This is a genomic window from Geothermobacter ehrlichii, from assembly GCF_008124615.1.
Classification (GTDB): Bacteria; Desulfobacterota; Desulfuromonadia; order Desulfuromonadales; family Geothermobacteraceae; genus Geothermobacter; species Geothermobacter ehrlichii.
The window spans coordinates 56954-114624 of sequence record NZ_VNIB01000010.1 but is presented as its reverse complement, the minus strand read 5'-3'; the positions used below and the strand labels follow the sequence as shown (position 1 = coordinate 114624).

The window sequence follows — 57671 nt, the reverse complement described above, 5'->3', positions numbered from 1 at the left end:
CACCGTCACGTCCATGCCGCTCGCTTCGGCCCGGCGCGCCAGGGTGGCGATAATGTCGTCCGCCTCGTAGCCCTCCCGCTCGAGGGCCGGCAGGTTGAAGGCGCGCACCACCTGTTTGATCACCGGAATCTGCGGCACCAGATCCTCGGGCATGGCGGCGCGGTTGGCCTTGTAATCGGGATAGATCTCCTTGCGAAAAGTCGGTCCCTTGCTGTCGAAGACAACCGCCACGGCATCGGGCCGGTACTGGCGCAGAACCTTGAGCAGCATCTGTGTAAATCCGTAGATGGCATTGGTGGCCATCCCTCTGGAATTGCTCAGGTGCCGGATGGCATAGTAGGCGCGGTAGATATAACTCGATCCGTCGATCAGAAAGAGACGGGGCCGTTCCATGAATCCTCCTGCAGGCAACACGTGACAGAACAGTACCGGATGGCAGGCAGACGCGCTCCGGACGCGACTACTGTAAACCATCACGGCACCGTCTCCAACCGCAAAACCGGCAAAAACGATCGGGTCACGCCAGTCGGCGGCCAGCGCGCAGCAGTCCCGAAAAAACACCTCCAGGCGTGCCGTCTGCTTGCATTTTCAACATCTTACGCCTATTCTTAATGGGATACAGGTCCGGCTGAAGAAGTCGAGGCGATCTCTCCGCCCGACGCCACGAGCGGCGAATGCCGGCCGACCGATCGGAAAGACACGATGCTTTTGACCCTGGCACAGAAATACGGACGGGGAGGCCTGCTCCTGCTCGGCGGCCTGTCCGGTCTGTCTCTCGGCGTATTCTGCGCTTCGGTGGCGGGGCTCTATCTGGAGCCCGGCGCCACCGTCCAGCCGGCTGCCGCCGTCAGCCGCAACGCCGTCCCGCGCCCCCCCGTTCTGCGCGATTACCAGGTCATTCTCGATCGCAACCTGTTCAATCCCGACGGAACCGGACTCTCTTTCGGTCCCGAATCACCGGCGACCAGCCGTCAGGACCGGGCGGCGGCCGTCAGCTGGCAGCTGATCGGCACCGTCAGTGGCGGGCCGAAGCCGCTGGCCACCCTGCGCGGCAATGGAGAAGCCCGGGTCTGGCACCTGGGCGACCGGCTGCCGGACGGCAGCCGGCTGGTGCATATCGAACGGTCGCGAGTCGGGCTGCGCCTGCCGGACGGTCGGGATATCATTCTGAAACTGCCCGAAAAGAGCACCGGGACGGAAAAAACCGGAACCCGGCGCAATCACAAGGCACAAACCGCGCCCGGCAGCGGCAACGTCATCGGCCAGGGAATCCGCAGGCTGGGCGACGGCCGCTGGCTGATTCCCCGCGCGGAAGCCGAACTGGCGCGCAGCAACATCGGGCAGCTGATCCGCCAGGCGCGGGTCGAACCGAACCTGGTCGAAGGCCGCACCGAAGGCTTTATCATCCGCATGATCCGCCCCGGCAGTCTGCTGAGCCGACTCGGGCTGCGGGTCGGCGACATCCTGCACCAGGTCAACGGCATCAACCTTGATTCGCCGGAAAAGGCGCTGCAGATCATGCAGCAGCTGCGTCAGGCGCGCCAGCTCGACCTGGCCCTCGAACGCAACGGCAAGCGGCTGACCTACAGCTACCGGATCGACTGAGCAGCCCAGCTGCCTGAAAGGGAGTTCTCACCGTGTATCGTATATTCTGCGGAATCGTTCCGAGCCTCGTTCTCGCCGTCTGCCTGACCACACTTTCTCCGACGCCGGCTGCGGCGGCCGTCGCCGACAGCGAAGAGAGCATCTCCCTCGATTTCCGCGATGTCGAACTGACCGAGCTGATCGAGACCATGGCCGAACTGACCGGCCGCAACTTCATCTACGATGAAACCGTCCGCGGCAAGGTGACGATTATCTCGCCCGGAGGCATGAGCCTGGACGAGGCCTACCAGCTCTTTCTCACCGTCCTCAACGTCAAGGGCTACACGGTGGTGCCGAGCGGCAAGGCCAACAAGATTGTCCAGATCAAGAACGCCGCCCGCGACAACCTGCCGGTCGTCGGCGCCGGCGATCGTTCGGCCGCCTACGTCACCCGGATGGTCAGGCTCACCTACGGCAACGCCACCGAACTGGCCGGACTTCTCGCCTCGCTCATACCCAAGACCGGCAGCATCGTCGCCTATGCCCCCTCCAACACCCTGGTCATCACCGACAGCGGCAGCAACATCGACCGCCTGGTCAAGATCATCGAGGTCCTGGACGTTCCGTCGGGGCCGGACCAGATGGAGATTTTCACCCTGCGGCACGCCGACGCCGAGGAAGTGGCGCGCGTCGTCAACAGCGTGCTCGGCGGTACCGGAGCCGTCAGCCGCCGAGCCCGCGCCGGACAGAACATCAAGGTGGCGGGGCAGACCGGCGGCGGCCGCGCCATCGGCTTCAAGCGCACCAACAGCCTCATCGTGCTCGCCGACCGCGAACGGATGGAGATGGTGCGCGGGCTGATAGCCCGCCTCGACGCCGAACCGCTGCAGGAGCGTTCCAACATCAACGTCTACTACCTCGAAAACGCCGACGCCGAAACCCTGGCCAAGACCCTGAACGAGATCCTGACCGGCATGCGCGCCACCGCGACCTCGACCCCGGCGAAACCGGGACAGAAGGCGCCGGCCACCCGCGGGCCGGTATCGATCACCGCCGACAAGCCGACCAACGCCCTGCTGATCAACGCCAGCCCCGAGGACTACGCCCTGCTCAAGGGAATCATCCGGCAGCTCGACGTGCGGCGCAAGCAGGTCTTCGTCGAGGCCCTGATCCTCGAGCTGTCGATGGACGCCACCAGGGAGGTCGGCGTCGCCCTGCAGGGAGCCGTCGACATCCACGGCCACAGCGCCGTTTTCGGCACCAGCAATCTCAACAGTACCTCCACCGGCCTCACCAGCCTGGCCCCCGATCCGAATGTCGGCAACGGCCAGCTGCCGAGCCTGCTGTCGCAGACCATCAACGGCCTGCTGCTCGGCGGCCTGTTCAGTCCGATCACCACCAAGGGGCCGGACGGCAGCCTGATCACCATCCCCGCTTTCTCGGCCCTGATCCAGCTGTCGGAAAAGACCTCCGACGTCAACATCCTGTCGGCGCCGCGGCTGCTGACTTCGGACAACGAGGAGGCGGAGATCATCGTCGGCTCAAACGTTCCGGTCATCACCAGTCGCCTGACCGATACCGGCGGCACCGGCCTGGCCCAGTCGGTAGCTGTCGAGCGTCAGGATGTCGCCCTCACCCTGCGCTTCACCCCCCAGATCACCGAAGGCGACCTGGTGCGGCTGAACGTCTTCCAGGAAATCACCGACATCGCCGACAACAGCGTCGGCAACATCAACGAAGTCGGACCGACCTTCACCAAGCGGCAGCTGCGCAACACGGTCCTGGCCCGCAACGGCCAGACCATCGTCCTCGGCGGCCTGATCGGCACCAACATCAAGTCGACCGAGAGCAAGGTCCCCCTGCTGGGCGACATCCCCCTGCTCGGCCGGCTTTTCCGTTCCAGCGGCACCACGGAACAGAAGACCAACCTGCTGGTCTTCATCACCCCGCACATCATCCGCGACAGCGCCGACCTGGCCGAAATCACCCGCAAAAGCCGCCTTACCGGCAGCAGCATGCAGACCGAGGCCCTGCGCCGCTCCATCCCCCCCGACTCCCTGATGACCGAACTGCCACCTCCGGCCGAAGACGAGAACCCATGAACGAGCAGACCAGTTTCGGCGAGATTCTGCGGCAGCAGTTCGGCGTTCCGGCCGAGGTCATCGACCGGGCGCTGCAGCGTCAGGCCGAGGACGGTCGCCGGCTCGACGCCATTCTGCTCGAGGATGGAGAGGTCGACAAGTCGGTGCTGCGGGCGGCCCTGGCCAGACAGCTCGACCTGCCCTGGTTCGAAACCCTGCCCGAACCGAAAGGCACCGAAGATCTGCTCGGCCGCCTGTCCATGGGCTACCTGCGGGAAAACCGCGTCTTCCCCCTGGAGCGGGCCGGCGGCAGACTGCTGCTGGCCATGGCAAACCCGAACGAGGGAGCCCCGGTCAACGATCTGGTCGCCCTGACCGGAGACCAGGTGGAAATCTGCCTGGCACCGGACGAGGAGATTCTGCAGGCCATCAACCGGGCCTACGAGCGGCACGACAACGAAACCCAGGCCCTCGGGCCCGATATCGGCGGCGACGAATCGCCGGAGCTGGAACCGGCCGATCTGCTCGACACCTCGGACGAGGCTCCGGTCATCCGCTTCGTCAACGGCCTGCTCACCAAGGCCTGCCGGGAACGGGCCAGCGACATCCACATCGAGCCTTTCGAAACCGAACTGGTGGTCCGGTTCCGCATCGACGGCATCCTCTACGAAATCCTGCGTCCGCCACGACGGGCGCACGCCGCCATCGTCTCGCGGCTGAAGATCATGGCCGGACTGGACATCGCCGAAAAGCGCCTGCCCCAGGACGGACGCTTTCGCGTGCGCATTGCCGGCCGGGACGTCGACGTCCGTGTCTCCTCCCTGCCCACAGCTTTTGGTGAACGCCTGGTGCTGCGTCTGCTGGAGAAAACCTCTGGCGTTCTCAGCCTGGCCGATCTCGGCCTGAACCGCGAACTGATGCTGCAGGTCGACCGGCTGATCCACCAGCCGCACGGCATCTTCCTGGTGACCGGCCCCACCGGCTCCGGCAAGACGACCACCCTCTACGCCGCCCTGACCCGGCTCAACTCGCAGGAGAAGAACATCATCACCGTCGAGGACCCCATCGAATACCAGCTGGCCGGAGTGGGACAGATCCAGGTCAATCCCAAGATCGATCTCACCTTCGCCGCCGGCCTGCGTTCGATCCTGCGCCAGGATCCGGACATCATCATGGTTGGCGAAATCCGCGACGTCGAAACCGCCGAAATCGCCGTACAGGCGGCGCTGACCGGCCACATGGTCTTTTCCACCCTGCACACCAACGACGCCGCCGGCGCCCTGACCCGGCTGGTGGAGATGGGCATCGAGCCCTTTCTCGCCGCCAGTTCCATCGTCGCCGTCATGGCCCAACGTCTGGTGCGCAGGCTCTGTCCGCGCTGCCGGCAGCCCTTCACGCCCGACGACGAGCTGCTGCGCAGCCTAGGCGCCGGCGAGCTGCCCGCCGACGCCGTCTTCTACCGCCCCGCCGGTTGCGACGACTGCCTGCAGATCGGCTATCACGGCCGCACCGGCATTTACGAGCTGATGCCGATGGACGATACGCTGCGCGAGTTGCTGATGCAGGGCAAGGACGCCAACAGCATCGCTGCCGCCGCCCTGCGCAGGGGGATGCGCAGCCTGCGGAACGACGGCCTGCGCAAGGCCCTCGCCGGCGAGACCTCGATCGAGGAAGTGCTGCGCGTCACCAGCGAGGAGAACTGATCCGGACCCGTCATGCCGATCTTCGACTACAGCGGTTTCGACAGCCAGGGAAAAAAGGTCAGCGGCAGCCTCGAAGCGGCCGGCCGGCGGGCCGCCATCGCCCAGCTCCGGCAGCAGGGGACCTTCCCCACCGAGCTGCGGGAACAGGGAGTACGTCAGGGAAGGCGCGGCATCCTCGCCTTCCGGCGCGGCGTGTCCGCCGAGGATCTGGCCATGGCGACCCGGCAGTTCGCCACCCTGCTCGGCGCCGGGCTCTCCCTCGACGAGGCCCTGGGCACCGTCGCCGGGCAGCAGACCAACCCGCGACTGAAAGCCGCCCTGGCCCAGACCCGCGAAAAAGTGGTCCAGGGGGACGCGCTGTACCGCGCCCTGGCGGCGCAACGGAGACTTTTCCCCGATGTCTACATCAGCATGGTCGAGGTCGGCGAAAACAGCGGCGACCTCGACCGGGTACTCGGCCGCCTCGCCGACTATCTCGAGGACCGGGCCCGGCTGCAGGCCAGGCTGACCTCGGCCCTCGCCTATCCGCTGCTGATGCTGCTGGTCGGCTGCGGTGTCCTCTTCTTTCTCGTCAGCTACGTGCTGCCGAACATCACCCGCATGCTGACCGAGCTCGACATCCCCCTGCCGCTGGCCACCCGCCTGCTCATCCGGACCAGCGGCTTCTTCCACGACTTCGGCTGGCTGGTGCTGCCGCTCCTGTTCGGCGGCCTGATTCTGCTGCGCCGCTACGGCCGCACCGAAGGCGGCCGGCTGCGACTCGACCGACTGCTGTTGCGCCTGCCGCTGTTCGGCCGCCTCAACCTGCTGCTGGCGACGGCACGCTTCAGCCGCACGACGGCGACCCTGCTGCAGAGCGGACTGCCGCTGCTGCGCTGCCTCGAACTGGGCGGACGACTGATCGGCAACCGGCTGCTGGCGTCGGCGGTGGCGGCGGCCGCCGACCGGGTCCGCGAGGGGGAAAGCCTGGCCGAGGCCCTGCGACGCGAAGACGTCTTTCCCGACATGCTGCCGCAGATGATTGCCATCGGCGAACGCAGCGGCGAGCTGGAAAACATGCTCTTCCGGGTGGCCGACAGTTATGAACGGCAGGTCGAAATGACCATCGACCGCCTGCTCGCCCTGCTGGAACCGGCAATGATCCTGCTGATGGCACTGGCGGTCGGCTTCATCGTCCTGGCCATTCTGCTGCCAATCTTTCAGGCCAGCCAGGGGCTGGGGTGAAAAAGCCGCAGGCCACGGGCAAAAACAGGTGTAAACTAAGTAAGCGAAGAGGGATAAATGTCACGGGGCCATGGCCCCAGACCCGACTTTCGAGGAATCAGATGAAACGGACAGCGCAACAACTCGTCAGAAGCCAGCGCGGCTTCACCCTGATCGAAATCCTGGTCGTCGTTCTCATTCTCGGCATCCTGGCCGGCATCATCGTCCCCCGACTGCTCGACAAGCCGGAAGAGGCGCGCCGTACCAAGGCCGCCGTACAGATCCGCGGCCTGGAAGAAGCCGTGTCCCTGTTCAAGCTCGACAACGGCTTCTACCCCAGCACCGAGCAGGGACTGCAGGCCCTGGTCGAAAAACCGGCCAGCGGCCGCATTCCGCCCCGCTGGCGCGCTGGCGGCTACATCAAGAAGGTCCCCAAGGACCCCTGGGGCAATGACTACGTCTACCTCTCCCCCGGCATCCACGGTGATTTCGACATCATCTCCTACGGGCCCGACGGCCAGGCCGGGGGCGAGGGAGACGACGCCGACATCAACAGCTGGGAGCTGGAATAGAGGCGGAGACAAGCGACAGGTGACAGAAGGGATGGAGCGTCCGGACCAGCGGACGATCACCGGCAACCAGTACGGCTTCACCCTGATCGAGCTGCTGGTGGTGGTACTGATTCTCGGACTGTTCGCCGGCATCGCCCTGCCGCGGATGATCAGGTTCGGAGAGAACGATCTCGAACGCTCGGTCCGACGGCTGGCCGGCACCGTCCGCTATCTCTACAACGAGGCGGCGCTGACCGGCCGGGAGCACCGGCTGCTCTTCGACCTGGAGGACGGCAGTTATCGCGGCCTGGTTCTCGACGAGGACGGCCGGCTGCGGCCTCTGTCCGGCACCGGTCGGCAAGGCCGCCTGTTCGGCAAAGTCCGCATCGTCCGCATCGAACAGCCCGGGCGCGGACAGTTCAGCAGCGGCGAGGTGGTCACCGCCCTGCTGCCGGGCGGCTGGCTGGAGGAGACCCTTCTGACCCTGAGCGACGGCGAACGGGAGATGCATCTGCGACTGGCGCCGCTGACCGGCATGGTGGAGGTGGAGGAATAATCCTGAATCAGTGAACTCGTCACCGGCAAATAGCACAAGTCATTGACCTGCCTGAGTTTCCCCAAAATCGCCGACGAACCTGTGGATGCGCCTGACGATTTTTGGAAACCTCATTCAGGCAAGTACTTGCACTCTCCATCCGGCACGAACTCACTGATTCAGGATAAAGACCGGACGCCGCCGGTCCATGCCGCACGGAGATCCGCTGCAATATGGCAAAAGACGGCTTCACCCTGCTCGAAATCATGATCGCCCTGGCCATTGTCGCCATCGCCCTGGTCAGTCTGCTCGGCCTGATGCAACGCAGCATCCTGGCCAGCGACCAGGCGCAGCGGATCACCAGGGCGACGCTGCTGGCAGAAGAAAAGCTGGCCCGCATCGAGGCGGGAATCGACAGCATCGACCGGCTGGAAGGCCCCTTCGACGCCCCCGACAGCGGCTACCGCTGGAAGATCGCCCTGCAACCGGCGCCGGTTCCCGGCGTCCGCCAGCTCGAACTGACGGTCGCCTGGGGAGACGAGACCCGCAACGAGGCGGTGCGCATGGTCTCCTTCGTCCGGGAGGCGCAGCTACCATGACCGGCCGGCGCGGTTTCACTCTGCTGGAGATCCTGCTGGCGATCAGCATCGTCGCCATCCTGTTGCTGACGGTCTACGGCGTCTTCGCCACCGCCGAAAGCAGCCGGCGGCGGATCGCCAGCCGTGCCGGGGGCTATCATCTGGCGCGGGTGATCTTCGACCGGATCGAGCGCGAACTGCTCAGCCTGCCGACCCGTGAGCCGGCGGAATCATCCCTGCTGGCCGGCGGCCGGGACGATCGCGGCCGTCCGTACCTGGCTCTGCTCACCCTGGCCGGCGAAGGACGGGACGGAGGGCTGCGAAAGGTACGCTACCGCCTCGAAAAGGAAGAAGCCGGATCGCGGCGGCTGACCCGGCTGAGCACGATCTGGCCGGAGCCGCTTCAGGAACCGCCGGCCGGGCGCCTGAGCGACCGGATCAGCCTCTTTCGGCCGCGGTTTCACGACGGAACGACCTGGCGCGACGACTGGGATTCGCGCCGCGACGGCCTGCCCCGGCTGATCGAGCTGACCCTGGGCATCGAAACCCCGGAGGAGACCCTCAGGCTGCACACCGCCATCCGCCTGCCGACGGAGGAGAGATTTTGAACCCGGTGCGCAACGAAAGCGGATTCGCCCTGCTGCTGGTGCTGGTGATCGTCGCCCTGCTCAGCGCCCTGGTCAGCGACTTCGCCTTTTCCACCCTGGTCGATCTGCGCCTGGCCGAAACCTTCCGCGACAGCGCCCGGGCCTCCAGCCTGGCCCGCGGCGGCGTCACCGTCGCCCGCGAGCTGCTGCGGCAGGACAACAACGGCTGGGACGCGCCGGAAAGTCCGGACGAACTCTGGGCCCTGCCCATGGAGCAGGTGCCGGTGGACGACGGCTTCGTCTCGCTGCGTATCCGCGACCTGGACGGCCGCATCGGACTCAACCGTCTGGTCGACAGCCTGGGCAATCCCAACGTGGTGATGGTCGACCGTTTTCGCCGCCTGTGCGACGAGCTTGGTCTCGACCGGCCCGAGGCCCTGACCGACGCTCTGATCGACTGGCTCGACCGCGACAGCGATCCGCGCCCGGAAGGGGCCGAGGACCCTTATTACCTGGCGCTGCCCAATCCCTACCAGGCGGCCGACGCTCCCCTGGAAAATCTCGACGAACTGCGCCGGGTACGAGGCTTCGACGCCCGGACTCTCGCCCGGCTGCGCCCCTACGTCAGCGCCCGCGGCGGCGAAAAGCTGAACGTCAACAGCGCCCCGGCCGAGGTGCTGCTGGCCTGGGACGGGGAGATGCGGCCGGAAGCTGCCGAAACGATCATCGCCGAACGGCGCAAGAAGCCGTTTCGAACCCTGGACGAGATTCGGGAGCTGATCGGCGTCGAAACCTTCAGCGCCCTGAACCGCAACCTCGACCTGGACGTCGGCAGCCGCTATTTTCATGTCGACAGCCGGGCCGAAATCGGCGATGGTAACCGCAGGATCGAGGCGGTCATCGACCGCAAGACCGACCGGATTCTCTGGCAGAAGGTGAACTGAAACCATGGCCCGCCGTATCATCGCCCTCGATACCCAGAGCCGGCCCTGGCGACTCGCCGTCGCCCGCCCCGGACGGCCCAACCCGACTCTCGAGCTGGTCGCCGAACTGCCGGAAGGGGAGGACATCCCTTTCGCGGAGCGACTGCGACAGGCGCTTGGCCGCGACCCCGGCGGCGAAGACCGGCTGGTGCTGCCGCTGCCAGCCACGTCCCTGCTGGTCCGCTGGCTCGAATTTCCCTTCGCCGAAGCCGGCAAGATCCGCGCCGCCCTGCCGGCCGAACTGGCCCGGCAGCTGCCCTGCGAGCTGGACGACAGGCACCTGCTGCACCGGCTGCTGCCGGCGGCAACGGGCAGACGGGCCCTGGCGCTGGCCGTCGACAGGCAACAGATCGAAGAGGCGCTGGCGACCTTCGACGGCCATCCCCTGCCACTGACCGGCCTGCTCCCCCTGCCCTTCGCCGTCGCCGAGGCCCTGCCGAAAGGATGTGAAGACGGTCTGCTGGTCTGTGTGACCCGCAACGAAATCAGCCTGCTGCTGCTGAAAGAGGGGCAGCCCTGCGATCTGCGCGTGCAGTCGCGCGGCCAAAGGCAGAAGAGCATCGACCAGGTCGCCTTCATCGTCCGCCAGGGACGCATCATGCTCGCCGCCCGCGACCGGGAACAGGCCCGGATCCTTCTCGCCGGAGAAAGTGCCGACGGCGAACTGGCCCGGGCCCTGCGCCAGTTCGGCTTCGCCGTGGAAGCGCCGGACATCGACTGCGACGGAGACGGTATCGCCGGCGAACGGTTCACCGCCGCCGCCCTGGCCCTGGCCGCGACGCGCCGCAAGGGGCCGGCGCTCAACGCCCTGTGCGGCGCCTACGCCCCGCGCGGCGAATGGCGCCAGCTCCGGCCCCGCCTCATCGCCGCCTGCTCCCTGCTGGCCGCCAGCCTGATCTTCTTTCTCGCCGCCGGCTGGCTCGAAATCGAACGCCGCCAGAGCCGGCTCGACCGGCTCGACCGACAGTTGCGCCAGACCTACCGGCAGGCCTTCCCGCAAGAGAAGGCCCTGGTCGATCCGTTGCTGCAACTCGAGGCCAGGCTGAAGCAGCTGCGAAAGACGGTCCGTGTCCCCGCCGCCGGCGGACAGACTCCACTGACGGTGCTGCGCGAGGTCTCCCGGCGCGTTCCGACCGATGTCAGAGTGCGCATCCGCGACTATGCCCACACTGCCGACGGCCTGCGCATCGAAGGCGAAACCGAAAGCTTCGAGGCGGTCAGCCGCCTGGTCGACAGCCTGCGCAAGTCCCCCCTCTTCTCCGGGGTCAAGATCGCCGACACCCGGCAACAGCCCGATGGCAAGGGCGTCAGTTTCCGCCTGCAGCTGAACTGGAAGGAGGCCGGCTGATGCTGAAGCGGGATCTGACCACACGCGAAAAGGGAGTGCTGGCGGCCGGCGGCGCGATTCTTCTTCTGCTGCTGCTTGTCTTCGGCGCCGTCCTCCCTTTCAGGAACCACCTGGCCGGCCTCGATCAAAAACTGATCCAGCGGCAGAAACAGGTCCGGCTTTTCGCCGAAAAGCTCCAGGAATACCGCCGGCTGCAGGCCGCCGCCCGCCACAGTGATCGCCAGGTCCGCGCCGCCGTTCCGCTGATGGCCTTCGTCGAGTCGACCGCCACACAGATGAACGCCCGCGACAAGCTGGTGGCCCTGCGCCCCCAGCCGGTGCCGGCCGGCGCCCGACAAACCGGCGAGGCGGTGGAGATCCGTTTCGAGCGCATCCGGCTCGACCAGCTGGTGCGCTTTCTCTACACCGCCGAAACCGCCGGCGGCGGCCTTGCCACCATCTCCCTGCGAACCCGCGTCCGCTTCGAGGATCCGGCACTGCTCGATGCCGTGCTGGTTCTTGCCCGCTGAGGTGGCCCGATGAAAGCGAACACCGGCAAATCACGAACTGTCGATCCACGTTTCGCCCTGCTGATTCTGGTCGTCGTCCTGGCGGGTTTCACCATCGGCTTCCTGATCAACTTTCCCGCCGGCTCTCTGGCGCGCAGGCTCGGCGCGCTGGCCGGCGAACAGGGCGTGGCCGTCGAAATGTCCGGAACCGGACGCCTTGTGCCTCTCGGCCTGCGGGCCGAAAAGGTTCTGCTGCGCCCGGCGCGGCTCAACGGCCTGGTGCTGGAACTGGACCGGGTCGAGCTCCGGCCGGACTGGAAGGAGCTGCTCACCGGCACACCGGCGATCCGGATCACCGGCGAACTCTGGCAGGGAAAACTCGCCGCCGCCATCGCGGCCGACGGCCGCGTTCGGCTCCACCTGGACGACCTGCGCCTGCAGCAGACACTCCCTCTCGACCTGCCGCTGGCCGTGCGGGGAAAGATCGCCGAGGCGCGCTTCGACGGCCGCCTGCCGCTGGCCGGCGACAACCGGGGGCAGCTGCAGATCGTCGCCGAATCCCTGGAACTGACCGGCCTGAAACAGCTCGGAGCGCAAAAAGACCGCCTTGCCCTGGGCCGGTTCGAGCTCGAGGCCGAAACGGTCGGCGGCCATATCAGGATCGGAAACGGCCGGCTTCTGGGAACGGATCTGCAGGCCGACATCTCCGGCAGCCTGCAGCTCGCCCCCCGACCGGAAACGGGGCGACTTATGCTTGAGATCAGGTTCAAGGCCGGCCCCGGCCTCGACCCCGCCCTGCGCCCCATCCTCGAAATGGCGGGACAACCTGGGCGCGACGGCTTCCGCCGGCTCAGGCTGGGAGGCACCTTCGCCCGGCCGCAGATCCGCTGAGAGCGGCGGCCGGCGCCGCCCGCCGCCGGCTTGACATTGCCGCAGCGACTTATTACCTTCAGCCGCGTACCAGCGCGCAATCGGAGGAAACAACACATGTCCAACCCCCTGGATGACGACATTCTTCCCGACGAACCGGTGCAAAACGGCGAGGTGATCACGGAAGGAGCGGACCAGCCGGCCGACAGCGGCCTGGTGCTGGCCAGCGACATTCTGCCGAACAGCCTCCCCATCATACCCCTGCGGCCGCGTCCCGCCTTTCCCGGGCTGCTGATTCCGCTGGCGGTCAGCGATCCGGTGCAGGTGCAGACCGTCCGCCGGGCACTGAACACACCGTCGCAGGCCCTAGGCCTGGTGCTGGTCCGCGATCCCGAAGCCGCGGACACGCCCGAAAACCTGCACCAGGTGGGAGTGGCCGGCCGTATCGTCAAGGTGATCAACCAGAACGACGAGATGATCCAGTTCCTGATCAACTGCATGGAGCGGATCACCCTGCTCGACGTCATGGTCGACGAGGCGGGGCTGACGGCGCGGGTACATTACCACTACATGCCCGAACTGTCGGTCAACCCGGAGCTGAAGGCCTATTCGATGGCCATCATCTCCACCCTCAAGGAGCTGGTGCAGATCAACCCCCTCTACTCGGAGGAAATCAAGCTCTTTCTCAACCGCTCCAGCATGGACGATCCGGGACGGCTGGCCGACTTCGCCGCCAACCTGACCAGCGCCGACGGCCAGGAACTGCAGACCATCCTCGCCACCTTCGACGTGCTCCGCCGCATCGACCGGGTGCTGGTGCTGCTGAAGAAGGAGCTGGAGGTCTCCCGCCTGCAGACCCGGATCAACAAGCAGATCGAGGAGAAGATCTCGGCCCAGCAGCGCGAATTCTTTCTCAAGGAGCAGCTCAAGGCGATCAAAAAGGAACTGGGACTCGAAAAGGAAGGCAAGATCAGCGAGATCGAGAAGTTCCAGCAACGGCTGAAGAACCTGACCCTCAACGACGAGGCGCAGCGCGCCGTCGAGGAGGAGATGGAGAAATTCGCCCTGCTCGAGCCGTCCTCGCCGGAATACAACGTCAGCCGCAACTACCTCGACTGGCTGACCATCCTCCCCTGGGGCAGGTTCAGCCGCGACCGCTACAACCTGCAGCGGGCCCGCCGGCAGCTCGACGGGGACCACTACGGGCTGCAGGACGTCAAGGAGCGGATTCTCGAGTTCATCGCCGTCGGCAAGATGAAGGGGGACATTTCCGGCTCCATCCTCTGCCTGGTCGGCCCGCCCGGCGTCGGCAAGACCAGCATCGGCAAGTCGATCGCCGCCGCCCTGGGACGCAGGTTCTACCGCTTCTCCCTGGGAGGGATGCGCGACGAAGCCGAGATCAAGGGGCACCGCCGAACCTACATCGGTGCCATGCCGGGCAAGTTCATCCAGGCGATGAAAATCGCCGGCACCGCCAACCCGGTGCTGATGCTCGACGAGATCGACAAGATCGGCGCCAGCTTCCAGGGCGATCCGGCCTCGGCGCTGCTCGAAGTGCTCGATCCGGAACAGAACAGCAGTTTCCGCGACCACTACCTCGACGTGCCCTTCGACCTGTCGAACGTGCTGTTCATCGCCACCGCCAACCAGCTCGACACCATTCCCGGACCGCTGCTCGACCGGATGGAGATCATCCGCCTGTCGGGCTACATACTCGAGGAGAAGGTCGAAATCGCACGCCGCTACCTGATCCCCAAGGCCCTGGAGCAGCACGGGATGAAACGCGGGCAGGTGCGGATTCCGAGTCGCACCCTGCGGGCGCTGATCGACGGCTACGCCCGCGAGGCCGGAGTACGCCACCTCGAGAAGCTGATCCGCAAGATCTTGCGCAAGGCCGCCATGGCCTTCGCCGAAGGGGACCAGGGACCGATCAGTGTCGGGGTGCGCGACCTGGAGAGATATCTCGGCAACCCCTACTTCTCGGCCGACGAGGTGTTCAAAGGCGTTCCCGGTGTCGTCACCGGCCTGGCCTGGACCAGCATGGGCGGCGCCACCCTGCAGATCGAGGCGACCGCCGTGCAGAGCAAGGGCAAGGGCTTTCGGCAGACCGGCCAGCTCGGCAAGGTGATGATCGAAAGCTCGGAGATCGCCTACTCCTACACCATGGGCCATCTGCAGCAGTTCGGCGCCCCGGAAGATTTCTTCGATCACCACTTCGTCCATCTGCACGTGCCCGCCGGCGCCACGCCCAAGGACGGCCCCTCGGCCGGCATCACCATGGCCACCGCTCTGCTGTCGATGATTCTCGGCCGGCAGGTGATTCCCGATCTCGGCATGACCGGCGAGCTGACCCTGACCGGGCGGGTGCTGCCCATCGGCGGGGTGAAGGAAAAGACCATTGCCGCCCGCCGCAGCGGGCTGAAGACCCTGATCTTTCCCGAGGCCAACCGCAAGGATTTCGAAGAACTGCCCGAACACCTGAAGGAAGGGCTGCAGGTCCACTTCGTCAGCGAATATCCGCAGGTCTTCCGGATCGCTTTCGGCCGGGAGCGCAGGCGCAAAAGCTGACGCCACCACCGGCTGCCCGGGGTCGCCCCCCGGGGCAGCCGATGGGCAGCCGGCACGATTTGTCGTTGACCTGCACGGCCCGGTCGGCGTATATCCTCTGCCGGACATCCGTCAGCCCGCCCCGACAGGGTGTTGACAAACGTCATGCGGAAAGGCGGGACAAGGCGAAGACAGCCGAAAAAGCGCAGTTTGCAACTCAGTAAATGAACATTTTGAGGCTGTTTTCAACGCCGGATTTCAACAGCCTGCCAAGACAAAACAGCCACGGGAGCTTCCATTTGATGAGCGACGCAATCGAAGAACTGATGAACGCCGTGACCCGGCTTTCGAACGAAGAGAAGAAAGAGTTCATCCTCCGGGCCCTGCCGGAACTCGGCCGGGAGGCGATCAAGGACCCCGGCTTTCTGCCCCGGCTGCTGCCGGTGATTCTCGGCCTGATCCGGGAGAGCGGCTTCGACCTCAACCAGCTGCTGCAGCTGGCCAACATGCTCGGCGGCACGGCACCAACGCCGGGACAGGACTGAAAACAAACCAAACGGCACCTGCAGCCGGCAGCGTGCCAACAACATGGAGTCAAGAAAGATGCGTGTTCTCAGCGGTATCCAGCCGTCGGGCTCCCTGCACCTGGGCAACTACTTCGGCATGATGCAGAAGATGATCGACTACCAGCGGCAGGAAGATCTGTTCTGCTTCATCGCCAACTATCACGCCCAGACCACGGTCAGCGATGGCAAGGCCCTGGCCAGGGGAACACTGAAAGCGGCGGCCAACTTTCTCGCCTTGGGCCTCGACCCGGAGAAGAGCACCTTCTGGGTGCAGTCGGACGTTCCCGAGGTGCAGGAACTGACCTGGATCCTCTCCAATTTCACCCCCATGGGCCTGCTGGAACGCTGCCACAGCTACAAGGACAAGGTCGCCCAGGGGATCAAGCCCAACCACGGCCTGTTCGCCTATCCGGTGTTGATGACCGCCGACATCCTCCTGTTCCAGAGCGACCGGGTGCCGGTCGGCAAGGATCAGAAGCAGCATCTGGAAGTCGCCCGCGACATCGCTAACAAGTTCAACAACGAATACGGCGACATCTTCACCATTCCCGAGCCGGAAATCGACGACGAGGTGGCCATCATCCCCGGCCTGGACGGCCGCAAGATGAGCAAGAGCTACGGCAACACCATCGATCTCTTTCTCGAGGAGAAGGCCCTGCGCAAGCAGGTGATGCGCATCGTCACCGCGCCGATTCCGGTGGAAGAGCCGAAAGACCCGGACGCCTGCAACGTCTACAAGATCTACCGGCTCTTTCTGAGCAAGGAAGAGGACGAAGCCCTGCGCGCCCGCTACCGGGCCGGCGGTCTCGGCTTCGGCGAGCTGAAGCAGGAACTGTTCGAAAAGATCCGCGACACCTTCGCCCCTTACGCAGAACGGCGCAGGGAGCTGCTCGCCAACCCGGAACGGATCCGCGATGCCCTGCGCCGGGGGGCGGAGAAGGCTCGGCAGGTGGCGAACAGAACCATGCGCAAGGTGCGCAAGAAGACCGGCCTGGTCTACTGAGACATTGGGCATGCCGCACCCGGGGAAACGCCTGCGGATATGGTAGAATGAGTGTGGTCGACGGATGCAGGTCACGTCGGCAGACTTCCACCCGAAAGGAGGAGGATCGCCATGACCATCGACGTCGAACGCCGCTATTTCTGCAACTGCAGCGGAAAACCCCTGGAACTGGTTCCGGTCGAGACCGACGAGGAGGGACAGCTCGATCTGATCTGTGAGCGCTGCGGCGCCAGCCCCTCATCCGACCCGAAACACACAATCACCTACCAGGACGTGACCCTGGACGACTAAAGAGGGCCCTGCCGCCGGCCGGCGGCAGGGTCAGACGCGCGGAGAGGATTCGCCCGCGCCTATACCGGCATTTTCCGGTGCCGAACGGACGAACAGCACGAACGCCATCGCCGGCCGCCGGCTCGACTCGCGCATGGCGAAATGAATGGTGTCGAGGGTCCAGCCGTGCCCGACCCATGTGTTGATGATCTCTTCCAGACTCTCGTCGGTCACCGTCGTCGTCTCGACCACCTTGTATTCGGCAGAACTCATGTCTCATTCCTTGTGGAGGGGTTATGGCCATTACCGGCTCACCAAAGAAAATGGCCCGGGATATCGCCGACGGCTTTCTCATTCTGACACAGAGCAGCCTGCGCCGGTACACGCCGGCCGACCTGAAAACCATTCTGGGCAACATCGCCCTGGTCGCCCGCGACCTGCGCGCCGAACAGATTCCCCTCGAGAATGTCATGGCCCTGAAGGCGCGCAACATGAAACTCTCCCGGCTGAACCAGGCCGAAACGCTGATCCGTTCCTACTGCCGGAAACGCAGGATACCAGTCTGAACCACCTCGCCGCAAGCCCGGCGACAGCACCGCTCGCCAAACCCTATTTCTAATATTTTCCCACAAAAGACAAACAGCATCTCGAAATACCGCCTCCCCCTGTGGTCGCCTCGACTGCGGAACCCACCGAACCGTATACGATTTTCTTTTCTCTATTTGAAACAAGCATTTTATTGAAAAAAATCTATTGACACATATTTAAAACACCGTATTATGTTGCGAAATTTTGCCACCAACATCGTGGATTTTTTACCATACATGCATGGTAGCCCGATCACAGATAAGAGATAAGATGCGTTTCGTGGAGCGCCCGGCCGCACAGCGGCCGGGCGCCTCAGGAGAGGACATATCAACTGCAAGGAGGAGAGTTATGGGACACGGACCCGCCGTGAAGCTGGGCAAGGATAACGCGTCCGGCTACAAGACCCGTCTGGGCATCATCATGTTCTTCATCTACACCATCACCTACGCCGTTTTCGTCGCCATCAACACCATCAAGCCGTCGCTGATGCAGACCATCGTGCTGGGGCAGACCCTGGCGGTGGTCTACGGTTTCGGGCTGATCATCTTCGCCCTGGTGCTGGCCATCATCTACAACCACTTCTGCAACGCGGCCGAAGCCCGTCTGAACCGCTGAGGAGGTCTGCCATGATCTACGCACAGTCGCCTCTGGCCATCGGCCTGTTCGTCTTTTTCGTTCTGTTCGTGCTGGGCCTCTCCTTCTACCTGGCCCGCCGCACCACGTCGTCCGCCGGCTACTACGCCGCCGGCGGCCAGATCCACTGGTTCGTCAACGGCATCGCCTTCGCCGGCGACTACCTGTCCGCCGCCTCGTTCCTCGGCATCTGCGGCATGATCGCCACTGCCGGCTACGACGGCTGGATGTACAGCATCGGCTATCTGGCCGGCTGGATGGTCGCCCTCTTCCTGGTCGCCGAGCCGATGAAGCGTCTGGGCAAGTACACCTTCACCGACGCTCTCGACTCCAAGTTCAACTCCAAGAGCATCCAGCTGATGGCCGCCTTCTCCACCCTGGTCATCTCGGTCTTCTACCTGATCCCGCAGATGGTCGGCGCCGGCGTTCTGGTGCAGCCCCTGCTCGGCATGCCGCACTGGGTCGGCGTGGTGATCGTCGGCGTCGTCGTCACCATCATCGTCGCCACCGCCGGCATGGCCTCGACCACCTACGTCCAGTTCTTCAAGGGCGCGCTGCTGCTGATCTTCACCACGGTCGTCGTGGTCGGGGTGCTCGGCCGCGGTCTGACCACCCACCCGGACGCCGGCGGCCGCAAGGCCTACCATGAATTCCGCACCCTGACCGCCAGCGTCGATGCCGACGGCCGGCTGCAGGTCGCCGGCTACGAGCCGGTCGCCGACTGGAAATCGACCCCCTTCGGCAAGGCCGGTTTCGTCAAGCTGGTCAAAGACGGCGTACCCAGCATCTGGAAAGTCGAAGAGCGAAACGGCCAGATCGTGCTCGAAGAGACCCTGTACGTCACCAAGCTGCCCGACGGCCGCAAGCTGTACAATGGCGGCGACATCAAGGAAGGCCGCTTCTTCCCCGTCGGCCACATCAAGGAGCTGAAGGTCGACGGCGTCGAAGTCGCCGAAACCGGCCCGGTCGGCCCCTTCGCCTACCTGTCGGCCCTGAAGGACTCGACCATCGTGCTCTGGGGCAAGCGCTACATCAAGGAAGGTGAAGTCACCACCACCGTCTACTACCAGAAGCCGACCCCGGGCGCCCGCATGCTGCGCCCCGGCCTGAAGTTCAAGGTCGACAACGCCACCGGGACGCAGAAGTTCAACTTCATCTCGCTGATGCTGGCCCTGTTCTGCGGCACCGCCGCCCTGCCGCACATCCTGATCCGCTACTACACGGTGCCGAGCCAGGCCGCGGCCCGCAAGTCGACCATCGTCGGCATCGCCGCCATCGGCTTCTTCTACGTGCTGACCCTCTTTTTGGGCATCGGCGCCATGACCAACGGCGTCATCAACCTGACCGACAACAACATGTCGGCGCCGCTTCTGGCCCTCTCCTTCGGCGTCATTCTCTTCGCCATCATCTCGTCCATCGCCTTCGCCACGGTTCTGGGCACTGTCTCGGGCCTGATCGTCGCCTCGTCCGGGGCCATCGCCCACGACCTGATGGACAACTTTCTCGGCATGCGGATGAGCGACAAGGGGAAGGTGCTGGCCGGCAAGATCTCGGCCCTGGTCATCGGCTGTATCGCCATCTATCTCGGCATCGTTTTCGAAGGGATGAATGTCTCCTTCCTGGTCGGCTGGGCCTTCGCGGTCGCCGCCTCGGCCAACCTGCCGGCGATCCTGATGATCCTCTTCTGGAAGAAGACCACGGCCCAGGGTGTGGCCGCCTCGATCCTGGTCGGCCTGGTCACCGCCCTCGGCCTGATCCTGATCTCGCCGGACATGTGGGTCCGCTACGGCCTGCTGCCGCAGAACGCGCCGATCAGCTTCAACAGCCCGGCCCTGATCTCGATCCCGGCGAGCTTCCTCGCCCTGGTGATCGTCTCCCTGCTGACCCGGAAATCGGCAGTGACGGAAGAGGCGTCCGAAACCGCCGGCGCCTGATCCGGCGCCTCTTCGACGCCATCACCAACCAAACAAGGCGGGGCCGCCGGCCGGCGGCCCCGCCATCTTGATAAAAAGGGACAAATCGATCAGAATAGGCCGCGGCGGCCCCAGAGGATATCCTCCCGACCTACCTTCAATCCGCCGCTGACGCCCTTTCCCTTCTTCCCGCAAGGTCGCTCATGAAACGCTTTCGCTTCACCCTGCTTGCCGTCTGCCTGGTGCTGCTCCTGCTCGGCGCCCACGACATCCGCCTGCTGCTGCGCAATCCGGCCCCCCTCACCATCTCCCTGGCCGATCTCGAGCGTCGGGGTGCACCGCGCGACTGGCTGCGCATCCGCGACGCCAGACTCGACCTGCTCGAAGCCATTTCGACCAGCGGCACCATCGAACTCGAGGCCTTTCTGGTGCCGCTGAAAACCGTTCGCGGCCAACAGCCGGTCCGGGTGATGGTCGAAACCCGTGATCCCGCCGTCATGGAGCTGCTGCGCACCTATTATTTCAAGCTCGACTCGGAACGCGAACGGCAGGAGTTTCTGGCAAAAAACCGGGACGCCTTCTTTCCGCAACGGGAAGTGACCGGCATGCTGGTGGGGAATCTCATCGCCACCGCCAACCGGGACAAGCTGCTCGGGCTGGCGAAACAGGTGGGGATGGACGTTTCCGAAGACGTGATCTTCATCAGCGAAGACAAAACCCCGCCGAAATGGCGCGGCGTCTTCTTCGCCCTGATCGGCCTGGCCGGACTGATCAAAATTCTGTGGCCGCGACGGGAACCTTCCCGGAACACAACCGGTTAGCGGCCAGCACCGGCACCGGCTCCTTCGTCAGACGCCGCCAGAGCTCCGCCGGATCAGCGAAGACAAGCTCGCGCGTCGCCGGACGCACCTGCCAGTCCCCCCTCTTCAGCTCGCCGGCCAGTTGTCCCGGCGCCCAGCCGGCATGACCGGCATAGACGCGGTAACGGGCCGGCTCCCTTCCCTGTCCGATCCAGCCGACCAGCGTCCGCACCCCGGTCATCCGGACACCATCGACGACACGCACACCACCCGCCGGCAGGGCATCGTCATCAACCAGCACGAAGGCGGTCCCGGGTGAAACCGGTCCGCCCAGCCAGAGCGGTTCGGTCTTCTGCGCGAAGAGTTCGAGTCGGGGAAAGGCCTCGCCCAGGGCAAGGCGGGAGGGCCGGTTGAGAACCAGACCGAGCGTCCCTCCTTCATCATGCCTGAGCAGCAGGATCACCGTCTGTCGGAACCTTGGATCGGGCATCGATTCCCCCGCCACCAGCAGCGTGCCGGGGGCCGGTCGCAGGCCGTAAGCCGTTGCCGACCACAGGACAAAAAGCAGAACGAGCAGAGAAAACAGTGAACGGGTCATGGGGACAGTATAGCAAGATGTCCCCGAAAAATCGGCCTATCCCAGGAAGGTGCTGCGCTCCTTTTCGAAGAAGCAGCGAAACTCCTCCAGCAGCTGCTCGGCCTGGTCGGGCTCAACACCGAGAGTCCTGGCGCTCGGCAGGGTGCTCAGCTCAATAGAGCCGTCAGGCTGTCGCTGGCCGATTCCCAGCCGGCGCAGCATGGCATCGGCAAAATTGACCGTCGCCGCCAGCCGGTGGCGTTCCGGCTGTTCGACGGGATCGATGCCGGAAATATCGTTGTGATAGCGGGCGACCAGGGTCAGATCCTCGGAAAAATTCCATTTGGTCAGCACCGCCTCACCGACCTCGGCATGTCCGTAGGGAAAGAAGAGAGCCTCCATCTCCTCCTCGCTCCCTTCACCGTTGTAGACCGCCTCCATCACCTTGCGGAACTTTTCGGGGTCCAGATTGTTGAGCACCATCTTGCCGATATGACGGAAGAGTCCGGCGACAAAGGCTTCCTCCGGATCGGCCGACTTGAACCAGACCGCCACCATGCGCGAGCCAATGGCGCAGCCGAGCGAATCCTCCCACAGCATCTTCTCCATCAGCCCGAAGGATTTGTTGATCCCTTTCAGGCTCGACGCCAGCACCAGACTCTTGAGCGTCTTCTCCCCCAGTATGACAATGGCGTGCTCCAGAGTGGTCACCTTGCGCCGCAGACTGTAGAAGGAGGAATTGGCGATTTTCAGCACCCGGGCTGACACCGCCTGATCGCTGGAAATGGTCTTGGCCAGCTTCTCCGCCGTGGTGTCCGGTTTCTGAAGCATTTCAAGCACCTTGACGGCGACGATCGGCATCGGAGGCAGATCGCCGATAGCCTGGACAACACTCTGCAATTCACTCATCTCCATAAGCATCCCTCCGCGAGGAATGGAAAGGTTATGCCTCACTTATCGACAGGCCCTCATGAATCTTAACGTCTTTCCACGACTCGGCAACCGTGCCTCATTCGCCCCCGGAAAACGAAGGCGGTCTTACATCCGCCGGCAGCAGCAACCAGAGGCGCGCCGGCTGTTTCATGCGCCCGGCCAGCGCGCCGGCCTCGTCGCCCAGACCCCAGAAGAAATCGGCCCGCACCCGCCCCCTGATGGCGCCGCCGGTATCGAGAGCCAGCATCAGCCGGCGCAGTGGCGCCTGGCCGACCGGCCAGGTGGTATCGAGAAAGACCGGCGCCCCCAGGGGAACATAGCGGGGATCGACGGCCAGCGAGCGCTCGGGAACCAGGGCCAGTCCCATGGCGCCAGGGGGAGTGAGCCACTCGGAGCCAAGCCGGCGGAAAAAGATATAGCTCGGATTTTCCGCCAGCAGCTCCGCCACCCGGTCAGGATGCCGGCGGGCCCAGAACCGGATGTTCTGCATCGACATCTGGTCGGGCGTCATCTCGCCCCGCTGAAGCAGCAGTCGGCCGATGGAGCGGTAGGGATGCCCGTTCTGGTCGGCATAGTTGACCAGCACCCGTTCGCCGTCGGGAAGCCGGATGCGCCCCGAACCCTGGATCTGCAGAAAAAACAGCCCGACCGGATCCTCGACCCAGAAGAGTTCATGCCCGGCCAGCAGCTCGGGACGGGCGTCGATTTCGGCTCGGCTCCAGTAGGGGACCACCCGCCGGCCGTCCAGCCGCCCCCGCAGCCGGTAGCGCGCCAGCTCGGGATAGACCGATGCCAGATCGATGACCAGCAGATCGTCGGGAACCCCGTAGACGGGATAGCGGAATCGCCGGTCCGGCGTGGGGCTGCCGGCAAGTTCCGGCACGTAATAGCCGGTCAGCAGTCCCTCGGGCGAACCATCCTCCTGCTGCAGCCGCCAGGGACGGAAATAGCCCACAAAGAAGCGGCGCGCCTCTTCGGCGGTGGCGGCCGGCCAATTGCCGGCCGCTTCGCAGCTGTTGCGCCAGCCGGGCCGCCAGCGCAGGGCACGACAGGCCTCGACAAAGGCGGCGAGAACCGGACGGGGGTCATCCTCCTCCCAGTCCGGCAGCTCCCGCCAGTCGGCCGGCACGGCGGCCGGCGCGGCAACTGCGGGCGGGGCCTTTTCCAGCCTCTTCTCCGGCGCCCGGGCACAGGCGGCCAGGGCGAAAACCGTTACCAGAAAGAGCAGGAGGCCCTTCTTCAACCCTTTTATCCGGATAGAGCAAAAAGCCTTCATCATCCCTCCCACAGGGTATTGAAAAACGTCATGAGGGCAGGCGAAACCCTGCTAGAACATGTCGACCGGATCGACATCGACCGCCAGACTCACCCCCGCCGGCACCGGCCGCGACAGCGCTGCCAGCCGGTCGAGCAACTGCCGCAGTGGCGGCCGCCGGGAGGCCTTGAGCAGGATCTGCATCCGGAAGCGGCCGCGCAGCCGGGGCAGCAGGCAGGGAACCGGGCCGAGAATCTCGACGCCGGTGGGCAGAGGCTGCAGGCGGGCGGCCAGGGCGGCGGCCGCCTCTTCCACCCGCGACTGCAGGTTGCCGGCCAGCACCAGATTGACCAGGTGGCCGAAAGGCGGATAGCCGAGACTGCGTCGCGCCGCCAGCTCGGCCTCGCAGAACCGCCGGTAGTCGTGGCTGACAACGGCATCGAACACATAGTGGTCCGGGCTGAAGGTCTGCAGCAGAACCCGGCCGGGCCGGTCGCCGCGGCCGGCCCGGCCAGCCACCTGCGCCAGCAGAGCGAAGGTCCGTTCTCCAGCGCGAAAATCGGGGAAATTGAGCGGCGCGTCGGCGTTGAGCACGCCGACCAGGGTGACGCCGGGGAAATCATGCCCCTTGGCGACCATCTGAGTGCCGACCAGGATATCGAACCGGCCTGCCAGCATCCCTTCGACCAGGCTGCGGTGCGCCCCCTTGCCGCTGGTGGTGTCCCGGTCCATGCGGGCGATGCGCGCCGCGGGAAAGAGTTCGCTCAGTTCCGCCTCCAGCCGCTCGGTCCCGGCCCCCTGCGGATCGAGATCGATGCCGCCGCAGGCCGGGCAGGCGTCGGGCGGCGGTTGCCCGAAATCACAGTAGTGACAGCGCAGACTGCCTTCGCTCCGGTGCCAGGTGAGGCTGATATCGCAGTTGGGGCAGCGAAACCCCCGGCCGCAGGAGCCGCAGAGCAGATAGGGGGCGAATCCCCGCCGGTTGAGCAGCAGCAGGCTCTGTTCGCCCCGCTCCAGGTTGGCACGCAGGGCGCCGACCAGGGGTTCGGAGAGCAGGGTGCGGAAGAGGGTTTCTGTCATGTCGACCAGCTCGACCGTCGGCAGGGGCTGTCCACCGGCCCGCTCCCTCAGGGTCAGCAAAACTCCCTGCCCCGACACCATGCGATGATAGCTCGGCAGGGACGGAGTAGCGCTGCCGAGCAGAACGGGAATCCGCTGCTGCTGACCGCGCAGCAGCGCCAGGTCGCGGGCATGGTAGCGAAACCCCTCGCTCTGCTTGTAGCTCGCCTCGTGCTCCTCGTCGACCACGATCAGCCCCAGCCGTTGCAGGGGGGCGAAAACCGCCGAGCGGGCACCGATGACGATCTCGGCCCGGCCGCGCAGGATGCTGCGCCAGGCATCGTAGCGCTCGCCGTCGGACAGCCCCGAGTGCAGCACGCTGATCTCGGCCCGTCCGGCAAACCGGGCCCGGAAACGGGCCACCAGTTGCGGCGTCAGGGCGATCTCCGGCACCAGCACCAGGGCTGTCCGCCCCAGCCCGACAACCCGGTCAATAGCCCGCAGGTAGACTTCGGTCTTGCCACTGCCGGTCACGCCGTGCAGCAGAAAGGTTTCGAAGCGGGGAGCCTCCAGCAGCGGCTGAAGTCGCTTCAGCGCCTCGTCCTGCTCCGCCGTCAGCAGCGGACCGCTGTCGGGCGCGACCGGCCAGGAGAGGAAAGGATCGCGCAGCCGCTCTTCCGTCCGGCAACTGACAAGCTCCGCCTCCAGCAGCCGCTTCAGCTGCGGATAGGGCGAGGGGAAAAGTTGCCGCAGTTCGCTCAGACTCACTTCCCCCCGCATCCGGATCAGCTCGAGCATCCGCGCCTGCCGCTCCCCCCGGGGCCGGCCTTCGGCGGCGGTGGGCCGGTAGAAGGTTTCCCGCAGCACCGGCGGCGCTTCTCCCCGGCCGGCCAGACCGGCGGGCAGCGCCGTGGCGATCACCTGGCCGATGGGATGCTGATAGTAGGCGGCGGCGCGCCGAAAGAGGGGGATCAGGGTCTCGGGAATCAGCGGTTCCGGATCGAGCAGGGCCGCGACCGGCTTCAGTCCCCTGGCCGGGCCGCGGGTCAGTTCGAGCAGAAAACCGACCGCCCGCCGGCGTCCCAGGGGAACGGACAGGCGCATGCCGATCCGGACCTCGCCGGCCAGGGCGTCCGGAACCAGGTAGGAGAGGGTCTTCGTCAGGGGGGCCGCCACCGCGACCTCGGCGATCAGAACTCGATCCGACATGGCGTATCATTCTAGCCGAAGCGGTACGTCACGACCAGCCCGAATGCCGCCGTTATAAGTTGACTTGACAGCTATGGAATTGACGATAAAGTGAAAATTCATCCATACACCATACAATCCCAATCAAGCGGCAAAGCATCCTGGGAGGGGTGAGAACATGTGGCGTCTCGATGCCCGTGTCAGTACGGAGCTGCCAGCGCGCATCTACCGGCAGGGTTCCGAACCCGATTTTCTCGCCTCGGCCACCATCAGCGAACTGAGCCTGAGCAGCGCCCTGCTTGACAGGAATCTCGATCCCGAACTCGGTCCGCTGCTGCTCCGAACCCGTCTGCCGGGCGGCAGCGAAATCGACCTGCAGGGGCAGGTGGTCACCCCGCGCCGCAAGCCGAGCCAGGGCACGGCCATCCAGTTGCTCAACGTCGACCAGCACCAAGGTGAAATGCTGTGGCGGTTTCTGCGCGAGAAGCTGCTTCCCCTCTCCAACTGCCCCTACTGCGCCTGCGGCATGGGCCGCCACACGCCGGCTCCGCGCTGTCCCGGCAAGCACTGCGGGCTGCAAAACGGCATCTGCTGGCTCTGCGGACACCGTCTCGACTTCGCCAACGACAGCTATCTCGAAGAGCATCTGCAGGACACCTTCGGCCCGCGCCTGCAGACCAAGCTGAAGCTGATCGATCCGGAACGGGTGCGCAAGATCCTGCAGCTGATCGACGCCGAGCTGCTCAAGAGCTTCACCCCCGACCGGGGCATGGAATTCGTCGGCACCCACCCGGAAATGCTGCGGGTCTTTTCGCTGATCCGCAAGGTCGCCCCCACCGGCCTCAACGTGCTCATTCTCGGCGAAAGCGGCACAGGCAAGGAGCTGACCGCGCGCGCCATTCATGAGCGGAGTGCGCGCCGCAGCAAACCGTTCGTCGTCATCAACTGCGCCGCCATTCCCGAAGGCCTGCTCGAAGCGGAACTGTTCGGCTACACCCGGGGCGCCTTCACCGGCGCCTACCAGAGCCAGGACGGCAAATTCGTCCAGGCCGACGGCGGCACCATTTTTCTCGACGAGATCGGCGACCTGCCCTTCGGGCTGCAGGCCAAGCTGCTGCGTTTTCTCGAGGACCGGATCGTCGAACGCCTCGGCGGCAAGCAGGGGCGCCAGGTCGACGTCCGCGTCCTGGCCGCCACCAACTGCGACCTTGAAAGCCGCATCGAGCGGGGACAGTTCCGCCAGGACCTCTTCTACCGGCTCAACGGCTTCACCATCTACCTGCCGCCGCTACGCGACCGTGGAGACGACGTCGTTCTCATCGCCCGCTATCTGCTGCAGAAACACCGGCCGCACGGCCCGGACGGGCCAACCACCTTCTCGTCGGCGGCGCTGCGGGCCATGCGCACCCACGACTGGCCGGGCAATGTCCGAGAGCTGATCAATCGGGTCCGGCGAGCCATGGTAATGGCCACGGGCAGAGAAATCGAACCCGTGGACCTGGAACTGAATGGCGGCACCTGCCACAGGAGACCGGCCGATCTGCGCAGCCAGGTCGGTCACACCGAAAGGGAACTGATCGTCGAAACCCTGAAGCAGACCGGCTACAACGTCGCCCGCAGCGCCCGCACTCTCGGCATCAGCCGCCCCGCCCTCTACGACCGCTTCCGCAAATACGACATCGATCTGCAGCAGCTCAAGAGAGAACACCACCCAAACTGACACAGGCAGCAGCCCCCTGCGAACTGCCGACAATCCTGGCAGCGCAAAAAATCTGGATGCAGAGCATCCGGAATGGCGCGTCCCCTTTCAGCAATCCGGGGTGTCGGCTGCCGCCGACACCCGACACTTCATTCCGTCACCACCCAACCCTCCAAAAACACGCCCCTTCTGCCAGCGGCAGCCCCTCCCATCCAATCCCCGGGTGTCGGGAGGGCCGACACATCCAACAGCACAACCCCTTATAACGCATTGATTTTACAGATATTTATTTTCGGGCACGGCTATTGCGAGAAACAAGCGTGTCCGGTGCCCACGACAGGCACCCAACTCACCAGCGAGGACAGCTCATGCGCCATCGACCGATCATCACCCTGATTCTGCTTTGCCTGCCGGCTTTCATCGCGACGGGCGAACCTGCTTCGGCCGCCGGCAACGGCCGACACGACCGGTCCATGACCGCCATCGAGCAGGCGGACATGCCGGCGGGATTGAGCGACGCAGAGCTGAAGGAAATCCGGGGACGCTTCCTGCCGGCGTTCGACACCACGACCGGTCCGATGACAACTACCGCCGAGGTCATCCTCTGGGACGAAGGCAACCGTGCCGAAACCGGCATCACCAGCCTCCAGGGAACTGGCAACATGGCGGCAACCATACTCACCCGGCAAAGCCGATAACGATCAGACAAAGGAAAGGAGGTGAAAAAGTGAAAGCTGTCATTCCCGTGCTGCTGACCCTGCTGCTTGTCGCCACGACAGCTCCGGCAAAAGAGGTCCGTTCCGACAGCACCCGCCTCGTCGATCAGGCCCTCGGCGGCGCCACCGGCATCATCGGCATCAACATGGCTGCCGGCTCGAACAACGTCCAGGGCAACATGCATGCGCTGATCCTCGGGGACAGCCAGGGACCGTCCCCCGTCGCCGCCGTGGAACAGCGGGCAGCGGTGGACGGCCACGGCGACAGGACCCGGGCCCTCGACCTGATCGGGGGAGCGGCCCTCGGCGGCGCCAGCGGCCTGATCGGCGTCAACCAGACTGCCGGCTCGAGCAACACCCAGGCCAATCTCGCCACCATCGAAATCGGCGGCGGCGCGCCGGTTTCGCTCGCCGATCTGGAAAGCGCCCGCGGGCAGCCGGCACGACATGGATCCTCCGCCGGAGAATCCAGCGCCGACGTCATTCAGGGACAGGCGCTCGCCAACAGCAGCGGGCTGGTGCAGATCAGCCAGTCGGCCGGGTCCGGCAACAGCATTCGCAACAGCATCGGTGTTTCACTGACAACCATGGAGATCTATTGACAACCACCAGCAAGCAACGAAAAGGGGGAAACACAATGAAACGCATTCTCTGCCTGCTCATCGCGCTGCCCTTCATCCTGGCGCCGGCCCTGGCACTGGCCAACGGCAAAGACGACAAAGACAAGGGCAACGAAGTCAAGCTGAAGATGGAGCTCGAAAAGGAAATCGAAGTCGAAGTGGAGATCGAAGGCAAGCTGACTCCCCTCGGCACATCTTCGGCCGTCATCAACAACCAGCAGAAGCTGGAAGAAAACGAGGTCTACAATTACAAACTCGAAAACAACGCCACCGTCGATGGCAACGCCCTGCAGGGAGCCAGCGGCAACATCGGCGTCAACCTGGCTGCCGGCACCAACAACGCCCAAGACAACCTGGCCGCCATCGCCTCTACCGAGGCGGAAGGCTCTCTGGTCGACGCCGAGATCTACAAAACCCAGACCAGCGAGGAAAATTCGACCGGCAATGTCGGCACCACCAACAACGCCACCCTCACTGAGAATGCCCTGCAAGGCGCCAACGGCAACATCGGCGTCAACATCGTCGCCGGCACCGGCAACGCCCAGAGCAACATGACCGCCATCAGCGTCGGTCCGAGCAGCTTCGGCATCGCCTCGGCGGGGGTCAACCAGGTCAGCGAGGACAACAGCACCCTGAACGTGCCCGACAAGGGAATAGAGTTTGAAGGCTCCTTTGAAACAGGCACCATGCATCTCGAGGGCACCATGACCCTGCCGGACGGCCGCTATGAGGGCACCTCGGACCAGATCGGCGATATCTATCCCGACATCTGGCAGGGCGATTCCCATGGCGGTGGTCCGCAAATCGGGCATTTCGATCTCGACGACGACGTTCAGGGAGGAAGCGACCTGAACGACGACGGCGGCGCGCTGGCATTCGGCGAGTCGGGCAAACTCTTCTTTGACGAGGATGCCGAAGTGACCCTCGACGGCAACTACACCGCTTTCCGGGTTGACTTCCGCTGCGTCACCTACCCGACCACCAACACCGCCAGCCTCAGCGGCAACGCCCTCCAGGGCGCCAACGGCAACATCGGGGTAAACGTGGCGGCCGGCACCGGCAACCTGCAGGCGAACGGCCTGGCCGTCTCCGCCCTGCTCGATTCGAGTCTGCGGGTGACCGAATAACCACCCGCGGCGATCCCGGCAGCCATGGTTGCCGGGATCGTCTTCTCATGCAGGCCCGCTGTGTCGCCAGCGGGCGGGAGAAACCCATGCGTCTCGGTTCCGCACTGTTCATCACCCTCATGACCGGCCTGCTGATCGCAGGACAGCCCGCCTGCGCCGCTCGCTTCCAGATCCGGGTCGGCGGCCAGGCGTGGATGATCCGGCAGCCGGTCAAAAGCCTGAAGGATCTGAAATTCGACAACATCGTGCGGCAAAAGACCGACTTCAGCTGCGGCGCCGCGGCCCTGGCGACCATTATGAGCTACTTCTACCGGGACAGGGATGTGACGGAAGAAAGGATCGTTCGCTGGCTGGTCGAAAACGGTGATCGCGAACTGATCCGCAGACGCGGCTTTTCCCTGCTCGACCTGAAGCACTACGCCGAGAATGCCGGCTACCGGGCCGCCGGCTACCGCATACCGGTCGAAAAACTGGAGCGGATCCGTATCCCAACCATCACCCTGCTGACGATCAAGGGATACACGCATTTCGTGGTGCTCAACGCCGTCAGAAACGGAAAAGCCTACATCGCCGACCCGGCCATGGGGCACCGGGTCATTCCGCTCGACGAATTCGCGACAAGCTGGAACGGTCTGGTTTTCGCCGTATTCGGCCGCGAGGCCAGTACCAGTTACGACCTTTTTGCCGGGCCACCGGCAGCCAATCGCATCGCGCTGTGGCAAGCGAACGATCTGTTGATGCGTAATCTTTTCATCGGCGCCGGCGAGTTCCGGCGCTGAAGCAAGGAGACAGCCATGTACGGCAAAGCAGTTTTTCTGGCAATGAACAGCCTGTTCATGCTCGCCCTGCTGCTGGCCTTCCTGTTGAGCTCACCCCTCATCAGCCTTGGCGCAACCGAACCCGAGCTGGGTCTGGATACCAGCCAGCTGGTTTCGGTCGAGGATACGGCCCTGGAACAGACCCGTGGCCGCTACTTCGACTTCTACTTCACCATCAGCTTCACCGGTTACTGGCGACACGACGATCCGACCCCCGGCCTTCCGAGTGCCCGCCTGGCCTACAACTTCGGCATGGGGACACAACAACAGGACGGCAATCTCCACCTGACTCTGACCGACGGAGACGACACGCCTTCCCCGCCCAGCACTCCGCCGCTGCAGGTCGATGACCGGGACGCCGCCCCGTCCGAACAGCCGCCCGAACCACCGGGGGAAAACCCCATGGCCATCATCAGTGGCGGTTTCGACGGCAGCAGCGGCGCCTTCCAGATCACCCAGGTGCCGGGAAGCGACAACGTTGTCACCTCGGGGCTGGCCATCAATCTCTGGATGCTCAACGTTCAGGAATCGGCGACCGCCGAGCGGGTTCGCTCGGCCCTGACCGAAATGCTCGGCATGACCCAGTGACCGGAGTCAATCCGGCCGCCGGGTTGCATGAGGTTCGATCTCGTCCGGAGAATTCAGGACAGTCATTTCACAATGGACAGCCGGTCGCCGGTCGGCGACCGGCGCAACTCGTTGACGCACCCTGGATGCAAGGCATCCGAATTCTCGAGCCCCGAGACGTACCCGGAACTGTACGTCGAACGCCAAGAGATGAGGACAATGCCGCAAACGGGCCTTTTTCGGCAGCCAGGGGTCAGCAAAGGGGGATTGCAATGCACCATGCTCACACCGCTCCGTCAAAGACTGCTCTGTATCTGATCCTTCTGTCGACTTTCCTTCTGTCGCCACCCGTCCTTGCCGAAGCCGCCGGCGCCGCACCAAACCTGCTCGCCTTCAATTTCTTCGGCGACGACAGCGATGACGACGGCATCCCCGACAACCGGGACATCTGCCCCGAAACGCCGGCCGGCCTGAAGGTCGGCGAAAACGGGTGCCCACAGGATGCCGACGGCGACGGCATCTTCGACTATCTCGACCGCTGCCCGCAGACAGCCGCCGGCAGCACCGTCGACGTCAGGGGATGTTCACAGCCCCAGCTGGCGCAAAGCAACCGGAAGCCGGAGCAGAAGAGAGGCGCCGGCGGCAGCGACAAGATCACCCGCAGCCAGGAGGCCCTGCTCATCTCCGAGGGCGGGGTGCTGCTGCCGAAGGGCAAACTGGTAATCGAACCGGGCCTGCAGTACAGCTACACCTCGCGCACCCGGATCGCCATCAGCGGCTTTACCATCTTCCAGTCGGTCGTTCTCGGCGACATCGTCAGCGAGGACGTGGAACGCCACATCATCACCGGCTTTCTCAACCTGCGCTACGGCCTGACCAGCCGGCTGCAGATCGAAACCAAGATTCCCTACCTCTACCGGCACGACGAAACGACCTTCGCCACCGGACCGTCCGGCAACGACCTGACCCAGCACAGCGTCGACGGCATCGGCATCGGCGACATCGAGGCCTCGCTGCTCTGGCACGCCTTCGGCGACCTCGACTGGTGGGCGCCGCAGACCATCTTCTACCTGCGAGCCAAAAGCCGCACCGGCAAGGATCCCTACGGCCTGAACACCATCACCATCGACGGCAAGGAACGCACCAACGAACTGCCGTTCGGCAACGGCCACTACGGCCTCGCCGTCGGCACCAACTGCATCGTGCCCACCGATCCGGCTGTGCTCTACTTCAATCTCGGCTACTACTTCAACTTCAAGCGGAACGTCGGCAACGAAGGCGGCGTCGATTACGGCGAGATCGACCCCGGCGACAGCGTCGAATTCGGCCTCGGCATGGCCTACGCCCTCAATGACCGACTGACCACCAGCCTCTCCTTCCAGCAACGGTTCACCTTCGACAGCGAACAGAACGGCCATACGATCATGAACTCGAACGCCAATGTCGGCACCGTCTACCTGGGCACCACCTATTCGATCTCGGACAGCACAGCACTCACCCTGTCGCTGGGCATCGGCCTGACCGACGATGCGCCCGACTTCAGCATCGACGCGCGGTTGCCGATCAGTTTCTGACCCGAATCGGTGAACCCATGCCGGACGGAGAAAGCACGCCCCCGGCCTGGACGAGCTTTTCCACCATGCCGAACATGCCGAATCGCCCTCCCGGATTGGCGGGCGATTCGGGAAAAGTCGTTACAGGCCGGTGACTTGGGACGAACTCCGGTGTCGCGCTCACCAATCCCGGCGCAATCATTCCTCCCCGTCGAATCGATTTTTATTCAGCACAAACATCAGAAATCGTGTATCTTTAATCCGTTCGTCGCCGGATGGAGGAGCCGGCGGCCGAACGCGTTCGAATGGAGACTATGCCGTTCAGATTTTCGGCAGTCCCAACTCAAACAAAAGGAGGAGAGAATGAGACGTGCTGCAACCCTGTTTCTGACCCTGTCCCTGGGCCTGCTGCTGGCCCTGCCGGCCGTTGCCGCCGACACCATCAGAATCGGCTTCAACATTCCCCTGACCGGCGACATCCCCAAGGTCGGCGAATCGTCCAAGTTCGCCGCCGAAATGCTCAAGGAAGACATCAACGGCGCCGGCGGCCTCGAGGTCGGCGGCAAGAAGTACAAGCTCGAGTTCATCTACGAGGACAACGAGGCCAAGGCGGAGTCGGCCGTCACCGCCGCCCTGAAGCTGATCGAAAAAGACGAGGTGCTGGCCATCGTCGGCCCCAACTCCTCGAAACAGGCTGTTCCCGCCGGCCAGGTCTGCGACGACAACGGTGTGGTCATGATCTCGCCCTGGTCGACCAATCCCGACACCACCCGCGATCGTCCCTGGGTCTTCCGCGCCGCCTTCCTCGATCCCTTCCAGGGACCGGTCGCCGTCAACTTCGCGGTCAAGACCTTCAACGCCAAGACCGCCGCCGTGCTCTACGACCTGTCCAACGACTACTCCAAGGGCCTGGCCGAAATCTTCCGCGATGTCTTCGAAAAGAAGATGGGCGCCGGCAGCGTGGTCGCCTTTGAGTCGCACGGCACCAAGGACCAGGACTTTTCCGCCCAGCTGACCAAGATCATCGCCGCCAAGCCCGACTTCATCTTCGTGCCCGACAACTACAACCAGGTGGCGCTGATCGTGCCACAGGCGCGCAAGCTCGGCTACAAGGGTGAGTTCATGGGCTCCGACGCCTGGGGCAGCGCCGAGCTGATGACCCTGTGCGGCGACGACTGCAAGGGGCTGCACTTCTCCACCCACTACGCCGCCGCCGGCGCCAAGGGCGCCACCAAGGAATTTATCGACCGCTACAAGGCCAAGTACGGCTATGTGCCTGACGATGTCGCCGCCCTGACCTGGGACGCCACCCGCGTCGTGCTGCAGGGCATCCAGAACGCCGGCAAGCTGACCGGCAAGCTGCGCCGCGACCGCAAGGCCATCCGCGAAGGGATCGCCGCCATCAAGAGCTTCGACGGCATCACCGGCAGCATGAAGTTCGACGAGCAGGGCGACCCGGTCAAGTGCGCCGTCGTCGTCCAGATCAGTCAGACCGGCAAATTCGAGTTCAAGGAGTCGGTTTGCCCGGAATAAAATCAAAAGCAGTTTGACAAAACTGCCCATTTTACGTTACAACCCGGCGGGTCGGCAGTAACGGCCCGCCGGGGACTTCCCTGACGGCGTTTTCGCCCACGGATTGCGCAGACAGTTTTTTCTAACCGAAACGGTGAACGGCTGAGCAAAGGACACCAGATGCAAGGCTTGCGCAGACCGGGAGACTGAGGCGCGTCCCCAAGCGCGTCGAAGGCTACCGGGCCAGCATAACGCCGCAGATGGTGTGTTTTGCTCAGCCGCGAGGAACGAATGCTCGCCTCCATACTCCAGAACATCATCAACGCCCTTCAGTGGGGCAGTTTCTACGCCCTGATCGCCTTGGGCTACACCCTGGTCTACGGGGTGCTGACGCTGATCAACTTCGCCCACGGCGACGTCTTCATGGTCGGCGCCTACATCGCTTTTTTCGTCGCCACCTTCTTTCTGTCGACCCTCGGGCTGCCCGGCTGGCTGGTGCTGGCCCTGACCATTCCGGCGACCATGATCCTCACCTCGCTGGTCGGGGTGACCCTCGAACGGGTCGCCTACCGGCCGCTGCGGCGCAAGGGGGCCAACCGGCTCTACGTGGTCATCACCGCCCTGATGTGCGGCCTGATTCTCGAGCACGCCAACCTGGCCATCCTCGGCGCCAGCCGCAAGGCCTTTCCGCCCCTGATCAAGGAGACAGTCTACACCGTCGGCGGCGTCAGCTTCACCAATCTGAAGATCGGCGTCATCGTCACCGCGGTGCTGGTCTTTCTCTTTCTGCAGTGGGTAGTCACCAAGACCCGCGTCGGCATGGCCATGCGGGCCATCTCCTACGACAAATTCGCGGTGCCCCTGATGGGGATACCGATGGACAATATTATCGTCGCCACCTTCGTCCTCGGCTCCGGTTTCGCCGGCCTGGCCGGCCTGCTCTTCGCCATGAGCTACCCGGTGCTGGAGCCGTACATGGGGGCGCTGATCGGCTGGAAGGCCTTCATCGCCGCCGTGGTCGGCGGCATCGGCGACATCCGCGGCGCCTTTCTCGGCGGCTTTCTGCTCGGCGCGGTGGAGATCATGGTGGTCGCTTTCTTCCCCTCGACCTTCCGCGACCTGATCGCCTTCACCGTGCTGCTGGTGATCCTCACCCTGAAACCGACAGGTCTGTTCGGGGTGGCGAAGACGACGAAGATTTAACGGGAAACCCACCACGAAGCCACGAAGATCACAAAGGGATTTCAAACCCAGATGAGCTGGCCTCGAAAAAAGTCCCTTATCCACTCTCTTCGTGTCCTTCGTGCCTTTGTGGTTGATTTAAAATGACTATGCTCCGACGCTATTCCGTTCATATCCTGCTGATTCTGGCCGGCGGCCTGATCACCTGGCTGGCCTACGAAGAGATGGTCAGTCTCTACGTACTGTCGGTGCTCATGTTCATGGGCATCAACGTCATCCTGTCGGCCAGCCTCAATCTGGTCAACGGCTACATGGGGGAATTCTCCTGCGGTCACGCCGGCTTCATGTGCGTTGGCGCCTATGTCAGCTCGCTGCTCGGCGTCTGGCTGTTCGCCAAGGACAAGGTCTTCGGTCCGCCGGTGCTCGATCCCGACCTGGCCATCTACGCCTTTCCGGTGGTGATCCTGGCCGGCGGAATAGCCGCCGCCCTGGCCGGCCTGCTGGTGGCCATCCCTTCCTACAAGACCCGCGGCGACTACCTGGCCATCATCACCATCGCCGCCAACTACATCATCATCAGCACCATCGAGAATATCGGCGCTATCGGCGGCTCGCGCGGCTTCATGGGCATGAAGCGGGTGCTCAACGCCATGGAGGATGTCGTCTACCTGCCCTGGATGGTGATCTGGGTCTTTGCCTTCACTGTCTTCACCATCTGGCTGTTGCGGCGCTACGTCTCGTCCACCTTCGGCAAGGGGGTTTCGGCCATCTGCCAGGATGAGGTGGCGGCCGAGATCATGAGCGTCAACACCAACAAGATCAAGACCATCAGCTTCATGGTGTCGTCGGGACTGGCCGGCGTCGCCGGTGGCCTGTTCGCCTTCGTCGTCGGCTACGTCAACCCGGGCTCCTTCAACATCCTCAAGTCGACCGAGGCGCTGGTCATGGTCTACCTCGGCGGCATGGGCTCGCTGTCGGGCTCGGTGCTGTCGGCGATCCTCTTCACCCTGCTGCTCGAGGCGCTGCGGCCGCTGCAGATCATCAAGTGGATCGTCATTCCGCTGCTGCTGATCGTGCTGATGCAGTTCCGGCCCGAAGGGATTCTGGGCAACAAGGAACTGGGGGATGTCTTTCCCTGGCTGAAGCGGTTTTACAGATTCAAGTAGGCAGGCGCCGGGCGCCTGGCGCTCGGAAAAGCCTGAATGCCGTTTATTGACTGGAAATCTTACCCGGCGCCCGGCACTTGTGAAGCCCGGTGCCTCCGATTAAGTCTATGACCCAGCAACCAGTATCACAGACCGAAAACTCCCCGGTGCTCGAAATACGCGGCCTGACCCAGCGCTTCGGCGGCCTGACGGCGGTCAGCGATTTCAACGTCGAGCTCCATCCGGGCGAGCTGGTCGGGCTGATCGGCCCCAACGGCGCCGGCAAGACCACGGTCTTCAACCTGGTCAGCGGCTTCTATCAGCCGAGCGAGGGCGAGATCCGCGTCTGCGGCGTTCCTACCACCGGCCTGAAGCCGCACAAGGTCACGGCGCTGGGCGTCGCCCGCACCTTTCAGAACATCCGGCTGTGGAACGACATGTCGGTGCTCGACAACATCCGCGTCGCCCGCCACGGCAAGCTGGGCTACGGCTTCTTCCACGCCGTCGCCCGCACCCGCACCTACCGCCTGCGCGAAGCGGAAATCGAACGCGAGGCGCGCGAACTGCTCGAAATCTTCAAGCTCGACGGCTACGCCGACGAAGTGCCGAAAAACCTGCCTTATGGTCTGCAGCGCAAGGTCGAGATCGTCCGCGCCCTGGCCGAAAAGCCGAAACTGCTGCTGCTCGACGAGCCGGCCGCCGGCCTCAACTCCGTCGACGTGCAGGAACTGATCCGCCTGGTGCGCTGGATTCACCAGACCTTCGACATCACCATCTGGATGATCGAGCACCACATGGACGTGATGATGGAGCTGTGCGAACGAATCAAGGTGATCGACTTCGGTCAGACCATTGCCGAGGGAACACCGGAAGAGATCCGCAACCATCCGGCGGTCATCACCGCCTATCTCGGGGACGACACTATCTGATGCTGCTTTCGGTCGAAAATCTCGAAGTCAAGTACGGCAACATCCAGGCCCTGCATGGCATCAGCTTCCATGTCAACGAGGGCGAGATCGTCACCCTCATCGGCGCCAACGGGGCCGGCAAGACCACAAGCCTGTACGCCATCGCCCGACTGCGCCCACCGGAAGCGCCACGGGTCACCAAGGGGGATATCCGCTTCCGCGGCGAATCGATCCTCGACACCCGCCCTTCCGACGTCGTCCGCAAACTGCACCTGGCGCTGGTGCCCGAGGGCCGGCGCATCTTCGGCAACCTGACAGTGCAGGAAAACCTGCAGCTCGCCACCTACGCGCGCGAGAAAAACGCCGATCTCGACAAGGACTACCAGCGGGTCTTCGACCTCTTCCCCCGCCTGGCCGAGCGGCGCAACCAGCGCAGCGAATCGCTCTCCGGCGGTGAACAGCAGATGCTCGCCGTCGGCCGCGCCCTGATGACCGGCTGCAAGATCCTGCTGCTCGACGAACCGAGCATGGGACTGGCGCCGGTGCTCAAGTACGAGCTCTTCCGCACCCTCAAGCAGCTCAACGAAGAAGGGATGACCATCCTGCTGGTCGAGCAGAACGCCAAGCTCGCCCTCGAACTGGCCCACCGCGGCTACGTGCTCGACACCGGCACCATCGCCGCCGAAGGGACCAGCGAAGAGCTGCTCGGCAATCCCGAGGTGAAGAAGGCGTATCTGGGCGGCTGAGGCCGAAGGCCGGAAATCCGCAACAAAACCGAAAGGGCAGGCCCACAAGGAGCCTGCCCTTTTCTTTGTGCCGGAAAGTCTACTTTTCAGCTGTCTGCTTGACGGGATGGCAGGAGCGGGGCCAGACACTTTCTTAATAACTCCGTGTCAAGCCCCAGCGGTTTCTTGTGAACGAGCAGCTGCCAGCCGGGGGCCTCCCGTGACATCAAAGGGTTCGTTGTACGTAAGTACCGCCCAGATAATCAGAACCAGCTTGGCCATGAGAAAATTCCAGGGACATAGAAAATTCCAGGGACATAATACTGTTTTTTGACATTTTTCTCGCAACCACTATCCTTTTTCCATAGCACACTTCGCTCGGTCGCCATACCAGGCCACCCTCACCACATCAACTAACGCACGCTATTGGTTCGGCCTGCCCGAATCCGACACGCTGCTGCACGAGCGGGCATTGTGCCCCCCCCGGAACCAGTTATGACCAATCAAGAAACCATCCCCTACCTTTCCGAGCAGAAGCTTTCGTCCCTGGGCATTACCACAGAGGAAGTCATTGCGAGCATCGAGTCGGTGATCGCCGGCCTTGAAAAACAGTCCGCCTGGAGCGCGCCAAAGGCTGTCATCTACACCGAGGATGGCCGCTACATGATGGCGGCGCTGGCTGCCGCCGACGACCCTTGCCTGCTCGCCGTCAAATCACTCGTCCTCAACCCGCGCAACCCCGAGCGGGGGCTGCCCCAGATCAACGGCCTGGTGACCCTGCTGGACAGCGTCACCGGCCTGCCCGTCGCCATTCTCGACGCCAACTGGATTACCGCCGTACGCACGGCCGGGCTGAGCGCGACCGCTGCCCGGCGCATGGCGCGCAGGGATTCGGCGGTAGTTGCCTTTGTCGGCTGCGGTGTCCAGGCCAGAAGCCACCTGAAGGCCTTCGCCGACCTGTTTCCGCTCAGGGAGGTCCGGCTGTTCGGCCGCGGCCAGAAGAACATCGACCGACTGGTGCGCCAGGCGGAAAGCCTCTCGCTGTCCGCCTGCGTCTGCACCTCGGCAAAAGAGGCGGTGACTGGCGCCGATCTGATCGTCAGCTCGGTGACCTACTCGGCCACGCTGACACCCTTTCTCGACGCGGCCTGGCTCAAGCCCGGCGCGTTCGCGGCCATCACCGACCTGGGCGCGCCCTGGCTCCCGCAGAGCCTGCCGGCCTTCGACCGGATCATCATCGACGATCTGGAACAGGAGGCCGCCATGCCCAACAGGCTGGCGCCGCCGGAGCTGGTGACGGGCGATCTCTCCGGCCTGGTCCTGGGCCGGGTGGCCGGCCGGGACGACGCAAAGGAACGCAACGCCTTCATCTTTCGCGGCCATGCCATGGGCGATCTCGCGCTGTCGATGCTCGCCTGGCAGAGAGCCTCGAAAGAAAGCGCCTAGAGACGGAGCTAAGTTCCCGGAACAGTCCCCCCGGAGTATTCAGATTCTTGAGCATGTGGTACATTTGAGTTCACCTGGTGGACTTATGGACATCCAAACCGGTAAAAGCTATGCTAGACTTTTTTGCGATCTGTCTCCGTTCGAAAATTTGCTTATGCCTACAGCTGTGGCTCTACGTGCTCAGCACGCAATCCACGGACAACAAGGAGACAGGTCACTTTCTACGTGAACCTTTTGTCTATGTGTGATTTCAAACTGAGGATATTTATATGTTTATGATCGAGTATAAAGATATCGGCTGGTGGTATTGGGTGGCAACGGCAGGACTGCTTACATATGGTGTGTTGGGCGAACCGACAGGATTTATTATTGCCATAGGACTCACTGTATTTCAGTTATTTCACTTCGTAATTAGAGAGCGTAGCATTACTGCCTTTCCTATTCAAGTGCGGTTTTTTTATCTAATTCTTCTTCTCGTTGCGCTACCAAAGCCACTGCAATTTATATACTGGGTCCCTACCATAGGCACTTGGGCGCAGGTAATATTTGGTTATTGCACTATGGCGCGCTGTGTTTCCCTATTTCCATGGAATCGTAGTGAACCATTGTCACTTGATTTGTTAAAGAAAACCTTCTTTTCTCGTCCAGTTCGAGGAAGTATTAAACAAGGTTTTACAGCCTATAAGTAAGTCATAAGTCACACATAACACTTATCAGCTACCCTGCCGCAGGGTAAAAAAGCCTGTTAACGCAAAAGAGCCCCCTTTCCATTCATTTGACAAGCGGCAGTTCTTCGGTACCCTGCCGGTTTCCGGCCTGCGATTCCCCACTGGCTGCCGACGAATTCGATTTCCTCGTCGGCACGCAGGTCGGCCAGCCGGCACCAGGTGAACATACACGCGCAACCGACGAGCAGATTGTCACGGCAGGGCTTGATCTGTCGCAGAGCAAATTCAAGTTGCAAGTGCACCCCCATCGGCTTCCTGCCCCTCCTTGCCAACGCTGCTTCCCCCTGAAATTCCCCTAAAGCCTCCACGCCGATAAGCCGAAACAATCGATACCTGCCACCGACAATCCCTCCTGGCAAACAAAAAACAACGAACCACCGACACCTCTTCGCAAGCATCATCGAAACGGAGGCTGGTCATGAACACCCTGCGCACGATGACATTTCTGGGATTGTCCCTGGGTTTGACCCTCTGCACCCTGTTGAGTGGCTGTGGCGGAGGAGGCTCGTCCACAACCAGCAGCGTAACGACTTCCGGAATTGGCCTGCCGACAGAAATTTCGGCCGTGTCGACCGGAGACTCGGCCGGCACCCTGAGCCTGGCCGGAAGCATCCGCACCCTGGCGACCTCGGCGGCGGATCTGCCCGCCGACTCGGACTACAAAACGACTCCGGTCGCCCGTTACGTCGACGAACCGACCCTGGAAGTGTTCGGCATCATCGAGACCATTCTCAACGCCATGACCCAGACACACTACGACGATCCGGCCAATGTCGGCGCCGGCCCCTACAAGTGCATGGTTGCCTGGTACGAGGAACGGGACGGCAAGACGACCAAGGACCTCGAGGAATGGATCGTCGACTCCCGGATGACCACCGAAAACGGCCAACAGGTCAACCTGGTGCATGTCTGGGTCGTCAGCGACAGCGACCCGGTCGAGGTGGAAGTGAAAATCTACCAGGCCCCCAACCAGGCCGCCGACGGCAGCTACCTCGACTACGGCAAATGGTCGATCAACGCCCTGCTGACCGGTCAGACGCCTCCGGGCCGTTTTTACGCCGACGCTGATGTGGTCGGCGGCGAAACGGTCTTGCGGCTGAGCGAAAACATGACGTACACCGACACCTTCGACGGCCCGAGCGGCTCGAACACCATAACCCTCACGGCCTCGACCAGAGCGATCATGCACAAGGGCAGCGGCAGCGGCTACGGCAAGGCCGAAATCAGCGACTGGAGCTACTGCTGGAACTATGATCCGGGCACAGAGGACAGTCCCTGCTACGATGGCAGCGGCAGCTTCACCCTGCCGGCTTCGCCGGTCACCTATGCCTATGATTCCAGCACCCTGGCCCTGCAGATGACCGATACTGGCAACAACGTCGTCACCAAGTACAAGGACCGCAGCAATCCGGTCGAAATCGCCTATCGGTACGGGGTGTTCGACGGCACCAGCGGGGCCAATGTGGAAAAAAACCGCAATTTCGGTTTTCCGGTAACCTATACCGACAGCAACGGCAACCGGCAGTATGGCTTCTACGGCGCCTGGCAGGGACACCACCAGCTCTGGAGCCCGAACGGCCTGCTCCCCGACGGCACCACCGTCACCCGGGAAGACTACAGCGGCCAGACCAGCGGGAAAAACTACACCACCAGGACCTTCAACGGTACCCTTACAAAACGCCTGCTCAGCAGTGCCGATATCAGCCAGATTGCCGGCATCCCGGTGGAGATCTGGATCGGTGACAGCTTCGACCTGGTCTTCGATGCCACCAACAATCGCTGGAACAAATGCCTCTGGGATCCCCAGGCCAACAACGGCATGGGCGGCGAAAGCTGCAGCGACTTCACCCAGGGACTCGCCTCCCTGATTCCGGACCCGGCCGGGCGCAAGGAAGTCAGTATCAACTACTGGGACATGGGCACCAACAGCAGCACAATGCTGATGTACGACGGCAGCGGCTTCTTCGAAACGGACAACATGGGCAACAAGGGGATGGCCTTTGTCCCGGCCGACCAGGACCGCCTCAACGTCTGGATGGGCGGCTCGGTCTACATCGAGTACACCGGGGACTTTACCGGCGGAGCCAGCGGCTGGGAAGAGAAAGACCTGGTCAGCTTCGATCAGCAGACCTGGACCCCGACCTTTGCCCAGACCAACCTCGGCCCCTTCGACTTCCCCCTCGACCGGGAGTACTACGTCAACAACCGTGGGGTCAACTTCGTCGTCCGGCGGATCGCAGCCAACGGCACGGCAAACGACTACCAGGTGCAGATGGAACAGCAGCTGGTGGTCACCCCTGACAACGCAGCCACCCTGCTCAGCGGCATCAGCTACTTCGCCTACCCCTGGGACGACCCGACCAACCGCAGCCGCTATGTCTTTGACCCGGCCAACATGCTGCTGCGCGACAGCAGTGACAGCAGCGCGGTCACTGTCGGGCAATGGGGGCTGATGGCCTACGACGACAACGGCACCAGCAGCGACCCGAGTGACGATATTGCCCTGAACATGCAGTTCAACTGGGAATACGCCGATCCGCAGGCCGGCGGCTGGGGCGCGGTCACCTACCTGGTCGACGGAAGCGGCAACTACCTCTATCTCGACGATCCGCTGCGCTTCGACCCGGTCACCCTGAGTGTCAACGGCACCCCGATCAACTTCTCCCTCGAATTCGACGGCTGGATGCACGGCCTGCCGGACATGCGCTGGGAGCTGGAGAAAAACCATTTCGAGCTGACCCAGGAGCTGGCCAGCAAGATCGTCAACCTGCCGGCCGGCACCGAGCTGACCAGCGGCAGTGCCAACTATTTCGTCAAGCCGATCGAGATCGGCGTCATTCTGCCGACCATCAGTGCCCCGGCCAATGCGCCGGATCTGGCTCCGGCCGCAGCCCTGGACCTGAGCAGCCTGGTCCTGCCGGCGGCTCCCTCTATCGGCACGCCGCCGAGCGGTCTGAGCGTCAAATACGTCGAGGGTGAAGCGGTGCAGTAGCAGACACCGACGGCTATTTTCAGGCAACAGAAGGGGGTGCCGCACAGAGCACCCTCTTCTGTTCTGGCTTTCCGCCTCCTGCCGTCCCTATTGCGGCAACGCCGGTCGATCATGCCCTGCTCAACCAAAAGAGGCCAAGCGTCCTGGCGACGGACAGCCCCCTTGCTGTCCCGATCGTCCCCAGAAAACTGGGATACTGTCCTGGCCTGCCCCTTTGCTCTTTGCCGACCGGTCGATAAAATAGTCGGTAGTGAGAAGTGAGAATGTCAGACTGAGAGGTGCAACCAATGGAAAAATCATCGGTTGCTGTCAGCGCAAAGGAACCACAGGCCAAAAAGGCGCCCGTCTGGCCCGACTGGTACAAAAAACTGGCGCCGTTTCGCCGGCGCGACGACCGCATTGCCGCCTGGCAGGTGGCAAACACCCTGATTCCTTACGCCGGACTCTGGTATCTGCTGGTGCGGGCCATCGAGCGGGACGCCCCTTTGGTGCTGATTGTGCCGCTTATTCTGCTGGCAGCAGCGTTTCTGGTGAGGCTGTTCATTCTGTTTCACGATTGCGTGCACGGTTCGCTGTTTCAAAGCAGGCGCGCCAACAGCTTTTTCGGTCATCTGTTCGGCATTCTGGTCTTCACCTCGTTCGAGGACTGGCGCTTCAGTCACCTGCGCCACCATGCCACCTACGCCAACCTCGACTCGCGCGGCTTCGGCGACATCTGGACTATGACCCTGAAGGAGTATCTCGCTGCCCCCCGGCGAACCCGCCTGCTGTACCGCCTCTACCGTCATCCCCTGGTCGTCGTCGGCCTGGGCGCCCTGTTCAATTTCATTCTCGGACAGCGCTTTCCCTCGCGACAGGTCCGCCGCCAGGAACGAGCAAGCGTCATCTTCACCAACCTGGCGCTTGTCGCCATCGCCCTGCTGGCCTACAAAACCATCAGCCTGAAAACCTACCTGGCAATCCAGATCCCGGTGCTTTGGACGGCCGGAGCGGCCGGCATCAGTCTCTTCTTCGTCCAGCACCAGTTCCCCGGCGGCTACTGGGCGCGCACGCCTGAATGGGATCCGCTGCGCGCCGCCCTGGAGGGGAGCTCCTTCTTACAGTTGCCGGCGATTCTGCGCTGGTTTTCAGGCAGCATCGGCTATCACCACATTCATCACCTGAATCCAACCATTCCGAACTATCGACTGAAAAGCTGCTTTGACACGATTCCGCAACTGCGCGCCATCGAGCCGCTCACCCTGCGGCAGAGCCTGGCCTGCTTTCGCCTGAAACTCTGGGACGAAGAAAAACGGCAGATGGTCGGCTTTCCGAAACACGGGTCGCACGATGCGACAACCGGGCTTTCGCCGGCAACCTGACGGGATGGCCCCTCCGGGGAAGTTCGCTGACCGTCTTTGCATTCCGGACCTTCGCCGCCAGGATTGGAAAGTCACCTTCTCAGCGAACCAATTCGCAAGCAGCAAACGACTGGCAGAAAGCCACAGCGACCACGAACGGAAAATGCCATGACCATCGACACCCTGTTCGTCTACGGCACCCTGCGCCGCGACGCCGGGCATCCCATGCACCGCCTGCTGACGGAACTGGCCGTCTGCCTGGGCCCGGCCAGCTGGCAGGGACGGCTCTACCGGGTCGCCGACTACCCGGGAGCCATTCCATCCGTCTATCCGCATGAAAGGGTTATTGGCGAAATCTGGCGGCTGAAAGAGCCGGAACGGCTGCTGCCGCTGCTCGATCAGTACGAGGAATGTGGTCCCGGCTTTCCGGAACCGACCGAATACGTCCGCGAACTGCACAGGGTGCAGGGCGCCGCCGGCCGTTCACTCAGGGCGTGGGTCTATGTCTACAACCGGCCCGTCGCCGGGCTGGAGCGCATCCCGTCCGGGGATTTTCTCGCCGGGAACTGAGCACCACAAAACAAGGGCCGCTCCACGGTAGAACGGCCCCAGGCGTTTGAAACAGGTCTGCTTTGTCGAGAATCTGCAATCGCTTCAGCGAGCGACTGAAACTGTCAGCGAATGTCTTGGGAGGCGTCTGTCATTCCTCGCACAGAACCGTGCTCGCCACCTGCTCGGCGAACCTGCGGCAGGTCTGCAGATTCTCCTCGGTCGGCGCGAAGCGGAAGGAGATGCTCTCGGCCGCCAGTTTGTACTTGAGCCCCCGGAGCCGGTCCTCGACCATCTTCACCGCCTCTCCGCTCCAGCCGTAGGAACCGAAGACGGCCGCCAGCTTGGCCTTGGGCGTCACCGAGGAGATCAGGGCCAGGGCATGCCAGACATGCGGTGGCGCGTCGCGCTGGATTGTCGGGGTGCCGATAATCAGCACATCGGCCTCTTCCAGGGCGTTGCGGTAGTCGTCGTCGCGCATGCCGGAGATGGCGAAGGTCTGAACGTCGACCCCCTGTCTCTCCAGCTCTTCGGCGATCACCTCGGACATTTCGCGGGTATTGCCGTGGCTGGAAAGCACGGCCATCAACGCCTTGGGCCGGTCGGCCTGCGGCGGCGGCGCCGCCCAGCGCCTGTAGGTGGCGATGACGTCCCGGCCGCCGCGCCGGCGGATGGGACCGTGCGACGGACAGACCATGTCGATCTCCAGCTTCTCAACCTTGGCCACGGCATCGCGGATCTTGTCCTTGAAGGGACGCATGATGCAGTCGAAATAGAAGTAGAAATCGTATGAAAAATCGGCGATTTCGTCGTCGAACAGCCGGTTCGGACAGTAGTGGGCACCGAAGGCGTCGCAGGGGAAGAGCACCTTCTCCTCCACCAGGTAGGTGAACATGGTGTCCGGCCAGTGCAGATAGGGAGCGAGGATGAAGCGCAGGGTCTTGCCGCCGAGATCGACCTCCTCCCCCTCGCTGACCACATGGCTGTTGAAGGGACGGTTGAGCAGCTGGCGAAGAAAGTTCTCCGCCGCCTTGGTGCAGTAGACCACGATATCGGGGTTGCGCTCGATCAGGGCAGCCACGGCACCGGAATGATCCGGTTCGGTATGGTTGACCACCACGATGTCGACCTTTTCCGGCGGCAGGTGCTCGCCGACCTTGCTCAGAAACTCGTCGCGGAAGGGGGCCTTGACGGTGTCGATCAGCGCGGTCTTTTCGCTGCCGCGCACCAGGTAGGCATTGTAGGTGGTCCCGTTATGGGTCGGGAAGAGATCGTCGAAAACCTTCAGATCGGGATGGCGGACACCGACCCAGTCAACACCGTTACAGACTGCAACACTTCGCTCCATGATGAACAATCTCCTTGCGAATGAACGACAAACCCGGTCAACTATAGCTAAGAAGGGCATCCGGCGCAAGCCGGGCGGCAAGGTCTCAATGCCATGTTAGACTGAGCGATCATGAAGGCACGAAACGAAACCACGGCTCCCCACGACAAAAAGAGAAGGCGCTTTCTGCGCAACGGCCTGCTGGCGCTCGGCGGCCTGATCTCCGTCGACGGCCTGGTTCTCGAACCGAACCTGCTCACCGTCGAAACCCTGATCCTCGAAAGCGAACGGCTGCCAAGCGGTGCGAAACTGCGACTGGTCCAGCTGGCCGACCTGCACATCGGCAGGCTCGGCGATTTCCACCGGCATGTCGTCGACCGCATTGCCAGCCTGCGGCCAGATCTCATTCTCCACACTGGGGATTATCTGGAAGAACGCCGCAACATCAGGGAAGTCCTGCAGTTTCTCGCCCGGCTGCAGGGAATCGCCGAGAGTTACGCCGTTCAGGGCAACTGGGAATACTGGTCGCGCCTCGAAGGAGACAACCTGCGCCGCAAGTTCGCGGCCCGGGGGGTGCGGCTGCTGATCGACGAAGCCGCTGATTTTCTCAAGGGAGGAATCCGGCTGAGAATTCTCGGGCTCGACTACCCGTCCACCGCCGACAGCCTGCGCCGCCTTGCCGACAGGGCCGACCGGCGGGCCTTCAACCTGCTGCTGTCGCACGTACCCGCCTTCGAACACCGCCTGCTCGGCCCCGATATCGGGCTGATTCTCAGCGGACACACCCACGGCGGCCAGATCAGGGTGCCGCTTCTGCCGCCGCTCTATCTTCCCAGGTACAGCGGCCGCTTCATCGCCGGCCACTACCGGGTCGGCCTGCACGACACGCCCCTCTACGTGTCGCGAGGACTGGGGGCCAGCGTGCTGCCGCTGCGCATCAACTGCCGGCCGGAACTGACCCTGATCGAACTGCGCGGCACGGCGCCGTCTCAGAGCACCGCCTGAAGCCTCTGCAACTCCGCCATCAGGGCGCCGAACCCGTCGGTGTCGAGACTCTGGGCGCCGTCGCACAGGGCGCGGGCCGGATCGGGATGGACCTCGATCATCAGGCCGTGGGCCCCGGCCACCAGCGCCGCCTTGCCCATGATCGGCACCAGCGCCCGCTTGCCGGTGGCGTGGCTCGGATCGACGATGATCGGCAGGTGGCTCATCTCGCGGATCAGCGGCACCACCGACAGATCGAGGGTGTTGCGGGTCGCCCGCTCGAAGGTACGGATGCCCCGCTCGCAGAGAACGACCCTGTCGTTCCCCTCGGCGAGAATGTACTCTGCGGCGGCAAGAAACTCCTCGATGGTGGCGCTCATGCCCCGCTTGAGCAGAACCGGATACCCGGTCTTGCCGACCTCCTTGAGCAGATCGAAGTTCTGCATGTTGCGGGCGCCGATCTGCAGCATGTCGGCGTATTCACAGACCACCGGCAGCTGTTCGATGCGCATCACCTCGGTCACCACCGGCAAGCCGACGGCATTCCCCGCCTGACGCAGATACTTCAGTCCCTCGACGCCGAGCCCCTGAAAGCTGTGCGGTCCGGTGCGCGGCTTGAACGCCCCGCCGCGCAGCATGTGCGCTCCGGCAGCGGAAACCTGCCGGGCGGCCATCAGCATCTGCTCCTCGCTCTCGATCGAACAGGGGCCGGCGATGATGACCGGCGGGTGGCCGTCGCCGAAAACTGCGCCGCCGACCTCGACCAGGGTCGACTGCGGATGGAAATCGCGCGACACCAGCTTGTAGGGCTTGCTGACATGGATGGTTTCGCGCACACCGGGCAGGTTGCGGATAGTGGTGTCGTCGACATAACCCTGGTTGCCCAGCACGCCAATGGCGGTGCGCAGCGAGCCGGGAATCGGCTCGGCCTTCAGCCCCATGGCCTCGATCTCGGCGATCACCCGTTCGATCTGCTCGCTGGTGGCGCTGTGATGCATGACGATCAGCATGGTCGGTCTCCTCGGATGGGTTCGTCCGTCCGGCACCGGCGACAACGAATGGACGGATATCAGGTTAGCCTAGCGCTGCCGCCGAACCTTGGCAACATTTTTCCCGTCCGCCTCTTTGCATCGACCGGGTGAAGGGCTATGATAGCCCTCACCTTCCAATACGCGTCCAATACGCGGGAGCGAACCATGAGTCGACTCATCCTGCTCGCCATCTTCCTGCTGCTGACGCCACAGGTCTGCGCCGCCGACGAGGCCCGCGCCCGGGGGCTGATCAACGCCCTCGGCTGCAAGGGATGCCACCGGTTCGAGGGGAGCGGTGGCAGCATCGGCCCGTCCCTCGACCAGGTCGGCCGCCATCGTGACCGGCAGGCCATTCTGCGCCTGCTGCGCACCCCGCCGCCGGTCGAAACCGGCAGGCCGATGCCGTCCTACGCCTTTCTCCCGCAGGACGATCTCGAAGCCCTGGCCGACTTTTTCGCCGGTCAACAATAGGAATCCGCTCCAGTCCGGCAGGTTGCCACCGCGCTGCCGCCTGTGCTAACGTGCCGCCGATTTCGCGTCGCAGGGGACTTTAACCATGACCCAGAGGATGATCTACATCGATTCGCCGGTTTTCGTCCGCGAGCCGGAACTGAAAGCGAAGGGGATCGAGAACATCTTCCCCGACCGACGGCCCCTGGCCCTGGAAATCGGCTGCGGCGTCGGCGACTTCCTGGTCCAGGAGGCGGCCCGCCGCCCGGAATGGAATTTCGTCGCCATCGACATCTTCAACAAGGGCTGCCTGAAAACCTGCAACCGGGTCGAGGCGACCGGCCTGACCAACATCCGGGTGATGCGCGCCGAGGCGCGCTGGCTGCTCAACCACTTCGTGCCGCCGCAGTCCCTGGCCGCCGTCTACATCAACTGCCCCGACCCCTGGCCGAAAAAGCGCCACCGAAGCCGCCGGCTCGTCAACCGCACCTTCCTCGAGCTGCTGCGCTGCCACCTGGCACCGGGCGGCCACTTCTGGTTCGCCACCGACTTTGCCGACTATGCCGAGATGGTGGCCGACATCCTGCCGACCGTCGAGGGCTACATCCGCCAGACCGAAACCCCCTACACCACCGACCTCGGCGACTACCCGGTGTCCAAGTACATGCGGCGCTTTCTCGAGCAGGGACAGCCCATCCACCTGTTCCACTACCGCCGGGCGGAAGATCTTCCCGCCGAGCTGCTCAAGCCGCCCGGACTCGAACCCGGCTTCCGCCTGCGCTGGCTGGCGCGGGAAAACCGCCGCAACCGGCCGCGCCGGATCAAGGAAGGCTGAATAAATGCGGCAATCGCTACGCCCCGGCCATCTCACCGCGGCCCTGCCCGGAACGGGCGGCGTCATCCGGCAGGAACCGGAGGATTTCCGTGTCGAGGAGATCCCCCTCTACCCGCCGTGCGGCGAAGGCGACCATCTCTACCTGCGGCTGGAGAAGATCGGCCTGGGAACCCTTGAGGTCGTCCGGCTGCTGGCCGCAACCTTCGGCCTGCGCGAACGGGACATCGGCTACGCCGGCCTGAAGGACACCCGCGCCGTCACAATCCAGACTTTCTCGCTGCCCGGAATCGCCCCCGATCAGACCGGACGGCTCGCCCACCCAGGCCTGCGCCTGCTCGAAGCGGTCAGGCACGGCAACAAGCTGCGGCTGGGACACCTGGCCGGCAACCGCTTCAGCATCCGGCTGCGAAACACGGTGCCCGATGCGCAACAGATCGCCGCCGACGTGCTGGCCGTGCTGCAGGACCTGGGCGTTCCCAACTTCTTCGGACCGCAGCGCTACGGCGTTCTGGGCAACAACGGCCGGGTCGGCGCCGCCCTGCTGCGCCGGGAATACCGCCAGGCCATCGCCGAAATCATCGGCGACCCGCAACAGATCGACCACGCCGCCTGGCGGCAGGCTGCGACCGCCTTTCACGCCGGCGACCTGCAGGCCTGCCTGCGCCATCTGCCGGCCCGCATGCGCGACGAACGGCGCATGATCGAAGCCCTGGCCGACGGCCGCGGCGAAAAACAGGCCCTGTTCAGCCTCCCCCGCCGCCGGCTCAGGCTCTATCTTTCCGCCCTGCAGGCGGAGCTGTTCGACCGCCTGCTCGCCATGCGCCTGTCCAGCATCGAACGTCTCTGGCCGGGCGACATCGCCTGGAAGCACGACAACGGCGCCTGCTTTCGCGTCGAAGACCCGCAACGGGAGCAGCCACGGGCCGACCGGTTCGAAATCAGCCCGACCGGCCCCCTGTTCGGCCGCAAGATCCTGCTCGCCTCCGGCCAGGCCGGCCTGCTCGAGCAAAGCCTGCTCGACAAGTTCAGCCTGCAACCTGCCGACTTTCGCCTCGGTGACGGACTGACCATGGACGGCGAGCGCCGACCGCTGCGCGTCCCCCTCGACCAGGTCGACATCACAAAAGAAGGGGACGGGCTCCGTCTCGGCTTCGTCCTGCCGAGAGGCAGTTTCGCCACCAGCGTCCTGCGCGAAGTGATGAAGAGCGACGTCGACCTGGTCGAGTGATTCCGGCACTGTCCTTGCTAGCCAGCATGGAGAACGGTTGGAAAGGCAGGCCTCGCCGCGCCGCAGCCGGTTGAAAAAACACACATCAATGGCGGCCGGCGACAGGGCTCCGTTCGGCGTCAACATGCTGATTCCATCGGAAAAAGCCGTCTACGGAACCGCTTCCGGTTGACAGACATAAAACAGCATTCTATTATTTTCGAGACAAGAAGCATCACGGCCAGAAGGCTGAAACTCCAACGAATTTTCGCCGTTTGGCCAAATCGAACAGCCGCCTTTTGTCCTTGACACAGCGCTGTTTTTTTCTATGATGAAGGGTCTTGTCCGCCGACTCTAGACGAGGGGATTCTGGAAACATGGCCAAGAAAGAAAAATCCGAATATATCATCCAGGCAGTCTCGCACGCTCTCGACCTGCTCGAACAGTTTCACGACGATGTCGACGAACTCGGCGTCACCGAGCTGTCCAAGAGGCTGAAACTGCACAAGAACAACGTCTTCCGCCTGCTGGCCACCCTCGAATCGCGGGGGTACATCGAGCAGAACAAGGCGACCGAAAACTACCGGCTCGGGCTGAAATCCCTCGAACTGGGGCAGACCTTCATCAAGCAGATGGGGCTTCTGCGGCAGGCGAAGCCGATTCTCGAGAAGCTGGTCAAACAGTGCAACGAAACCTCCTACGTGGCCATCTTCAAGGAATCGCACATCGTCTACCTCGATGTCGTCGAAACCGACCAGACGGTGCGGGTCGTCTCCCGCGTCGGCACCCGGCTGCCGGCCTACTGCACCGCCTCGGGCAAGGTTCACCTGGCCCACATGTCGGAAGAGGAGCTGGAAGAGGTGCTGCCCGATGAGCTGGAGGCCCATACGCCGACCACCCTGGCCGACCGCGACAAGCTGAAGGCGGAACTGAAGAAGATTGCCGAGCAGGGCTACGCCATCGACGACGAAGAACTCGACCCCGGCGTCCGCTGCATCGCGGCCCCGATCCGCGACTACACCCGCCGCATCGTCGGCGCCATCAGCATCTCCGGGCCCTCGATGCGGATGCCCATGGAGCTGATCGAAAAGGAGCTGGCGCCGCTGGTGGTCAAGGCGGCGGAAGAGCTCTCGACCCGGCTCGGCTACCACAAGTAACCCCATCCCCCAACCGCAACCAGACGCCCCCGGCCAGACGGCCCGGGGGCGTTGCTGTATCGGCCGCCGTTCAATGAGCGAAAGCATCGACCACTACATCGCAGCCTGCCGCCGGCGGGGAAGGGAGGAGGGCGTGAGCCGCCCGGAAAACCTTCCCTTTTTCCTTGCCGGCGAAAAGCGAAAAAAAGCGGCGGTTCTGCTGGTGCACGGCTTCACCGCCTCGCCGTACGAGATGCGCCTGCCGGCGGAGTACCTGGCAAGGCGCGGCCATCCCTGCCTGGCGGTGCGCCTGCCGGGACACGGCACCAGCCCCGAGGACCTGGCACGGCAATCCTGGCGAAACTGGCTGCAGGTCGTCGAAGAAGGATTGCAGCTGCTGAGTGCTGAATTCGGCCCGCCCGCCGCGGTCGGTTCAAGCACCGGCTCCCTGCTGCTGCTGCGGGCCGCCGCCGGCGGTTCTCCCATCACCCGGCTGGCCCTCTGTTCCCCCTTCCTGCGCGTCAGGCACCGTCTCGCCCGGCTGGCCTGGCTGCTCAGGCACCTGCGCCCCTACCAACATCATCCCAAGGTTCCGGCCGTCGCCCCCTTCTTCTACGAACGCCGCCCGCTGGCCGGCATCGCCGAAATCCACTGGCTGCTCGCTGATCTGCGGCCGCGGCTGCAAACGATCGAGCTGCCCTGTCTCATCCTCGGCAGCCTCGGCGATCAGACCATCGACCCCGAAAGCACCGAACAGCTGTTCCGACAGCTCGGCAGCCGCGAGAAGGCCTTCCACCGTTACGGTCCGGAGGCGCCGCACGTGCTGACCCTGCCGGACAACCCGCATCTCGCCGACACCCTGCAGCGCATCGGCCGCTTTCTGGATGGCACGGATCAGGCCGGCGAAGAAACCAGCCGGCGGTAGAGATCGTCGACCTGCCGGCGGCAGTCCTCCCAGTCCCCGGAATTGTCGATGACGTAATCAGCCCGCGCCGCCTTCTCCTCCTGCGGCATCTGCGCCCGGATCCGGCTCAGGGCCGCTTCGCGCTCCAGACCGTCCCGGGCCATCAGCCGCGCCAGCCGCACCTCGGTCGCCGCCAGCACCACCAGCACCCGGTCGACCCGTCCCTCGGCACCGGCCTCGAAGAGAAGCGGCGCCTCGTAGACCACCAGCCGGTGGCCTTCCTGCCTCAGCCGTCGCAGCCGCTCCTCGGCCAGGCGGGCGATGGCCGGGTGGGTGATCGCCTCGAGCCGTTTTCGCGCTTCGGCATCGGCAAAGACGATCTCCGCAAGGCGCGGCCGGTCAAGACTGCCGTCAGCCGCCAGAATGGCGTCGCCAAACACGGCGACCAGCTTGGTCAGGGTGTCGCTGCCGGGGCCCACCGCCTCTCGCGCAAGCTGATCGGCGCTGAGGGCCACCGCTCCCAGTTCGACCATCCTGGCCGCCACCCGGCTCTTGCCGCTGGCGATATTGCCCGTGATCCCCAGAATCATGACTCCTTCATGCCAGCGCCGCGCCGGCATGTCAAGCCTGCAAAAGGCATCGCCGTGCCGGAAATCCGCCATTTCCCCGGTATAATGAAAGAAAGCAGAATCCCGAAAGAAAGCGAATCACGGCCGGAGGTGAACATGCATCGAAACATTCCCCAGACCATCCTCGACCTGGCGCCCGAACGCGGCCGCCAGGTCGTCATGCGAACCAAGCTGGGCGACCGTTGGCGTGATATTGACTGGCAACGGTTTGTGCAACAGGTCCGGCGCTTTGCCGGCGGCCTGCTCGCCCTCGGCATCGAACCGGGCGACCGGGTGGCCATCATGTCACCCAACCGGCCGGAATGGGCCTTCGCCGACCTGGCGATCATGGCCTGCGGCGGCGTGACGGTCCCCGTCTACCACACCGAAGGGGCGGAGGAGGCAGCCTACATCCTGAACAATTCCGGCAGTCGCTTCGTATTCGTCCGTTCCATCGACGAGCTGCGCAAGATCGAGACGCAGCTCGCCCAGCTTCCTGACCTGGAGTCGATCATCCTGATCGAGGGCGACAGCAACGGCGAGGCGGCGATTCCGCTGCGCCGCTTTTTGCCCGACACCGTCGACAGCCAGCTCCTCGACCGGCGCCTCGCCCAGGTCAAACGGGAAGATCTGGCCACCATCGTCTACACCTCCGGCACCACCGGTCCGCCGAAAGGGGCGATGCTCACCCACGACAACATCCTTTCGGCGGTCGAGGCGGCCGCCTGCGTCTTCAGCATCAGCCCCGCCGACTCCTGTCTTTCCTTCCTGCCGCTGTCGCATGTCTTCGAACGGGTCGACGGCTACTACTTCATGCTTATCCAGGGCGCGACCATCAACTACGCCGAAAGCATCGACAGCGTCCCGGTCAACCTGCAGGAGGTCAGGCCGACGGTGGTCATCAGCGTTCCCCGCCTGTTCGAAAAGATGTACGCCCGGGTCATGGAGCGAGTTGGTTCCGGTTCCTGGCTGAAAAAGCAGATCTTCTTCGCCGCCCTGAAAGCCTGCACCCGGCACCTGCATCTCGAACTGGCCGGGCAGGAAATCCCCGGATGGCTGGACAGAGTGGTGCGGATCGCCCGCGACAAGGTCTTCGGCAAGCTGCGCGAGCCGCTGGGCGGCAGAATCCGCTTCTTCGTTTCCGGCGGCGCCCCTCTGGCGCGTAACGTGGCCGAATTCTTTCTCGCCGCCGGAATCCCCATCTACGAGGGCTACGGCCTGACCGAGACCTCGGCCGGCATCGCCGCCAACTGCGAGGGACAGGTGCGCCTGGGCACCGTCGGTCGCTGCATGCCGGGAACTGAAATCCTCATCGCCGACGACGGCGAAATCCTGATCCGCGGCAAGACCGTCTTCAAGGGCTACTGGCAGAACCCGGTCAAGACCGACGAAGCCCTGCGGGACGGCTGGTTCTACACCGGCGATATCGGCACTCTCGACCGGGACGGCTTTCTCGGCATCACCGACCGCAAGAAAGACCTGATCATCACCGCCGGCGGGGAGAACATCGCCCCGCAGCTGATCGAAAACCGCCTCAAGTCGGACAAGTTCATCGCCAACGCCTTCGTCTTCGGCAACCGCAAACCCTACCTCGTCGCCCTGATCGTCCCCAACTTCGACAACCTGGAAAAATACGCCCGGCTGAAAAAGCTTCCCTACCTCGACCACTGCGGGCTGGTGAACCACCCGGTCATTCTCGACCTTATCCGCCGCCGGGTCGACCGGCTGCAGGCCGGACAGCCGGGATTCATGCACATCAAACGCTTCACCCTGATGTCGCGCGACTTCTCGGGCAGGGAGATCACCCCGACACTCAAACTGAAGCGCAAAATCATCCGCGACACCTACGCCGACCTGATCGAACGGATGTACCTGCCGCAAGATCACGGCATCCACGACGCCGGCTACTGCCTGACGGATAACGACTGAACCGGTTGGCAGGGCGTTGAAAAATGTTATGAGGGCAGGCAAGACAAGGCGAAAACAGCCGAAAAAGCGCAGTTTACAAAATCGGCAAATGAGCATTTGAGGCTGTTTTCAACGCCTCCCTGAGTTCGCAAGCTCAGACCGTAGAAGAGTGTGCGCGTGCTTGACCGGAGTGGGCGTTGCAAAAATCACCGATGCACCCGCTGGTTCATCGGTGATTTTTGCGATCCTCAGGCAGCTCAATGACGTGCTATCTGTCGGGCATGGGTTTGCGGACTCATGGTCACGCCAACCGCAATAGTTTTTCAGCAGCCAGTTAGACGCGATCAGGGCAACAGGGCCAGCGTTCATGGGAGATTTACAATCCGCCGGCAAGCGAGTATGCTGAAAGTCGCAAGCGATTCCAACGTTCGAGAAGATTCAAGGTGAGCCAATCCCTGCCCCAGATCGAAGCGGCCCTGCGCGAACTGACCAAGCTGCTCAAAGCGGTCCAGTACTACCCGTCCGGGCATCCGGCCGTCGCGACCACGGCCTCCGAAACCCGTACCGCCTTTCTGCCTCTGCTTGAGGCCGGCCGCAATCTCACGCTCAGGGTGCACAAGGAAGGATTCTTTCTCGACGAGACTCCCGTCGCCGCCGGCAACCAGGTCCTGCGCAAGCTGGCCGCCTACCTTTTCGGACGCCTGGTGCAGACGCTGGTGATCCTTCCCGATCTTTCCACCGACGACCTGATCGGTTTCGGCCGCGCCCTGGCCATCGATCCGCGCGAGGTTCACCGGCACGGCGGCATCAAGGACCTGCTGCTCAAGGCGCGTCTCACCACCATCTGGGTCAACGAAACCGACCTGGAGCAGATCCTGGCCCACAAGCGGGAAATCGAAATCACCAAGGACGATGACACCGGCGGGAGCGGCGAAGACTTTCTGCAAAACCTGGAGATCGATGTCGGCGAACGGGACCTGAAAACGGTCATCGAAGAATTGCGCCGCGAGCAGGACGACAGCCGCTTTGCCGTCCTGCTCGAAGAGCTGGTTCCCCTCGCCCGCCTCTGTCAGAATCCCCGTGGACGCCTGCGGCTGCTCGAAGCCCTGGCCCTGCTCTGCCAGTTCGCCGCAGACCGCAGCGCCCGCCTGCCCCGACGCGAAGCGGCGCTGAATGCCCTGAACCAGCTGACCCAACCCGAACTGATCGACTTTCTGATCGATTTTCTCTGCGACCGCGAGATCGCCGACCGTCATCGGGAGCTGCTGCTGCGCATTCTGACTTTTCTGCGCCAACGCTCCCTGGAGCGGCTGATGGAACGGCTGGCCGGCGAAAAGGTGGGAGCCTGCCGCAAGATCCTGAGCAACGCCCTCGCCCGCCAGGGATCACAGGCGGTGCCGCTTCTGGCGGCCTACCTGCGGGACGAACGCTGGTATGTGGTGCGCAACGCCGTCAACATCCTGGGGGAAATCAGAGACCCGGCCGCCACCCGCCACCTGAATCCGCTGCTGCACCACGAAGACATCCGTGTCTGCCGGGAAACCATCCGCGCCCTGACGCGCATCGGCGGTCCGGGTGCGGCGCGCATTCTGCTCGACATCATCAACGACGACGACGAGGAAATCAGCCGGCAGGCGATCCTTTCCCTGGGTGTGATCGGCGACGAAACGGCGGTTCCCGACCTGCTGAAAATCGTCCGCAAAAGCGACTTTTTCTGCAAGCAGCTCGGCCGCAAGAAGGACGCCATTCGCGCCCTGGGGGAGATCGGCTCGCTTGATGCCCTGCCGGCCCTGGCGACCGTCCTGAAGACC

Annotated in this window: 54 protein-coding genes (2 of these 54 running past the window's edge); 45 read left to right on the top strand and 9 right to left on the bottom strand. The window is 63.8% G+C overall.

Annotated elements, in window-relative coordinates:
• Positions 1–393, bottom strand: the beginning of a protein-coding gene (gene polA / locus EDC39_RS11130; protein ID WP_148896464.1) for a DNA polymerase I. 2274 nt of this gene lie to the left of the window's left edge; only the first 393 of its 2667 coding nucleotides appear in the window; its start codon is at positions 391–393; its stop codon lies off the left edge, out of view.
• A gap of 309 nt (positions 394–702) precedes the next feature.
• Here polA and gspC point away from each other — a divergent pair, with 309 nt between their 5' ends.
• From gspC to EDC39_RS11050, 16 genes are all read left to right on the top strand, one after another.
• Positions 703–1605: a type II secretion system protein GspC gene (gene gspC / locus EDC39_RS11125; protein WP_148896463.1), complete on the top strand. Its 903-nt coding sequence runs from the start codon at positions 703–705 to the stop codon at positions 1603–1605.
• A gap of 32 nt (positions 1606–1637) precedes the next feature.
• Positions 1638–3686, top strand: a complete 2049-nt coding sequence (gene gspD / locus EDC39_RS11120) for a type II secretion system secretin GspD (RefSeq protein WP_148896462.1) — start codon at positions 1638–1640, stop codon at positions 3684–3686.
• The gene (gene gspE, locus EDC39_RS11115) at positions 3683–5368 is read left to right on the top strand and encodes a type II secretion system ATPase GspE (RefSeq protein WP_148896461.1); all 1686 of its coding nucleotides are present in this window, start codon (positions 3683–3685) and stop codon (positions 5366–5368) included. The genes gspD and gspE overlap by 4 nt, the downstream gene beginning before the upstream one ends.
• A gap of 12 nt (positions 5369–5380) precedes the next feature.
• Positions 5381–6592 carry a type II secretion system inner membrane protein GspF gene (gene gspF / locus EDC39_RS11110; RefSeq protein ID WP_148896460.1) on the top strand — a complete coding sequence of 404 codons (1212 nt, stop codon included), beginning with the start codon at positions 5381–5383 and terminating at the stop codon, positions 6590–6592.
• A 101-nt stretch (positions 6593–6693) separates the two neighbouring features.
• Positions 6694–7143 carry a type II secretion system major pseudopilin GspG gene (gspG, locus tag EDC39_RS11105; protein WP_148896459.1) on the top strand — a complete coding sequence of 150 codons (450 nt, stop codon included), beginning with the start codon at positions 6694–6696 and terminating at the stop codon, positions 7141–7143.
• Positions 7144–7174: 31 nt separating this feature from the next.
• Complete coding sequence (locus EDC39_RS11100; protein WP_187426758.1) at positions 7175–7678, top strand: prepilin-type N-terminal cleavage/methylation domain-containing protein; 504 nt, start codon at positions 7175–7177, stop codon at positions 7676–7678.
• Positions 7679–7890: 212 nt separating this feature from the next.
• Positions 7891–8256, top strand: coding sequence for a type IV pilus modification PilV family protein (locus EDC39_RS11095; RefSeq protein ID WP_148896457.1), 366 nt, complete (start codon positions 7891–7893; stop codon positions 8254–8256).
• Positions 8253–8843 carry a type II secretion system protein GspJ gene (locus EDC39_RS11090; protein ID WP_148896456.1) on the top strand — a complete coding sequence of 197 codons (591 nt, stop codon included), beginning with the start codon at positions 8253–8255 and terminating at the stop codon, positions 8841–8843. Before EDC39_RS11095 ends, EDC39_RS11090 begins: the two co-directional genes overlap by 4 nt.
• Before the next feature lie 5 nt (positions 8844–8848).
• Positions 8849–9766: a type II secretion system minor pseudopilin GspK gene (gene gspK, locus EDC39_RS11085; RefSeq protein WP_187426757.1), complete on the top strand. Its 918-nt coding sequence runs from the start codon at positions 8849–8851 to the stop codon at positions 9764–9766.
• 4 nt (positions 9767–9770) lie between these two features.
• The gene (gene gspL / locus EDC39_RS11080) at positions 9771–11153 is read left to right on the top strand and encodes a type II secretion system protein GspL (protein ID WP_148896454.1); all 1383 of its coding nucleotides are present in this window, start codon (positions 9771–9773) and stop codon (positions 11151–11153) included.
• A complete protein-coding gene (gene gspM / locus EDC39_RS11075) occupies positions 11153–11662 on the top strand; it encodes a type II secretion system protein GspM (protein WP_148896453.1) in 510 nt (169 codons plus the stop codon). The genes gspL and gspM overlap by 1 nt, the downstream gene beginning before the upstream one ends.
• A 9-nt stretch (positions 11663–11671) precedes the next feature.
• Complete coding sequence (gene gspN / locus EDC39_RS11070) at positions 11672–12532, top strand: type II secretion system protein GspN (protein WP_148896452.1); 861 nt, start codon at positions 11672–11674, stop codon at positions 12530–12532.
• A gap of 96 nt (positions 12533–12628) precedes the next feature.
• Positions 12629–15079 (top strand): endopeptidase La, encoded by a 2451-nt coding sequence (lon, locus tag EDC39_RS11065; RefSeq protein WP_148896451.1) that lies wholly within the window; start codon positions 12629–12631, stop codon positions 15077–15079.
• A 281-nt stretch (positions 15080–15360) separates the two neighbouring features.
• Positions 15361–15603, top strand: coding sequence for a hypothetical protein (locus tag EDC39_RS11060; protein ID WP_148896450.1), 243 nt, complete (start codon positions 15361–15363; stop codon positions 15601–15603).
• A gap of 58 nt (positions 15604–15661) precedes the next feature.
• Positions 15662–16627 (top strand): tryptophan--tRNA ligase, encoded by a 966-nt coding sequence (trpS, locus tag EDC39_RS11055; protein ID WP_148896449.1) that lies wholly within the window; start codon positions 15662–15664, stop codon positions 16625–16627.
• A gap of 111 nt (positions 16628–16738) precedes the next feature.
• Positions 16739–16918 carry a hypothetical protein gene (locus EDC39_RS11050; RefSeq protein ID WP_148896448.1) on the top strand — a complete coding sequence of 60 codons (180 nt, stop codon included), beginning with the start codon at positions 16739–16741 and terminating at the stop codon, positions 16916–16918.
• Between the two features lie 30 nt (positions 16919–16948).
• Here EDC39_RS11050 and EDC39_RS11045 read toward each other — a convergent pair whose 3' ends face one another.
• Positions 16949–17170, bottom strand: a complete 222-nt coding sequence (locus EDC39_RS11045) for a DUF4177 domain-containing protein (protein WP_148896447.1) — start codon at positions 17168–17170, stop codon at positions 16949–16951.
• Between the two features lie 23 nt (positions 17171–17193).
• On the opposite strand from EDC39_RS11045, the gene EDC39_RS11040 reads away from it, so the two are divergent.
• The 4 genes from EDC39_RS11040 to EDC39_RS11025 all read left to right on the top strand — a co-directional run bounded on the left by EDC39_RS11040 (position 17194) and on the right by EDC39_RS11025 (position 20852).
• Positions 17194–17463, top strand: coding sequence for a hypothetical protein (locus EDC39_RS11040; RefSeq protein ID WP_148896446.1), 270 nt, complete (start codon positions 17194–17196; stop codon positions 17461–17463).
• 370 nt (positions 17464–17833) lie between these two features.
• Entirely contained in the window at positions 17834–18100 is a 267-nt protein-coding gene (locus tag EDC39_RS11035; protein WP_148896445.1) for a DUF485 domain-containing protein, read from the top strand.
• An 11-nt stretch (positions 18101–18111) separates the two neighbouring features.
• Entirely contained in the window at positions 18112–20052 is a 1941-nt protein-coding gene (locus EDC39_RS11030; protein ID WP_148896444.1) for a sodium/solute symporter, read from the top strand.
• Between the two features lie 182 nt (positions 20053–20234).
• Positions 20235–20852 (top strand): hypothetical protein, encoded by a 618-nt coding sequence (locus tag EDC39_RS11025; RefSeq protein WP_148896443.1) that lies wholly within the window; start codon positions 20235–20237, stop codon positions 20850–20852.
• On the opposite strand, the gene EDC39_RS11020 is transcribed toward EDC39_RS11025, so the two are convergent.
• From EDC39_RS11020 to EDC39_RS11005, 4 genes are all read right to left on the bottom strand, one after another.
• Positions 20803–21429, bottom strand: coding sequence for a YqgE/AlgH family protein (locus EDC39_RS11020; RefSeq protein WP_148896442.1), 627 nt, complete (start codon positions 21427–21429; stop codon positions 20803–20805). The genes EDC39_RS11025 and EDC39_RS11020 overlap by 50 nt on opposite strands.
• 36 nt (positions 21430–21465) lie before the next feature.
• Positions 21466–22317, bottom strand: coding sequence for an HDOD domain-containing protein (locus tag EDC39_RS11015; protein ID WP_187426756.1), 852 nt, complete (start codon positions 22315–22317; stop codon positions 21466–21468).
• A gap of 100 nt (positions 22318–22417) precedes the next feature.
• Positions 22418–23584: a murein transglycosylase A gene (gene mltA / locus EDC39_RS11010; RefSeq protein WP_246140241.1), complete on the bottom strand. Its 1167-nt coding sequence runs from the start codon at positions 23582–23584 to the stop codon at positions 22418–22420.
• 84 nt (positions 23585–23668) lie between these two features.
• Positions 23669–25864, bottom strand: coding sequence for a primosomal protein N' (locus EDC39_RS11005; RefSeq protein WP_148896439.1), 2196 nt, complete (start codon positions 25862–25864; stop codon positions 23669–23671).
• A 157-nt stretch (positions 25865–26021) separates the two neighbouring features.
• Between EDC39_RS11005 and EDC39_RS11000 the strand changes: the two genes are divergently transcribed.
• From EDC39_RS11000 to EDC39_RS10920, 17 genes are all read left to right on the top strand, one after another.
• Complete coding sequence (locus EDC39_RS11000; RefSeq protein ID WP_148896438.1) at positions 26022–27563, top strand: sigma-54 interaction domain-containing protein; 1542 nt, start codon at positions 26022–26024, stop codon at positions 27561–27563.
• Positions 27564–27910: 347 nt separating this feature from the next.
• Positions 27911–28240: a hypothetical protein gene (locus EDC39_RS10995; protein ID WP_148896437.1), complete on the top strand. Its 330-nt coding sequence runs from the start codon at positions 27911–27913 to the stop codon at positions 28238–28240.
• Between the two features lie 29 nt (positions 28241–28269).
• Entirely contained in the window at positions 28270–28860 is a 591-nt protein-coding gene (locus EDC39_RS10990; RefSeq protein WP_148896436.1) for a hypothetical protein, read from the top strand.
• Positions 28861–28895: 35 nt separating this feature from the next.
• Entirely contained in the window at positions 28896–30005 is a 1110-nt protein-coding gene (locus EDC39_RS10985; RefSeq protein WP_148896435.1) for a hypothetical protein, read from the top strand.
• 86 nt (positions 30006–30091) lie between these two features.
• Entirely contained in the window at positions 30092–30784 is a 693-nt protein-coding gene (locus EDC39_RS10980; protein ID WP_187426755.1) for a C39 family peptidase, read from the top strand.
• A 15-nt stretch (positions 30785–30799) separates the two neighbouring features.
• Positions 30800–31411 carry a hypothetical protein gene (locus tag EDC39_RS10975; RefSeq protein WP_148896433.1) on the top strand — a complete coding sequence of 204 codons (612 nt, stop codon included), beginning with the start codon at positions 30800–30802 and terminating at the stop codon, positions 31409–31411.
• 251 nt (positions 31412–31662) lie between these two features.
• Positions 31663–32964 carry a thrombospondin type 3 repeat-containing protein gene (locus EDC39_RS10970; protein WP_148896432.1) on the top strand — a complete coding sequence of 434 codons (1302 nt, stop codon included), beginning with the start codon at positions 31663–31665 and terminating at the stop codon, positions 32962–32964.
• Positions 32965–33306: 342 nt separating this feature from the next.
• Positions 33307–34476, top strand: coding sequence for an ABC transporter substrate-binding protein (locus EDC39_RS10965; RefSeq protein WP_148896431.1), 1170 nt, complete (start codon positions 33307–33309; stop codon positions 34474–34476).
• A 270-nt stretch (positions 34477–34746) separates the two neighbouring features.
• A complete protein-coding gene (locus EDC39_RS10960) occupies positions 34747–35658 on the top strand; it encodes a branched-chain amino acid ABC transporter permease (protein WP_148896430.1) in 912 nt (303 codons plus the stop codon).
• 122 nt (positions 35659–35780) lie between these two features.
• Positions 35781–36803 (top strand): branched-chain amino acid ABC transporter permease, encoded by a 1023-nt coding sequence (locus EDC39_RS10955; RefSeq protein ID WP_222862874.1) that lies wholly within the window; start codon positions 35781–35783, stop codon positions 36801–36803.
• A 107-nt stretch (positions 36804–36910) separates the two neighbouring features.
• Positions 36911–37711, top strand: coding sequence for an ABC transporter ATP-binding protein (locus EDC39_RS10950; protein ID WP_148896429.1), 801 nt, complete (start codon positions 36911–36913; stop codon positions 37709–37711).
• Positions 37711–38436 (top strand): ABC transporter ATP-binding protein, encoded by a 726-nt coding sequence (locus EDC39_RS10945; protein ID WP_148896428.1) that lies wholly within the window; start codon positions 37711–37713, stop codon positions 38434–38436. Before EDC39_RS10950 ends, EDC39_RS10945 begins: the two co-directional genes overlap by 1 nt.
• 474 nt (positions 38437–38910) lie before the next feature.
• Positions 38911–39861: an ornithine cyclodeaminase family protein gene (locus EDC39_RS10940; RefSeq protein ID WP_148896427.1), complete on the top strand. Its 951-nt coding sequence runs from the start codon at positions 38911–38913 to the stop codon at positions 39859–39861.
• A 269-nt stretch (positions 39862–40130) separates the two neighbouring features.
• A complete protein-coding gene (locus tag EDC39_RS10935; protein ID WP_148896426.1) occupies positions 40131–40550 on the top strand; it encodes a hypothetical protein in 420 nt (139 codons plus the stop codon).
• Positions 40551–41154: 604 nt separating this feature from the next.
• Positions 41155–43581: a hypothetical protein gene (locus EDC39_RS10930; RefSeq protein WP_148896425.1), complete on the top strand. Its 2427-nt coding sequence runs from the start codon at positions 41155–41157 to the stop codon at positions 43579–43581.
• A 287-nt stretch (positions 43582–43868) separates the two neighbouring features.
• Positions 43869–44942 carry a fatty acid desaturase gene (locus EDC39_RS10925; protein WP_148896424.1) on the top strand — a complete coding sequence of 358 codons (1074 nt, stop codon included), beginning with the start codon at positions 43869–43871 and terminating at the stop codon, positions 44940–44942.
• A gap of 147 nt (positions 44943–45089) precedes the next feature.
• Positions 45090–45491 carry a gamma-glutamylcyclotransferase family protein gene (locus tag EDC39_RS10920; protein ID WP_148896423.1) on the top strand — a complete coding sequence of 134 codons (402 nt, stop codon included), beginning with the start codon at positions 45090–45092 and terminating at the stop codon, positions 45489–45491.
• A 130-nt stretch (positions 45492–45621) separates the two neighbouring features.
• On the opposite strand, the gene EDC39_RS10915 is transcribed toward EDC39_RS10920, so the two are convergent.
• Entirely contained in the window at positions 45622–46818 is a 1197-nt protein-coding gene (locus tag EDC39_RS10915; protein ID WP_148896422.1) for an FprA family A-type flavoprotein, read from the bottom strand.
• 111 nt (positions 46819–46929) lie between these two features.
• On the opposite strand from EDC39_RS10915, the gene EDC39_RS10910 reads away from it, so the two are divergent.
• Positions 46930–47802 carry a metallophosphoesterase gene (locus EDC39_RS10910; RefSeq protein ID WP_148896421.1) on the top strand — a complete coding sequence of 291 codons (873 nt, stop codon included), beginning with the start codon at positions 46930–46932 and terminating at the stop codon, positions 47800–47802.
• Here EDC39_RS10910 and aroF read toward each other — a convergent pair.
• Positions 47787–48791, bottom strand: a complete 1005-nt coding sequence (aroF, locus tag EDC39_RS10905) for a 3-deoxy-7-phosphoheptulonate synthase (RefSeq protein WP_148896420.1) — start codon at positions 48789–48791, stop codon at positions 47787–47789. The genes EDC39_RS10910 and aroF overlap by 16 nt on opposite strands.
• A 186-nt stretch (positions 48792–48977) precedes the next feature.
• Here aroF and EDC39_RS10900 point away from each other — a divergent pair, with 186 nt between their 5' ends.
• The 5 genes from EDC39_RS10900 to EDC39_RS10880 all read left to right on the top strand — a co-directional run bounded on the left by EDC39_RS10900 (position 48978) and on the right by EDC39_RS10880 (position 53365).
• Positions 48978–49283 (top strand): c-type cytochrome, encoded by a 306-nt coding sequence (locus tag EDC39_RS10900; RefSeq protein ID WP_148896419.1) that lies wholly within the window; start codon positions 48978–48980, stop codon positions 49281–49283.
• Positions 49284–49368: 85 nt separating this feature from the next.
• Complete coding sequence (gene trmB, locus EDC39_RS10895) at positions 49369–50097, top strand: tRNA (guanosine(46)-N7)-methyltransferase TrmB (protein WP_148896418.1); 729 nt, start codon at positions 49369–49371, stop codon at positions 50095–50097.
• A gap of 4 nt (positions 50098–50101) precedes the next feature.
• Complete coding sequence (gene truD, locus EDC39_RS10890; RefSeq protein ID WP_148896417.1) at positions 50102–51325, top strand: tRNA pseudouridine(13) synthase TruD; 1224 nt, start codon at positions 50102–50104, stop codon at positions 51323–51325.
• Positions 51326–51681: 356 nt separating this feature from the next.
• Positions 51682–52461 (top strand): IclR family transcriptional regulator, encoded by a 780-nt coding sequence (locus tag EDC39_RS10885; RefSeq protein WP_148896416.1) that lies wholly within the window; start codon positions 51682–51684, stop codon positions 52459–52461.
• Between the two features lie 73 nt (positions 52462–52534).
• The gene (locus tag EDC39_RS10880; RefSeq protein ID WP_148896415.1) at positions 52535–53365 is read left to right on the top strand and encodes an alpha/beta hydrolase; all 831 of its coding nucleotides are present in this window, start codon (positions 52535–52537) and stop codon (positions 53363–53365) included.
• Here the strand turns inward: EDC39_RS10880 and coaE are convergent.
• A complete protein-coding gene (coaE, locus tag EDC39_RS10875) occupies positions 53335–53934 on the bottom strand; it encodes a dephospho-CoA kinase (RefSeq protein ID WP_222862873.1) in 600 nt (199 codons plus the stop codon). The genes EDC39_RS10880 and coaE overlap by 31 nt on opposite strands.
• A gap of 135 nt (positions 53935–54069) precedes the next feature.
• Here coaE and EDC39_RS10870 point away from each other — a divergent pair, with 135 nt between their 5' ends.
• Both EDC39_RS10870 and EDC39_RS10865 read left to right on the top strand, forming a co-directional pair.
• On the top strand, positions 54070–55881 hold the full coding sequence (locus EDC39_RS10870) for an AMP-dependent synthetase/ligase (RefSeq protein WP_187426754.1): 1812 nt from the start codon (positions 54070–54072) through the stop codon (positions 55879–55881).
• A gap of 422 nt (positions 55882–56303) precedes the next feature.
• Positions 56304–57671: the 5' portion of a HEAT repeat domain-containing protein gene (locus tag EDC39_RS10865; RefSeq protein ID WP_148896412.1), read on the top strand. 180 nt of this gene lie beyond the right edge of the window; only the first 1368 of its 1548 coding nucleotides appear in the window; its start codon is at positions 56304–56306; its stop codon lies beyond the right edge, outside the window.

What these genes read in the sequence shown, in the direction of transcription:
- gspC (WP_148896463.1), top strand. Translation starts at nt 703, where the DNA reads ATGCTTTTGACCCTGGCACAGAAATACGGACGGGGAGGCCTGCTCCTG.
- gspE (WP_148896461.1), top strand. Translation starts at nt 3,683, where the DNA reads ATGAACGAGCAGACCAGTTTCGGCGAGATTCTGCGGCAGCAGTTCGGC.
- gspF (WP_148896460.1), top strand. Translation starts at nt 5,381, where the DNA reads ATGCCGATCTTCGACTACAGCGGTTTCGACAGCCAGGGAAAAAAGGTC.
- gspG (WP_148896459.1), top strand. Translation starts at nt 6,694, where the DNA reads ATGAAACGGACAGCGCAACAACTCGTCAGAAGCCAGCGCGGCTTCACC.
- EDC39_RS11100 (WP_187426758.1), top strand. Translation starts at nt 7,175, where the DNA reads ATGGAGCGTCCGGACCAGCGGACGATCACCGGCAACCAGTACGGCTTC.
- EDC39_RS11095 (WP_148896457.1), top strand. Translation starts at nt 7,891, where the DNA reads ATGGCAAAAGACGGCTTCACCCTGCTCGAAATCATGATCGCCCTGGCC.
- EDC39_RS11090 (WP_148896456.1), top strand. Translation starts at nt 8,253, where the DNA reads ATGACCGGCCGGCGCGGTTTCACTCTGCTGGAGATCCTGCTGGCGATC.
- gspL (WP_148896454.1), top strand. Translation starts at nt 9,771, where the DNA reads ATGGCCCGCCGTATCATCGCCCTCGATACCCAGAGCCGGCCCTGGCGA.
- gspM (WP_148896453.1), top strand. Translation starts at nt 11,153, where the DNA reads ATGCTGAAGCGGGATCTGACCACACGCGAAAAGGGAGTGCTGGCGGCC.
- gspN (WP_148896452.1), top strand. Translation starts at nt 11,672, where the DNA reads ATGAAAGCGAACACCGGCAAATCACGAACTGTCGATCCACGTTTCGCC.
- lon (WP_148896451.1), top strand. Translation starts at nt 12,629, where the DNA reads ATGTCCAACCCCCTGGATGACGACATTCTTCCCGACGAACCGGTGCAA.
- EDC39_RS11060 (WP_148896450.1), top strand. Translation starts at nt 15,361, where the DNA reads ATGAGCGACGCAATCGAAGAACTGATGAACGCCGTGACCCGGCTTTCG.
- trpS (WP_148896449.1), top strand. Translation starts at nt 15,662, where the DNA reads ATGCGTGTTCTCAGCGGTATCCAGCCGTCGGGCTCCCTGCACCTGGGC.
- EDC39_RS11050 (WP_148896448.1), top strand. Translation starts at nt 16,739, where the DNA reads ATGACCATCGACGTCGAACGCCGCTATTTCTGCAACTGCAGCGGAAAA.
- EDC39_RS11045 (WP_148896447.1), bottom strand. Translation starts at nt 17,170, where the DNA reads ATGAGTTCTGCCGAATACAAGGTGGTCGAGACGACGACGGTGACCGAC.
- EDC39_RS11040 (WP_148896446.1), top strand. Translation starts at nt 17,194, where the DNA reads ATGGCCATTACCGGCTCACCAAAGAAAATGGCCCGGGATATCGCCGAC.
- EDC39_RS11035 (WP_148896445.1), top strand. Translation starts at nt 17,834, where the DNA reads ATGGGACACGGACCCGCCGTGAAGCTGGGCAAGGATAACGCGTCCGGC.
- EDC39_RS11030 (WP_148896444.1), top strand. Translation starts at nt 18,112, where the DNA reads ATGATCTACGCACAGTCGCCTCTGGCCATCGGCCTGTTCGTCTTTTTC.
- EDC39_RS11025 (WP_148896443.1), top strand. Translation starts at nt 20,235, where the DNA reads ATGAAACGCTTTCGCTTCACCCTGCTTGCCGTCTGCCTGGTGCTGCTC.
- EDC39_RS11020 (WP_148896442.1), bottom strand. Translation starts at nt 21,429, where the DNA reads ATGACCCGTTCACTGTTTTCTCTGCTCGTTCTGCTTTTTGTCCTGTGG.
- EDC39_RS11015 (WP_187426756.1), bottom strand. Translation starts at nt 22,317, where the DNA reads ATGAGTGAATTGCAGAGTGTTGTCCAGGCTATCGGCGATCTGCCTCCG.
- EDC39_RS11005 (WP_148896439.1), bottom strand. Translation starts at nt 25,864, where the DNA reads ATGTCGGATCGAGTTCTGATCGCCGAGGTCGCGGTGGCGGCCCCCCTG.
- EDC39_RS11000 (WP_148896438.1), top strand. Translation starts at nt 26,022, where the DNA reads ATGTGGCGTCTCGATGCCCGTGTCAGTACGGAGCTGCCAGCGCGCATC.
- EDC39_RS10995 (WP_148896437.1), top strand. Translation starts at nt 27,911, where the DNA reads ATGCGCCATCGACCGATCATCACCCTGATTCTGCTTTGCCTGCCGGCT.
- EDC39_RS10985 (WP_148896435.1), top strand. Translation starts at nt 28,896, where the DNA reads ATGAAACGCATTCTCTGCCTGCTCATCGCGCTGCCCTTCATCCTGGCG.
- EDC39_RS10980 (WP_187426755.1), top strand. Translation starts at nt 30,092, where the DNA reads ATGCGTCTCGGTTCCGCACTGTTCATCACCCTCATGACCGGCCTGCTG.
- EDC39_RS10975 (WP_148896433.1), top strand. Translation starts at nt 30,800, where the DNA reads ATGTACGGCAAAGCAGTTTTTCTGGCAATGAACAGCCTGTTCATGCTC.
- EDC39_RS10970 (WP_148896432.1), top strand. Translation starts at nt 31,663, where the DNA reads ATGCACCATGCTCACACCGCTCCGTCAAAGACTGCTCTGTATCTGATC.
- EDC39_RS10965 (WP_148896431.1), top strand. Translation starts at nt 33,307, where the DNA reads ATGAGACGTGCTGCAACCCTGTTTCTGACCCTGTCCCTGGGCCTGCTG.
- EDC39_RS10960 (WP_148896430.1), top strand. Translation starts at nt 34,747, where the DNA reads ATGCTCGCCTCCATACTCCAGAACATCATCAACGCCCTTCAGTGGGGC.
- EDC39_RS10955 (WP_222862874.1), top strand. Translation starts at nt 35,781, where the DNA reads ATGACTATGCTCCGACGCTATTCCGTTCATATCCTGCTGATTCTGGCC.
- EDC39_RS10950 (WP_148896429.1), top strand. Translation starts at nt 36,911, where the DNA reads ATGACCCAGCAACCAGTATCACAGACCGAAAACTCCCCGGTGCTCGAA.
- EDC39_RS10945 (WP_148896428.1), top strand. Translation starts at nt 37,711, where the DNA reads ATGCTGCTTTCGGTCGAAAATCTCGAAGTCAAGTACGGCAACATCCAG.
- EDC39_RS10940 (WP_148896427.1), top strand. Translation starts at nt 38,911, where the DNA reads ATGACCAATCAAGAAACCATCCCCTACCTTTCCGAGCAGAAGCTTTCG.
- EDC39_RS10935 (WP_148896426.1), top strand. Translation starts at nt 40,131, where the DNA reads ATGTTTATGATCGAGTATAAAGATATCGGCTGGTGGTATTGGGTGGCA.
- EDC39_RS10925 (WP_148896424.1), top strand. Translation starts at nt 43,869, where the DNA reads ATGGAAAAATCATCGGTTGCTGTCAGCGCAAAGGAACCACAGGCCAAA.
- EDC39_RS10920 (WP_148896423.1), top strand. Translation starts at nt 45,090, where the DNA reads ATGACCATCGACACCCTGTTCGTCTACGGCACCCTGCGCCGCGACGCC.
- EDC39_RS10915 (WP_148896422.1), bottom strand. Translation starts at nt 46,818, where the DNA reads ATGGAGCGAAGTGTTGCAGTCTGTAACGGTGTTGACTGGGTCGGTGTC.
- EDC39_RS10910 (WP_148896421.1), top strand. Translation starts at nt 46,930, where the DNA reads ATGAAGGCACGAAACGAAACCACGGCTCCCCACGACAAAAAGAGAAGG.
- aroF (WP_148896420.1), bottom strand. Translation starts at nt 48,791, where the DNA reads ATGCTGATCGTCATGCATCACAGCGCCACCAGCGAGCAGATCGAACGG.
- EDC39_RS10900 (WP_148896419.1), top strand. Translation starts at nt 48,978, where the DNA reads ATGAGTCGACTCATCCTGCTCGCCATCTTCCTGCTGCTGACGCCACAG.
- trmB (WP_148896418.1), top strand. Translation starts at nt 49,369, where the DNA reads ATGACCCAGAGGATGATCTACATCGATTCGCCGGTTTTCGTCCGCGAG.
- truD (WP_148896417.1), top strand. Translation starts at nt 50,102, where the DNA reads ATGCGGCAATCGCTACGCCCCGGCCATCTCACCGCGGCCCTGCCCGGA.
- EDC39_RS10885 (WP_148896416.1), top strand. Translation starts at nt 51,682, where the DNA reads ATGGCCAAGAAAGAAAAATCCGAATATATCATCCAGGCAGTCTCGCAC.
- EDC39_RS10880 (WP_148896415.1), top strand. Translation starts at nt 52,535, where the DNA reads ATGAGCGAAAGCATCGACCACTACATCGCAGCCTGCCGCCGGCGGGGA.
- coaE (WP_222862873.1), bottom strand. Translation starts at nt 53,934, where the DNA reads ATGATTCTGGGGATCACGGGCAATATCGCCAGCGGCAAGAGCCGGGTG.
- EDC39_RS10870 (WP_187426754.1), top strand. Translation starts at nt 54,070, where the DNA reads ATGCATCGAAACATTCCCCAGACCATCCTCGACCTGGCGCCCGAACGC.